This window comes from Plantactinospora sp. GCM10030261 (assembly GCF_042666615.1).
Taxonomy (GTDB): domain Bacteria; phylum Actinomycetota; class Actinomycetes; order Mycobacteriales; family Micromonosporaceae; genus KBS50.
The window spans coordinates 170794-212910 of record NZ_JBHTDD010000010.1 but is presented as its reverse complement, the minus strand read 5'-3'; the positions used below and the strand labels follow the sequence as shown (position 1 = coordinate 212910).

Genomic DNA, 42117 nt, shown 5'->3' with positions numbered 1-42117 from the left:
GGCGGACCCATCCGATCCGGCGGACCCATCCGATCCGGCGGACCCATCCGATCCGGCGGACCCATCCGATCCGGCGGACCCATCCGATCCGGCGGACCCATCCGATCCGGCGGACCGAACCGATCAGCGGGCGCCATCCCACCGGCGCCCATCCGATCCGGCGGACCGAACCGATCAGCGGGCGCCATCCCACCGGCGCCCATTCGATCCGGCGGACCGAACCGATCCGGCTGCCCGGCCCGGTCCGCTCCGCGCGGCGCACCGTCCCGCTCCTCCAACTCGGCCAGTTGTCGCTCCACCCGGTCGAGGTGCAGATCCACCTGCCACTCGTCGTATCCGTTGAACCGGACCCGGAAGACGACGTCATGAACCTCCTGGGCGGCTACCGGCGCACCGACCTGCTCACCGGCGAGCGTCGCCTCGACCCGGTCGAGAAACTCGTCCACCTCGTCGACCTTGTAGCCCCGGCGGAGCGGCTTTCGCCGGAAACGTTGACCTTGACTCGCCACTATGTCTCCTGGTCTGTTCGCTCGTCGCCCGGGCCGGTCACGCTGTTCGCGCCGCCGGACCGACACGACGCCGCCGACGCCGCGTCACCGGGCTCGGCTCGCCGTACGGACGGCCCGTCCGCCGTCATCCCGATTCGGCGCGTCACCCCGACACCTCGGCGGCCGCGAGTTGCCCGCAGGCACCGTCGATCTCCTGACCCCGAGTGTCCCGAACCGTAGTCGACACGCCGGCGGCCCGCAGCCGACGGACGAACTCTCGCTCCACGGCTTTGGGGCTGGCATCCCACCGACTTCCCGGTGTGGGGTTGAGCGGGATGAGGTTCACATGCGCCAGCCGGCCGGTCAGCAGTCGACCCAACAGGTCGGCCCGCCAGGGCTGGTCGTTCACATCTTTGATCATCGCGTACTCGATGGAGATCCGGCGTCCCGTACGGGCAGCGTAGTCCCAGGCCGCGGCGAGCACCTCGGCGACCTTCCAGCGCTGGTTGACCGGCACGAGTTCGTCCCGCAACTCGTCGTCCGGGGCGTGCAGGGACAGCGCCAGCGTCACCGACAGATCTTCCTCGGCCAGTCGACGCATCGCCGGCACGAGCCCCACGGTGGACACCGTGACGTGCCGCTGTGACAGGCCGAGGCCCTCCGGCGCGGGCGCGCACAGTCGGCGCACCGCGGCGATGACCCTGCCGTAGTTGGCCAATGGCTCGCCCATACCCATGAAAACGACGTGCGACAGCCGTGGCGGCGCCCCGGCCACCACGCCCGACGCGGCCACTCCGGCCAGATAGACGGCCTGGTCCACGATCTCGGCGGTGGAAAGGTTGCGGGTCAGTCCGGCCTGCCCGGTAGCGCAAAACGGGCAGGCCATACCGCACCCGGCCTGGCTGGAGATGCACACCGTGACCCGGTCGGGATAGCCCATCAGCACGCTTTCGACAAGCGAGCCGTCGTGCAACCGCCACAACGCCTTCCGGGTCGCACCGTCATCGCAGGCCATCTCCCGGACCGGCGTGAGCAGGGTGGGCAGCAACGCGTCGGCCAGTCGGTCACGGGCGGCTGCCGGGAGGTCCGTCATGCCAGCCGGGTCGCGGACGAGTCTGCCGAAGTAGTGCGTGGAGATCTGCTTCGCGCGGAAGGCCGGCTCACCCAACTCTCGAACGAGCGCCTGCCGGGCGGGCAGGTCGAGGTCGGCCAGGTGCCGCGGCGGCAGGGCCGCCCGGCGGGAGCGGGCTGCGTCGGGTACGGGTGCGATCACGGGTAGGGTCGTCATGGCCCGTCCAGTCTCGCACGTCCACCCCGGTACGCACCGGACCGTGCGGACCGATCTGTCCCGAGCTGCCCGGTACGGATGCTGGCGTGACGCATCTCGCTCAACTCGCCGGCGCGAAGACGGACAGCAACAGGTAGGCGACGGGCAACGCGAAGAGGATCGAGTCGAGCCGATCCATCAGACCGCCGTGTCCGGGCAGCAGATTGCTCATGTCCTTGATGCCGAGATCGCGCTTGATCATGGATTCCCCGAGGTCGCCGAGGACCGCGGCGCAAGCCACCGCCAACCCGGTCAACGCGCCCCAGACGGGCGCCACATCCAACGTGAGCCAGAGCAGCAATGCGGTGCCGCCCGCGGCGGCCACCACCGATCCGCCGAACCCCTCCCACGACTTCTTCGGACTCACCGACGGTGCCATCGGGTGCTTGCCCAGCCACACGCCCGCGATATAACCGCCGGTGTCGGACAGCACCACCGCCGCCAGTGTGGCCAACACCCGGAAGTCACCGTCCGGCGCCGCGGTGAGCAGCGCGGCGAATCCACCGAGGAACGGCACGTACACCGCGGTCAGCGTCGCGGCCGTGACGTCCCGCTGGTAACCGGCGGGACCATCACCGAGCCGCCACACGAGGGTGGCGAGCACCGTGACCAGCAGCCCGAGGCTGAGCGCGTCCGGCCCGGAGAACCAGGCCAGCCCGACCATCAGCAGCCCACCGGCCAGCAGCGGCACCAGCGGCGGGCGTGCCCCACTGGCGGAGACCGCGCGTACCAACTCCCAGATACCCACCGCCACGGCGACCGCGATGACACCGAGGAAGGCGGGCCGCCAGAGGAACAGCGACAGCAGAATCGCCGCGCCGAGGGCGAGTCCCACGCCGATCGCGGCGGGCAGGTTGCGACCGGCCCGGCTCGAACCGGCCGGCTTGCCGGTGCGGGTGGCCCGACGTCGCCCCCGATGTCCCGGTGGGCGGTCCGGTCCGGCCCCGACCTCCCGCGCGGGCGCGGCCGGCGCGGGCCCGGGCCACTCCCGGTCGGCAGGTCGGCCGTTCGCCGGAACTGGGCCACCCTGTCCGGGAGCGGGTTCGACCGGTGGCCCACCGGGGAAGGCGAGGTGCGGCGACCCACTGCTGGGGACGACGACGGGCGGCAGACCGATCGGGTCCGTCAGGGCAGCCGGACCGCCGGCTTCCTCCGGCGGGTACCGGGCCGGATCCACCCGACCATGCCGATCCGGGTACGCGGAACCCGGCCGGCCGTTGTCGCCCGGCCAACTCGCGGGTTGGTCCGCCACGGGCTCGGCGGTCGGTGCACCGGCATAGGCGTCGGGCGCGGCACCGGCGTGCCGCGCCCGATCCGGAGCACCGTCGGCAGGAGGCCAGACCCGGCCGAGCGGGCCTTCCGAGGGCTCCCAGCCGCGGGGCTCGGTGCTGCCGTACGGATCGAGGTAGGACATCAGACCTCGAGCAGCTCGGCTTCCTTGTGCTTAATCAGCTCGTCGACATGGCTGACGAAGCGGTGCGTGAGGTCGTCCAGTTCCTTCTCCGCCCGACGTCCATCGTCCTCTCCGGCCTCGCCGTCCTTGACGATGCGGTCCAGTTCCTCCTTGCCCCGCCGACGGATGTTGCGGATGGCGACCTTCGCCTCCTCACCTTTGTGCCGCGCAACCTTGATCATTTCGCGCCGCCGTTCCTCGGTCATCTGCGGCAGCAGGATGCGTAGCTGGGTGCCCTCGTTGTTGGGGTTCACCCCGAGGTCGGAATCGCGGATGGCCTTCTCCATGGCGTTGATCTGCGACGCGTCGTACGGCTTGACGATCGCCATCCGTGGCTCCGGCACGGCGATGGATGCCATCTGCGGCAGCGGCGTGGGCGACCCGTAGTAGTCGATGATGATCTTCGAGAACATCGCCGGTGTCGCCCGACCGGTACGGATGGCCCCGAACTCCTCCTTGGCGTGCTCGACCGCGCGCTCCATCTTCTCCTCGGCCTCGAGGAGTGTGTCGTCGATCACCTGGTCCGTCGCCTCCTTCTGGTGGTGCCTGTCCTATGGACGTTCTTCGAGAAATGCCCCGTCGGGGCACGCCGGAATCACGCCGTGATCAGGGTGCCGATCCTTTCGCCGCCGATCGCCCGGGTGATCGTGTCATCTCCCTCGGCACCGAAGACGAGCATCGGCAGTTTGTTGTCCTCACAGAGGCTGAAGGCGGCCGCGTCAGCGACCCGAAGGCCACGACGCAGCGCCTCGGAAAACGTGATCGAGTCGAGCTTGCGGGCGTCCGGGTCGGTACGGGGATCGGCGGTGTAGACGCCGTCGACACCGTTCTTGCTCATCAGCACCACGTCCGCACGGATCTCCAGGGCACGCTGCGCGGCCACGGTGTCCGTCGAGAAGTACGGCATCCCCGCGCCCGCACCGAAGATCACCACACGGCCCTTCTCCAGGTGCCGGATCGCGCGTAGCGGGATGTACGGCTCGGCCACCTGGGCCATCGTGATCGCACTCTGCACGCGCGTCTCCACGCCCTCCTTCTCCAGGAAGTCCTGGAGCGCGAGGCAGTTCATCACCGTGCCGAGCATGCCCATGTAGTCGGCCCGCGCCCGGTCCATACCGCGCCTCTGCAACTCGACGCCACGGAAGAAGTTTCCACCGCCGACCACGACGGCGACCTGCACACCACGCAGGGCGACCGTCGCGATCTGACGGGCGATGGCTTGGACGACGTCGGGGTCCACGCCCACGGCGCCACCGCCGAAGACCTCTCCGGACAGCTTCAGCACCACCCGGCGCGACCGGTCGGGCGACGGTGCGGTCGGGTCCTGCTCCGCCAGCGTCCGGTCCTTCGTCACCTGCGTCATCCGACCCGCCTCTTCCCCCATGGCGCGTGGCGCCGCGCCGCGTACACCCTGCCGCTGCTGACCCTATGTGACGAGGAGGCCGCGGTGCCTGTCACGTACACCGGCGGCCTCCTCTCCGCTGTATTCGCCGGGTGAGCGCCGAGCGGCGCGAACCCGGGACACCCCTAGGCCTGGCCGACCTCGAACCGGACGAAGCGGGTCACCTCGATGCCCGCCTCGGCGAGCACCTGCTTGACGGTCTTCTTGTTGTCCGCCACCGACGACTGCTCGGTCAGGACGAAGTCCTTGAAGAAGGCGTTCACCCGGCCGTCGACGATCTTCGGCAGGGCGGCCTCCGGCTTGCCCTCCTCGCGAGCCGTCTGCTCGGCGATCCGGCGCTCCGACTCGACGGTCTCGACGGGCACCTCGTCCCGGGTCAGGAACTTCGGCCGCATCGCGGCGATCTGCATGGCCACGCCGCGCGCGTCCGCGTCCGCCGCCTCGTCGGTCTTGCCGGAGTACTGCACCAGAACTCCCACCGCCGGCGGCAGGTCCTGCGCCTTGCGGTGCAGGTAGACGGCGACCGTGCCGGTGCCGTCCAACGCGGCGAACCGATTGAGCACCAGCTTCTCACCGATCTTGGCGGACAGATCCTGCACGGCGTCGGCCACCGTCCGGCCGTCGGCCAGCGTCGACCCGAGCAACCCCTCGGCGTCGGACACGCCGGCCTGCGCGCCGTGCTCGACCAACTGCTGGGCGAGCGCGATGAAGTCGTCGTTCTTGGCCACGAAGTCGGTCTCGCAGTTGAGTTCGAGCAGCGCCCGGCCCGAGTGGGCGACGAGGCCGTTCGCGGCGGTCCGGCCGGCCCGCTTGCCGACGTCCTTGGCACCCTTGATCCGGAGGATCTCGATGGCCTTGTCGAAGTCGCCCTCGGCCTCGGTGAGCGCCTTCTTGGAGTCCATCATTCCGGCGCCGGTGAGGTCGCGAAGCCGCTTGACGTCCGCGGCGGTGAAGTTGGACATGACTCTCTCTTCGATGTGTATGGCTGCGGTTGATGGAGTTGTACGGCCGCCCGCTGTGGGCGCCGCGTCACCTCGTACCCGACCGGCCGGCCGGCCGGAGATCTCCGGCCGGCCGGACGGCGCGGTCACTCGGCGGCGGCCGTCGCGGGCTGCTCGGTCCGGCCTTCGGCCTGGGCGGCCGGCGCGGGCTGCTCGGTCTTGGCCTCGGCCTGGGCGGCCTTCTTCTCGTTGTCCTCGATGAGTTCGCGCTCCCACTCGGCCAGCGGCTCGTCGGCGGCGACGCCCGGTTCCGGCTTCTCGTCGGTGCCGCGCTGCTTGCCGGAGCGCGCGATCAGGCCCTCACCGACGGCCGCGGCGATCACCTTGGTGAGCAGCTCGGCCGACCGGATGGCGTCGTCGTTGCCCGGGATGGGGAAGTCGACCTCGTCCGGGTCGCAGTTGGTGTCGAGGACCGCGATCACCGGGATGCCCAGCTTGCGGGCCTCGTCGACGGCGATGTGCTCCTTCTTGGTGTCCACCACCCAGACCGCCGCCGGGACCTTCTGCATGTCGCGCAGTCCGCCGAGGGTACGGGTCAGCTTGATCTTCTCGCGGGAGAGCTGCAGCGTCTCCTTCTTGGTGTAGCCCGCGGCGGTGCCGGAGAGGTCGCCCAGCGACTCCAACTCCTTCATGCGCTGCAGCCGCTTGTATACCGTCTGGAAGTTGGTAAGCATGCCACCGAGCCAGCGGTGGTTGACGTACGGCTGGCCGACCCGGGTCGCCTGCTCGGCGATGGCCTCCTGGGCCTGCTTCTTGGTGCCGACGAAGAGGATGCTGCCGCCCTCGGCGACGGTGTTGCGGACGAACTCGAACGCCTTCTCGATGTAGTCGAGCGTCTGGCGCAGGTCGATGATGTAAATACCGTTACGCTCGGTGAAGATGAAGCGCTTCATCTTCGGGTTCCACCGCCGGGTCTGGTGCCCGAAGTGGACACCGCTCTCCAGCAGTTGGCGCATGGTCACTACGGCCATGGAGGTGCTCCTCAAGAATCCCTGGTTGTCACGCCGGGCCGGCGGCCTGGCGTCCTGGCGCCTGATCGCCGGCCGTGGTGGGCCCGATCTTCATCGGGACCAGGGGGCCGTCGCCGTACGGATGCGAACCGTGCGGAGGGCACGCGAGGTCGACCGCACGAGGCGGTCGCCAGGTGCAAGTGTACGCCCCGACGCCGGACCGGACGCACGACCCCGACCACGCCGGCCGGTGGCCGACACAGCGCACCTGGCCGACCGCTGCGCCGGCTCGACCCGGCACCCCTGATCGGGACCGCGCGGGTCCACGCCAGCCGCCTCGACCAGGGATCTCGACCAGAATGACCGGATCAACCCACGGCGATCGCGGCGGACAGCAACAGGACGAGACCGGCGACCAGGTATCCGGCGGGCGGCCTGAGCCAGGCCCTGGCCGCGTCGGTCAGCGCTGCCGCACCAGTGGCGACGCCGTAAAGACCCATGGCGAAGATCGGCAGCCCGAGCATCAACAGCGCTCCCGAGACCACCGCGGGCGACGTGACCGGGCTGGCAGTGACTCCCGTCAGCAACACCCGCAACGCGACGATCTCCAACACCACAGTCACCAGGACGAGCACGATCGCGTGCACGGGTCGGCGGGACCGGTAGACGCTCTCGTTACCGGACCCGGCGCCGTAGACCCCGCTGGACGGAGCGCCGAGCGGTCCGGCCGGCCCTGGCCCGCCGGCCGACCCAGGCCCGCCGACCGGTGCGGGTCCGCTTGCTGGTGCGGGCCCGCCGACCACGCCCGGTCCGCCCGGTCCTGGTCTCTGTAGGTCCTGTCGATCGATAGGCTGGGTATGGAACCGGGCCGCCGCCCCGTCCGGGTCGGCGATCGGCAGTTGGCCGGTGGTCGCGCCGCTCGTCGGATGCGCCGGGTCTGAGGCCGCCAGCCAGGACCGGCCAGGACGACGACCATCGTCCGAATCGAGGCCACGGTCACCGGGCCGACCGCCTGCACCGACGTCACCCGGCCGACCACCACCGATCACCGGGAACTCGGCGGCCCGTCCGAACCCGCCCGATCGGCCCGGGTCGGTGTCGGACAGGCGGCCCGGGTCGGTGTCGGACAGGCGGCCCGGCACCCCCGGTTCGAGGTCGGATGGACGACCACCACGGCCCGGGACGCCCGTCTCAAGGGCGGATGGACGACCACCACGACCCGGGTCGGTGCCGACACCGAGCGGATCGGTCGGATCGACGTGCCGCCGCGCGGAGTAACCCGCTCCGGATCGACTCGCCTCTGACGGATCCGCGTACCGTGCCGCGTCGGGCACCGCCCGGTCATGATCGCGCGGATCAAGCACATTGTCCTCGGCGTACCGGTCCTGATCGGTATGCCACTGATCGCCGTCGTAGCCACGATCGTCCGGATACCAGCTGGGCCGCTGCTCTGCGGAGAAGTCACGTCGTCCGTCCACGGTCCCGCACCGTATGCGACGACCATGCCCGCTGACCAGCCGACACCTCCGGCCCCGGTCCCGCGACAGCTCGCTCACCCGCACGCACGATATGCGGCTTACCAGAGGGTATCGAGGCGGAATCCCGTGATATGCCGCATCTCGAACCGACCCGTCGGAGTCGTTTCCGGGAGCGCAATCCGGGACTGGCCGGACGGGCCACCAACGTGCCGCAGCGATCCTGTAGCACAGACCAACCATGATCGGGGCGTCGTCCACAGGAGGTCCCGTCATCCACAGGGGCCGCGATACGGCCCGCCACACCCTTCGCGACGAGGGCACCGTCGGGCCATGACGACGACGAGGCAGGCGGTGGGGGCGTACGGCGAACGATGTGCCGTACGCCACCTGGTCGAGGCCGGAATGCGCGTGGTGGCCCGCAACTGGCGCTGCGACCAGGGCGAGCTGGACATCGTCGCCTGGGACGGCGATGTGCTGGCGTTCTGCGAGGTCAAGAGCCGCCGCACCGAGACGTACGGCACGCCGAGCGAGGCGATCGTGTCGGCCAAGGTACGCCGACTGCGGCGGCTCGCGACCCGATGGCTCCAGGAGACCGGCGCGCACCCCCGAGAGATCCGGTTCGACGTGCTGGAGGTGTTCGTGACCGGCGCTGGAGCGGCCCGGGTAGAGCACACCAGATCGGCGTTCTGAGATGAGTTACGCCAAGGTCTGGTGCGTCGGTCTGGTCGGAGTGACCGGACACCTGGTCGAGGTCGAGGCGTACCTCGCCCCCGGCCTGCCGACCATGGTCCTGTCCGGCCTGCCCGACACCGCGCTCAACGAGGCCAGGGACCGGGTCCGGGCCGCGGTGGTGAACTCCGGGCAGCGGTGGCCCAACCGGCGGATCACCGTCAATCTGCTCCCCGCCACCCTGCCCAAGCACGGCTCCGCGTTCGATCTGGCGATCGCCGCGGCGCTCCTCGGCGGCACCGGTGAGCTGCCCCTGGCTCCGTTGGACGGCGTCGTGGTTCTCGGCGAGTTGGGGCTGGACGGCACCGTCCGGCCGGTGCGCGGCACGTTGCCGATGGTGGTCGCCGCGGCCAGGGCGGGGGTGCGCCGGGTTATCGTGCCGGCCGGCAACGCGGCCGAGGCGGCGGTCGTGCCCGGCGTCAGTGTCCGCGGCGTGGACAGCCTGCACAGGCTGGTCGCCTTTATCTGTGACGGCAAGCCGCTGTCGGAGCCACCGACACCCGGGGCGGTCGCCGTTGACGACGGACCCGACCTGGCCGATGTCGCCGGGCAACAACTCGGCCGGCGGGCCGTCGAGGTCGCCGCCGCCGGCGCACACAATGTGGCGCTGTTCGGCCCGCCCGGTGCCGGCAAGACCATGCTCGCCGAGCGCCTGCCGTCGATCCTGCCCGAGCTGGACGACGACGCGGCCCTGGAGGTCACCTCGCTGCACTCGATCGCCGGGCTGCTCGTGGCGGGCGCCGGCTTGATCCGTCGGCCACCGTTCCAAGCCCCCCACCACACCGCGACGATCCCGTCCCTGGTCGGCGGCGGATCCGGACTGGCCCGGCCCGGCGCGATCTCGCTGGCCCATCGCGGGGTGCTGTTCCTGGACGAGGCTCCCGAGTATGGAAAGGGAGCACTGGAAGCGCTGCGCCAACCACTGGAGGACGGGCGGGTGGTGCTCAGCCGCTCCGGCGGCGGCACCGAGTACCCGGCCCGAGTGCAACTGGTTCTGGCCGGAAACCCGTGCCCCTGCGCCAGACCGGCGGGGGACGCCTACTGCGAGTGCACCCCCCTGGCGCGACGCAGGTATCTCGGTCGGCTGTCCGGTCCGCTGCTGGACCGGATCGACATCCGGATCACGCTCACCCCGTTGCGCGCCGCCGAGCTACTCGAGACGGACCTGTCCACCGAGTCCTCGGCGGTTGTCGCCGAGCGGGTGGTCAAGGCCCGCGCCGCGGCGACAGCCCGGTGGGCGAGCATCGGTCGCCGAGTCAACGCCGACGTGCCGGGCCCGATACTCCGTCGACCACCGTGGCGACTGCCCGCGCGAGATATCGCGGACCTGCGGCACCGCCTCGACACGGGGACGCTTTCCGCCCGCGGCTTTGATCGTGTGCTCCGGTTGGCCTGGTCGATAGCCGATCTCGACGGGCGGGACCGGCCGGTTGGAGGCGACGTCGCCGAGGCGGTCCACCTGCGTACCGGAGAAGGATCGTGACCGCACCGGTGCCGCGCCTGCCCGCGGCCGGTCGCGCAGTGCCGGCTGGGCCGGGCAGTCCCGCAGAGCCGGCTGGGCAGACCGAGCCGGCCGGCTCGGCGTTCGACGGGGCAGCACTCGCCCGGATCGCGCTCACCTGGTTGGCCGAGCCGGGGACCTGGTCGGTCTACTGGCTGGTGCGCCGCCTCGGCCCGGTGGAGGCCTTGTCCCGGCTGCTGGATGGTGAGTTCATCGACGACCGGGTGCGGTCCGCCGTCGCCGCCCGGCTCGCCCTGGGTGACCCGCGCCGGGTCGCCGCGGAGGCCGCCGAACACACGGTGCGTCTCGGCGCCCGGTTGATCACGCCGGACGACGAGGAATGGCCGACGAGACTGGTGGACCTGGAGCAGTTGGCCCGCCGTCCGGCGGAGCGCCGGGTCGACCAGGAGACCGCGCCACCGCTGTGTCTGTGGGTGCGGGGAGCGACGCCGTTGAGTGAGGCTGTTGACCGCTCTGTCGCGGTGGTCGGATCGCGGGCGGCGACGCCGTACGGCACCCACGTGGCGACCGATATCGCGTTCGGGCTCGCCGAGCGGGACTGGACCGTGGTGTCCGGCGGCGCCTTCGGCATCGACGCGGCCGCGCACCGGGGCGCGTTAACCGCCGGTGGTCTGACCGTGGCCTTCCTCGCCTGCGGGGTCGATCGTCCCTATCCGGTCGGTAACACCGCCCTGTTCGACCGGATCGCCGAAACCGGGTTGCTGGTGAGCGAGTGGCTGCCGGGTTCCGCACCGCTCCGACCACGGTTCCTGATCCGCAACCGGCTTATCGCCGCGGCCACGGTGGGCACCGTGCTGGTGGAGGCGGCGGCCCGCAGCGGCGCCACGCAGACGTTCGGCCGCGCACTGGCGCTGCACCGCCCCGCGATGGTGGTGCCAGGACCAGTTACCTCCGCGATGTCGGTAGGGGCGCACGAGATGCTGCGGCTCCACCGCGAGGCGCGGTTGGTGACCGGCCTGCCTCAGGTGCTCGAGGAGGTCGGTCGGATCGGGGCAGACCTGGCTCCGGTGCCGCGTGGCACCTCACACCCGCGGGACCGGCTGGACGACGATGCCGCCCAGGTGCTGGAGGCACTGCCGCGCCGCGGCACACTCGACGTGGAGACCTTGGCCGCACGAGCCGGCGTCGACTTCCGGACGGTGCTGCGCAAGGTGTCCCTGCTGGAGGATCTGGGCCTGCTGGTTCGCCGCGACAGTGGCTACGCCCTGCCCCCGGCCGCTCGGCGCCGTCCCAGCCCCATGGGCTCACCGCCGACGGGCGGCTCCCCGCCAGCCACCGGCGCGCCGCCTTGACGGCACCCGAGAGCAGCTGGACGGTGATCAGGATGAGCCGCCGGAGCACACGGGCTGTCCACGAGGCCCTCTCACAGCCGCTACGCGACGCGGTGGACGACTTCGCCCGGCACCTGGCGACGGTGGACAACCGCTCCCCGCACACCGTCCGGGCGTACGTCGCCGACATCGTGTCGCTTGTCGACCATGCTGCCCGGATGGGCTGCGCAGAACCGGGCGACCTGGACCTGTCGATGCTGCGAAGCTGGCTGGCCCGGCTGCGTACGACCGGCGCGGCCCGTTCGTCGCTGGCCCGCCGGGCGGCATCGGCCCGTACGTTCACCGCCTGGGCACACCGCGCCGGACTGCTGCCCACCGATGTCGGCGCGGCCCTGGCCAGCCCGCGGGCCCATCGGGAGTTGCCCGCGGTGCTCCGTGCCGACCAGGCAGACCGGCTCGTCGAGGCGCCCGGTGAGGAAACGTCACCGGTGCTGTGGCGCGACCGGCTGGTCCTGGAGTTGCTCTACGGCACCGGCGTGCGCGTGGCGGAACTGTGCGGACTGGACATCACCGACGTGGACCAGGTCCGCCGGGTGCTACGGGTGTTGGGCAAGGGCGCCAAGGAGCGGTCGGTTCCCTACGGAGTGCCCGCGCAGCAGGCCCTCGACAGGTGGCTCCGGTCGGGGCGACCTGCGATCGCGACCACGTCGAGCGGGGACGCCCTGATGCTCGGCGCCCGTGGCGGTCGACTGCAGCCGGCGGTGGTCCGGCGGATCGTCGCCACATACGCCACGGCCAGCGGCCTTCCCCGGGTCACCCCGCACGGCCTGCGCCATTCCGCGGCCACCCATCTGCTGGAGGGCGGCGCCGACCTACGCGCGGTACAGGAACTGCTGGGTCACGCGGCACTGTCCAGCACACAGATCTACACCCATGTGTCCGTGGAACGGCTCCGGTCCGCCTACCGGCAGGCTCACCCCCGAGCCTGACCGCACCATCCAGAACGATCATCCGCGTTGCCTTCGCGGCACCACGCCCCATCAGGCTGACCGGTGCTGGAGACCACGATGCCGTCAGCGGCGATCCGGGCGGTCAGCCACGACCCGACGGTCAGCCGCGGCCCTGACCGCCAGCGGCGATCCGATGCCGTCAGCGACGGTCCGGAGCGAGGCGTCCGCTGGTCCGCCCGCCGATCTCGCGACGCATCGCCAGGCGGGTCGCCGGGTCGAGACCGAGGCGCGCCTCTGCGGCCAGGACGGCGACGAGGCCGGGGCTCAACTCTTCCGGCGGCAGTGCGCGGAATCCACACCGCTCGTAATACGGTCCGTTCCACGGCACCTCCCGGAACGTGGTCAGGGTGACGGCACGCAGGCCGGAGTCGCTCGCCCACCGCTCGACGTGGTCCAGCAACCGGCGGCCGATTCCCCGCCGCATGTGCTCCGGGCGGACGCTGATCTGGGCGATGTGAGCGCAGTCGTCCACCACGTCGACCGCGACGAACCCGACCGGAAGGTCGGCCCCGTCCGCCGCCACCCACAGCCGGCCGGCGCGCTGACAGGCCGCCAGCACATCCAGTGCCATGGGTGGGTGGTCCGCCACGTCCGCCATGCCGACCTCCCGGAAGAGGACCCCGGAGTCCTCCTCGATTGTCTGGATGTCAGCCAGCTCGCCGGGTCGTCCCGGCCGCACCAGCGGCACATCCGACAGTGGCGGCATGATCCTCGGCCCGCTCTGTGTCATGGGGCAACCATGCCCCAGACACCACCCATGGTCCACGGGTTTATGACGCCCCACCCGACGTTACGATCGGTCGATGAAAACGCCGGCAGCTCCGCCAGCCGCAGGCCGGTCGGAGCCGCCGCCTGATCCGATTCCGGGTGCCCGGCTCCTCTTCTCCCTCGACCCGGCCGTCACCCATCTCGACCACGGCTCCTACGGAGCGACACCAGTCACCGTTCAGCGGGCCCAGCAGCGCCTTCGGGACGAGACCGAGGCCAACCCGACGCGCTTCTTCACCCGCGGCCTGGTCGACCGCGTGGCGCACACCCGCCGGCACCTCGCGGGCTTCCTGGGTACCGACCAGGACGGAGCTTCACTGGTGGGCACCGTCGCCGCCGGCGTCACGCTCGTGCTGCGGTCCCTTCGGCTGGCGGCGGGCGACGAGGTGGTGGACACCGATCACGGGCACCGGACGGTGCGGCTGGCCATCGACCGGGAGTGCGAGCGAACAGGCGCGGTACGACGCACGGTTCCGGTGCCGTTGACCCCGTCCGACGGTGAGGTTCTGTCGGCCCTCCGAACGGTCCTGCGGCCGGGCCGGACCCGACTGCTGATTGTCGATCAGCTCACCTCGACCACCGTCCGGCTGCTGCCGGTCGCCGCCGTCACCGCCATGGCCAGGGAACTTGACGTGCCCGTGCTCGTCGACGCCACGCACGCCCCCGGCATGCTCACCACCCCGGTCGCCGAGATCGGGGCCGACTTCTGGATAGGCGACCTGCACCCGTGGGCGTACGCGCCGCGTGGCACAGCGCTGCTCGCCGTCACGCCGCGCTGGCGCTCTCGGATCGAACCGCTGCCGGCCTCCTGGGGGTGGTCCGCCGATCCGTCCATCGAGGAGGAGTGCCAGTCCACAACAGACCAGGTGCCGTGGTTGGCCGCGCCGGCGGGGCTCTTCGTGCTGCGTACCCTGGGGCTGGACGCCATCCGGTCGCACAACGCGGCGCTCGTCGCGTACGGGCAGCGGGTGATCGGGGATGCTCTCGACGTAGCACCCGCCGACCTGCCCGACCCCGGTGGCACCGGGGTGGCGATGCGGCTCGTGCCGCTGCCGTCGGGCGTCGCCGCGACGCCGGCCGGCGCGACAACGGTGCGCCGGCGGATCTCCGCGGAGCTGAGCACCGAGGTGTCGGTCACCCACTGGGGTGGCCGTGGCTGGCTCCGGCTGAGCGCGCAGATCTACAACCGACCCGAGGAGTACGACCGGCTCGCCGATGCCCTTCCCGGCCTGCTCGCGACGCTCCGGTGACCACCCGCGGGCGTCGTCACGGCGGTCCGACCGGCAGCAGACGCACCCGGCCGAGGCCGACCACGCCCAACGGGTCGAGGTAGGCGGCGCCACTCCGCAGGCCCCAGTGCAGACAGGCCGGGACGGGACAGCCCGGATGTCCCGAGCGGAGCCGACCGATGGGCGTCCCGGCGGCGACCGGTTCGCCGACCTGCACGCCGGCGTCCACCGGTTCGTACGTGGTGCGCAGGCCGTTCGCGTGGCGCAGGCTCATCACCGGCCGACCGGCAACCATTCCGGCGAAGGCGACGACCCCCGGCCCGGCGGCTCGCACGACGGAGCCGGCAGGGGCGGCGAGGTCCACTCCCCGATGTCCCGGAGACCATCGCCTCGGCGGTGGATCGAACCGGCGGACCAGTCGAGGCGTTCCGTCGAGTGGCCACCGGAACCCACCGGCGGCCGGGACGGCATCAGCAGGCACCGTGGCGGAGCCGACGGCCGCGGCGGTGGACCGCGCCGTGTCCGACGCGGCGACCGCCGCTGGGGTGGCACCCGGCATCGGTGGAAGAAACAGGACGGACGCGACAACGAGCCGGACGAGAATCGGCATGGTTCAGAGCGTCGCGATGGGCGGACGCGAAGGCAACCGGTGTGGCCTCCCGGCTGTGGACAACCGGCGGCTGTGGACGACGTCCCGGTCTTTGGAAGGATCTGGTATGGCCGCCGGGTCGTGCTAGCTGCCGAACCCGGAATCGGCCGGGAGTGAGATGTCGGGCTTCTCCAACTCCTCCACATTCACGTCCTTAAAAGTCATCACCCGGACGTTCTTGACGAACCGCGCAGGACGGTACATGTCCCATACCCACGCGTCGTGCATCTCGACCTCGAAGTAGACCTCGCCGTCCGAGTTCCGGACATGCAGGTCGACCTGGTTGGCCAGGTAGAACCGCCGCTCGGTCTCGACCACGTACGAGAACTGGCGGACGATGTCGCGATACTCCCGGTAGAGCTGCAGCTCCATCTCGGTCTCGTACTTTTCGAGATCTTCCGCGCTCATCGTTCTCCGCCTTCCATGGCAACATCTTCCCCCACCGACACCGGCGGCCGAGGTTGCTCGCCCAACGCCACGCCGACGGTACCCCCTACCGGGCCCGGACGCTCCATCGGCTGGTGAGACCGACCGGCACCGGGCCGGCGGTATCGCGGCGGCCGTCCAGCCCGACCCGAAACGGCCGCCACGTTGACGTACGAGAAGCGATGCTCCGCACACGGACCGTGCCGATCCAGGGCGGCGCTGTGCTCCGGCGTTATGTACCCCTTGTGGTCCGCAAAGCCGTAGTCGGGAAAATCCGCGTCGAGTCCGACCATGATCCGATCCCGGGTGACCTTGGCCAGCACGCTGGCGGCCGCGACACAGGCGGCCACCCGGTCGCCCTTCCAGACGGCCAGACCGGGCACCCCGAGGCCATCCACGCCGAAACCGTCGGTGAGGACGTACTCCGGCCGGATGGACAGCGTCGCCAGCGCCCGCCGCATCGCCGCCACATTGCAGACGTGCAACCCACGGCCGTCCACCTCCTCGGCCGGCACGACCACCACCGCGTACGCCAGGGCCCGGGCCACGACCTCCGCGTAGATCTCCTCCCGGGCGGCGGGGGTGAGCAGCTTGGAGTCGGTCAGGCCGTCGATCTCGCCGCGCCGGCTGGCGGGCAGGATGGCGGCGGCGGCCACCAGCGGACCAGCGCAGGCGCCCCGGCCGGCCTCGTCCGCCCCGGCGACGTGCCGGAAGCCACGGCGCTGCAACGCCCGCTCCAGGGCGTACAACCCGCCCTCCCGGCGGACCACAGCGCGCGGGGGCGTCAGCATCGGCCCTCCTCCAGCACCCGGCTCACCAACCCGGCCAGGTCATCCGGATAGATCCGCTCGTCTGTCGCGGCGATCTCGGCCGACGTCCACCACCGGTGCCTGTCGATCGTCGCCCGCTCGATATCGTCGAAGCCGGTCGTGTCGACCTCCCAGACCGGCACCCGGGCCGTGAAGAACTCCTGCTCCTGGCGGTACCACCGGCCGTCGAAGGAGAACTCGACCACCTCTCGCCAGACCGGGCCGACCAACGCGGTCGGGTCGAGCCGCAGCCCGGTTTCCTCGGCCAACTCCCGGGCCGCGCCGACGGCGGGCAGTTCGTCGGGCTCCAGCCCGCCGCCGGGGGTGAACCAGTAGCTGTGGCCGGGCCTACCCGGATCATGACCGTGCAGCAACAGCAGGCGACCCGAGCCATCGACGAGGAGGACGCGGGCGGCCCGCCGGACGGTGAACGTCGTCACCTCGCCAGCCTAGGCCGCCCCACCGACGGACCGCACGACCCGGGTACCGCCTCGCTCAGTCCGCGGGGGCCGGCACCGCGTCGAACGTCTCCGGTGGGGACAGCCAGGTCGCCCGACCGAACGGCCAGAACACGGTGAAGGCCCGACCCACGACGGAGTCCTCATCGATTGTCGCGATCTGGATGTCCCCCTGGGACTGTTCCCAGTGCTCCAGCGAGTCGCCCGACGCCGATCGATGGTCACCCATCACCCACAGCCGGCCAGCCGGTACGGTGACGTCGAAATCCTGGCTGGCCGCCGGATCCCGCTGACCCTCGGGGTTGGTGAAGATGTACGTCTCGTCCAGCGGCTGGCCGTTGATGGTGATCCGTCGTTGCGCGTCGCAACAGACCACGTGATCGCCGCCGACCCCGATCACCCGCTTGATGAAGTCCTCCCCCTCGGGGATGCTCCGCCACTGCTCGGGGGCCTCGAAGACGACGATCTCGCCCCGGTGCGGTGAACGGAAGTTGTAGACGAGCTTGTTGACAAGCACCCGGTCGTTGTAATCGAGCGTGTGCTGCATCGAGGGCGACGGGATGTAGAACGTCTGCAGCACGAAGGCGCGGACGAGGACTGCCACCAGGATCGCCACACCCAACAGGATCGGCAGTTCCTTCCAGAACGAACTGCGTGGCTTGGGCTTGTCGGTCTGCTCGTCAATCACGACAGGAGCCTACGTGGTCGAGTCACGACGGACCGCCGGGCACGCGCGACCGATCCGACGGTGGCCAACGCCGGCAGGGCCAGCACGCCGTCGCCGGCACCGTCCGGGTCCGATCCCGTCGGATCCAGCCCGATCCGGTCCGGCGCGCGGGCCGCGGCCGGCGCCGGAACGTCGGCGAAGGTGGCCGGCACCGGCAGGGACGCCCAGCGGGAGGACGGCCAGACGACGACGAACGCCCGGCCGATCACGTTCTCCACCGGTACCGGCCCCTGGCAGCGGGCGTCCATGGACACCAGCCGGTGGTCACCCATCACGAAGATCTCGCCGGGCGGCACCACGACCTCGGCGAACCGGCGCGATCGGCACTCGGCGGGATTCGGCGGCAGGTCCAGCGGCGAGTCCTGCAACACGTACGGCTCGTCCAGCGACTGTCCGTTGACGGTGACCCGACCCTCGGCGTCGCAGCAGGCGACCCGGTCGCCGCCGACCGCGATGACCCGCTTGATGAAGTCCTTCTCGCCGGGACTGCTCACCCCGACGAGGTCGCCGAGTGTGCTCCCGAGCCGGCCGAGGAAACCGGGGTCGGGCCTGTTGATCTGCTCCGGCGCCCACCGGTCGGTGCCGCGGAACACCACGACCTCACCACGGACCGGATCCCGGATGTCGTACACCACCTTGTTGACCAGGACCCGGTCGCCGATGAGCAGCGTGTCCTCCATCGACCCGGAGGGGATGAAGAACGCCTGTAGCAGGAAGGTACGGATCAGAACCGCGAGGCAGAACGCCACGATCAGCAGGAGCGGGATCTCCTGCCACATCGGCATCTGCCGGCGCGGCCGGCGCACCCGTCGACGCCACGGTTCGACGTCGTCGTACAGCTCGCTCCTCCGTGCCACGCGACTCCCCGGTCCCGGAATACGCGACTACCGCCCGACGGACCGGACATCGGCCAATCGGACGGTAGCGCGGATGACTTCCCGACCCCAGCGGTCGCCGTGGCCGGAATCCTCGCCGTACCCGACGCCGTCAGCGTAACCGCCGAGGGCCGGTACCGGCACGGACGTCGTTCCCGGTGCGACAGGGTCAGCTGGGCTGCTTCTCCCGCTTCTCCTTGATCTTGGCCTTCTTGCCGCGCAGCTCACGCAGGTAGTAGAGCTTGGCGCGCCGCACGTCACCGCGGGTCACGACCTCGATCCGGTCGATGGCCGGGCTGTTGACCGGGTAGGTTCGCTCGACCCCGACACCGAAGCTGATCTTACGTACGGAGAAGGTCTCCCGCAGACCCCCACCCTGGCGCCGGATGACGACGCCCTGGAAGATCTGGACCCGGGACCGGTTGCCCTCGACGACCCGGGCGTGCACCTTCACGGTGTCACCGGCTCGGAAGTCGGGCAGGTCGGTTCGCTGCGACTGGGCGTCAAGCGCGTCCAGGGTGTTCATCGCTGCATCCTCGTACGTTCACGGCGCGCCACTGCGGCGCGCGGATGGGTGATTCTGACCCCGACAGGCGATCGAGGTCCTCGCAGCCGACCGCGGCGCGGGCGACTGCGGCAACCCCCCTACTTTGCCACATCCTCCGGCGGCACCAGAAATCCGGCCTCTCGCAGCGCGGCCACGTCCCGCCGGTCCAGTTCCTCCGGCGGGAGCGCGGCCAGCATGTCGGGCCGGCGGGCCGCCGTGCGTAGCAGACCCTGCTCGCGCCGCCACCGGGCGATCCCGCCGTGGTCCCCGGAGCGCAGGATCTGGGGCACGTCGTGCCCACGCCAGGTCGGCGGCTTGGTGTACACCGGCGCCTCCAGCAGGCCGTGTGCGTGTGACTCCTCGTTCAGCGAGCCGGCGTTGCCGAGGACACCGGGGAGCAGCCGGGTGACCGCCTCCAGGATGACGAGTACCGCCACCTCGCCACCGAACAGCACGTAGTCGCCGAGCGAGACCTCGGTCACCGGCATCCGGGTGGCCGCGTGCTCCAGCACCCGCTGGTCGATCCCCTCGTACCGGCCGCAGGCGAAGATCAGGTGTCGCTCGGTGGCCAGTTCGTGCGCCATGGCCTGGGTGAACCGGACCCCGGCCGGGCCGGGCACCAGCAGCCGGGTCGGTGGCTCGTCGGCCCACGACGTGGCCGGTGGCTCGTCCGCCGGCGATCCGGTGCGAGGTGCGTTGTCGGCGGCCGGCGCCAGCGCGTCCAACGCCTCGCCCCACGGCTCGGGTCGCATGACCATCCCCGGACCACCGCCGTACGGGGTGTCGTCGACCGTGCGGTGCACGTCGTGGGTCCAGCCACGGAGATCGTGTACGGCCAGGTCGAGTACGCCCGCGGCGCGGGCCTTCCCGATCAGGGACAGGCCGAGCGGGGCGAGGTACTCGGGGAAGATCGATACGACGTCGACCCGCAGCGCGCGATGGTCGGGGTGCGCAGCGCCGGAAACGCGCCGCTCGCCGATGGGGTCGCTCACAGGTCGAGTAGCCCCGGCGGCGGGTCGGCGACCACCCGGCCGGCGGCCAGATCGACCTCGGGGACGATCGCCTTGACGAACGGGATCAACGCGGTACGCCCCTCGGGGCGGCGCAACACCAGCAGGTCCGAGGCGGGCGCGTGGTCGATCCGGGTGATCTCCCCCAGCTCGGTGCCGAGCGGGTCCACCACGGTCAGGCCGACCAGCTGGTGATCGTGAAACTCGTCGGGGTCCACCGGCGCGGGCACCTCGTGGCTGTCCACGCAGAGCAGCACGTCCCGCAGTGCCTCGGCGACCGTACGGTCGCCGACGCCTTCGAAGGTGGCCAGCAGCCGGCCCTGGTGCCACCGGACGGCCGCCACGGTCAGCGCCTCGGGCACCTGGAACAACTCTCCGGCCACAGAATCCGGACGGTCGGCGGGCGGCGTCCGTCGCGGCTCGCCCGGATCGGTGCGCAACACCGATCCGGGCGCGAACCGTGTCTCGGGCTCGTCCGTACGGACCTCGACGGTGACCTCACCGCGGACGCCGTGCGGCTTCCCGATCCGGCCGATGATCAGCAGCATGCGGGCGGGTGCCCTAGTACGAGTCGACGATGTCGACCCGGACACCCCGCCCGCCGACCGACCCGATGACCTGTCGCAGGGCCTTGGCGGTCCGTCCGGACCGACCAATCACCGTGCCGAGGTCCTCGGGGTGCACCCGCACCTCGAGGCGCTTGCCACGGCGGGAGTCGACCAACCGGACACGTACGTCGTCCGGGTGGTCGACGATTCCCTTGACCAGGTGTTCGAGCGCGGGCCGGAGAGCCATGTCAGGCCTGCTCGCCGGAGTTGGCACCGGCCTGCTCCTCGGCCTTGGCGGGCGCCTCGGCCTTGGCGGGCGCCTCGGCCTTGGCGGCGTCCGACTTGGCCTCGGTCTTGGCGGCGTCGGACTTGCCCGTGCCCGCCTTGCCGTCGGTCTTGGCGGCGTCCGCCTTGGCGGCCTTCTTGGCCGGCTTCTCGGTCTTGGCCGGGGTGTCGGCCACCCCCGCCGCGGCCTTGGCCTCGGCCTCGTACGCGGCCTTGCGGTCGGCCTTCTCCGGGGCGACCTTCAGCGGCTCTGGTGCCGGCAGGCCCTTGAACTTCTGCCAGTCGCCGGTCTTCTCCAGGATGCGCTGGACGGCCTCACTCGGCTGCGCGCCGACGGAGAGCCAGTACTGCACCCGGTCCGACTTGACCTCGATTACCGAGGGGTCGAACTTCGGCTGGTAGATGCCCACGAACTCGATCGCCCGACCGTCACGCTTGGTGCGCGAGTCGGCGACGACGATGCGGTACTGCGGGTTGCGGATCTTTCCCATCCGCAGGAGCCGGATCTTGACGGCCACGTGTGTTCGCTCCTGTTGCGATTCTCACCGACCCAAGCGGGCGGTGGGCGGGTGAGCGCCGCCCGGCACAGTGGGGTTGCGCCGGAGACTGCTCGATGGACTGGCGACGCGACCGGGGTAGAGGGCGCCGGTCGCACACCGGATACCAGCGGCCCATTCTGCCAGATCGTCCCCCACTCCTTCACACCGGACGCCCGGACTCCCCCGATCGGCTCGGCGGACGTGACCGGCCTCACCGCGTCAGTCCCGGGACACCGCCCGGGACACCGTCATGGGATCGCTTGATCGACTCTGGTTGCGGCATGGCGCGGTCACCGTGAGAGCGAACCCCACGACCTGCCGCATATCGAGTCGATCAAGCCGGGCGGAGCCAATCGGCCGGAGGCGGGTCGATCAAGCCGGGAGCCGGAGCGGAGCGCCAGACGGGGGTCAGCGAACCGGGGGACGGTCCCAGCCGGCCGGCAGCTCCGCTGGCGCCGTCCAGCTCGGGTCCGGTACGAAGTCCGTCCACCTCCCGTCGAAGGGAAAGTCTCCCGACTCGATCTGCTTGACGACCCGCTCGCCCTCGGCCCGCACCGCGGCCTCGTCGGTCACCCAGTAGTGCTCCGGAAAGGCCAGCCGTTCGACGAACTCGTCCTCGTCCTTCCACCGCCAGGTCCGGTCCGGGGCGACGACGATGTCCAGATCCTGGTCGACCGCGTCGACGCCCGCCACCGACCCGTCGTCCCACCGGACGCCCGGCTCCTCCAGGTTGACGTACCAGTTGGCGAACCGGCCGTCGTCGTGGAACCACCACCACACCGAGTGGGCGGCGCCGGTCGGCAGGAACATCAGGATCGGTGGCCCGATCCACCGGCCCGGTTCGAGCCGGTGGTCCGCGGCGACGAACTCGGTGAACGGCACCGCCCGCATGGTCAGGCCGGCGGCGGTCACCTCGTGCGCGGTCGGGCTGTCGCGGGCCAGCCAGAGCAGCAGGCCACGATCATCGTCGGCCACCACACGGCTGGGCCGTGCCCAGCCGATCCGGCCGCGACGAACGTTCCGGTGGACGATCAGCCGGCCACGCTCAAACCGCATGCACTCGATCTTAGAGGTCACCCGCGCAGGACAGGTGGGCACGTCGGTCGACCCCGCCTCGCGTCAGGTCGACCCCGCCCGGCATCAGTAGGCGCGGGACAGGATCGCCTGGAGGTCCGGCTCGTCCTCGCTGTCCGGCACCGAGCCGTCGGCACGCAGCAGGCATCGCACGGTAACGCCCTGCCCGTTCGCCTCGCGCTCGCCGTCGACCCCCACCGCCGACCACGGCAGCCGGGCCCAACCGCTCGCGGCGGCCTCGATCGCGTCGGCGAGCGTGTCGACCGTGACGGTCCGCGACTCGCGCAGCGCCAGCGCCTCGTCGTACAACGCCTGCTGGTCGGCCTCCAGCGCGGCCAGCACGCCGGACACCACGTCGGCGACCGGAACCGGCGTCTTCGTGCCGCCGGTCCGGCGGACCAGCGTCGCGTTGCCGGCAGCCAGGTCGCGCGGGCCCACCTCGACGCGTACCGGATAGCCCTTGAGTTCGGCGTCCACCGCCCGGCGGCCGAACGGGGTGTCCACCCGGTCGTCAAGCGCGACCCGGACCCCGGCGTCCCGCAGCGCGTCGCGGAGCTTGACCGCCGCCTCCGGCACGCCGTCGCCGGCCTTGACCACCATGACGTACGCCTGCACCGGCGCGATCCGCGGCGGCACCCGCAGGCCGTTGTCGTCGCCGTGGACCATGATCAGCCCACCGATCATCCGCGTGGTGGTGCCCCAGGACGTGGTCCAGGCGTGCTCCACGCCGCCGGTCGCCGCCGAGTAGGTGATGTCGAACGCCCTGGCGAAGTTCTGCCCCAGCTCGTGGCTGGTGCCCAACTGGAGCGCCTTGCCGTCACCCATCATGCCTTCGAGGGTGTAGGTGCTGGTGGCGCCCGCGAACCGCTCCCGGTTGGTCTTGCGGCCCACCAGTACCGGGATAGCGAGCACGTTCGCCATCAGATCCTCGTACGCCTCGTGCAGGATCTTGCGGGCGTAGGCCCGCGCGTCCGCCTCGGTGGCATGCGCGGTGTGCCCCTCCTGCCAGAGGAACTCGCTGGTCCGCAGGAAGATTCGCGGCCGCAGCTCCCAGCGCACCACGTTGGCCCACTGGTTGAGCAGCAGCGGCAGGTCCCGGTAGGAGTCCACCCACTTGGCCATGAACTCGCCGATCACGGTCTCGCTCGTCGGCCGCACCACGATCGGCTCGGCGAGCTGCTTGCCGCCACCGTGGGTGACCACCGCCAGCTCCGGCGAGAAGCCCTCGACGTGCTCCGCCTCCCGCTTGAGGTAACTCTCCGGGATGAACAGCGGGAAGTACGCGTTCTCCGCCCCGGCGGCCTTGATGCGGGCGTCCATCTCGGCCTGCATCCGCTCCCAGATCGCGTAGCCCGCCGGTCGGATCACCATGGTGCCCCGCACCGGGCCGTTGTCGGCGAGCTGAGCCTTGGCGATCAGGTCCTGGTACCAGCGGGGAAAGTCCTCCGCACGGGGAGTGAGCACGCGTGCCATGAGCGCACATCCTAGAGGAAGGCCGCCGATAGACTTTGACCACCATGGGTGAGGATCGGGGCGTTCCACGGCAGCCGGTACGCGAGGCGATCGTCGACGCGGCCCGCGCGATGACCATCGCCGAGGGCTGGGACGGCGTCCGGATGGGCGGGGTCGCGACGGCCGCCGGGGTGAGCCGGCAGACCGTCTACAACGAGTTCGCGACCAAGGCCGGTCTCGCCGAGGCGCTGGCCCGGCGGGAGGTGGACAGGTTCGTCGCCGACGTCCGGTCCGCGCTGGAGGCGCACGGCGACGACGTGTACGCGGCGGCGCGCGCCGCGATTGCGCACACCCTCACCGAGGCCGCCGGCAACCCGTTGATCAAAGCGATCCTGACCAGCGCCCGGGGTGGCGCGGACCAGTTGCTGCCGTACCTGACCACCCGGTCGGACCTGGTGCTCGCGGAGTCGACCACCGTCCTGCTCGACTGGGCAAGGCGGCGGCTCCCCGACGCGGACCCGCACGCGATGGCGTTCGCGGCGGACTCCGTCGTCCGGCTCGTGGTGAGCCACATAGTCCTCCCCCGCGACCCGGCAGAGACGATCGCCGACCGCCTGGCCACCCTCGCCGTCCAACTCTTCACCGCGGCCACCGCGCCGCCCCACCCGGGTTGATCAAGAGGTTTGCGTCAGCGTCCGGCCAGATTCCGACGCAAACCTCTTGATCAACCCACCCGGCCGTCGGAGTGGCTGGCGGGTCGGACGGTCAGCGGATTATCTGGCCGCGGAGGATGATTCGGCGCGGCTCCCGGAGTGTCCACAGGTCGGCGCGCGGGTCCCGGTCGTAGACCACGAGGTCGGCCAGGCCGCCCTCGACCAGGCCGGCGAAGCCCAGCCAGCGCCTGGCCTCCCAGGAACCGGCGGCCAGCACGTGGTGCGGCGCCATGCCGGCCCGCTCGTGCAGCAGCAGCATCTCCTCGACCGCCAGTCCGTGACTGATGCCGCCGCCGGCGTCGGTGCCCACGTACACCGGCACCCCGGCCTCGTACGCGGACCGCACCACCTCCGGGAGGCGGTCCCGAAGCGCCAGCATGTGCTCCGCGTACGCGGGGAACTTCTCCCGGGCCTTCTCGGCGATCCCGCCGAACGTGGCTACGTTGATCATCGTGGGCACGAGCGCGGTCCCCCGGCGCGCCATCTCGTCGATCAGGTCGAGGCTCAGCCCGGTGCCGTGCTCCACCGAGTCGACGCCGGCCCGCACCATGATCTCCACGGCCGACTCGGAGAACGTGTGCACCGCGGCCCGCGCCCCGGCGGCGTGCGCGGCCGCCACGGCGGCGGTCATCGTGTCGGCGTCCCAGGCCGGGCCGAGGTCACCGGCGTCCCGCTCGATCCAGTCGCCGACCAACTTGACCCAGCCGTTCCCGGCCCGCGCCTGCTCGGTGACGGTCGCCGGCACGTCCGCCGCCTCGACCTCCACGCCGATGTCGCGCAGGTAGCGTTTGGGCGGGGCGACGTGCCGGCCGGCGCGGGCCAGTCGCGGCACGCCGGGCTCGTCCTCCAGTTCCGGGTACGGGTACGGCGAGCCGGCGTCCCGGATCGCGAGCACCCCGGAGTCCCTGTCGATGGTGGCCAGTTCCCGGGCCTGGTCGAGCGAGGCGATCGGGGCGCCACCGGGGGCGATCCCGATGTGACAGTGCGCGTCGACAAGGCCGGGCAGCACGAACCCGCCGTCGGCCACCGTCTCCGCGCCGGGCACCGGGTCGAGGGTCACCCGGTCGCCGACCAGCCACAGGTCGCGTACCTCGTCGTCGGGGAGCAGGACGCCGCGCACATGAAGAGCCATGCGCACAGTCCTACCCGATCAACTCTCCTCGCGCGCGAGGAGTCCGGCCCGCCGCGCGGTAAGCGCCGGCAGGTCCACTGACACCTTCCAGGGCCGCTCCGTGACGAACAGGTCGGCGGTGTGGGTGACGACGTCGTACTCGCGGTTGGCTCCGAGCGCGTACTCGGTGAGCGTGATCCCGTCGTGCAGCGGGTCCACCACCCAGTAGTTCCGCACGCCGGCGTGCGCGTAGACCTTCGCCTTGTCGTACATGTCCCGGAAGATCGAGCTGGGCGAGATGACCTCGACGGCCAGCAACGCGTCGTCGACCGGCACCGGGCTGCGGTTGGCGTGCTCGACCCGGATCGCCACCACGTCGGGTCGGGGCTCGTTGCGCCGGTCCACAGCAAGCGACAGGTCGAAGCTCACCAGGATCTCGGCGGGACAGTTGATCTCCAGCGCGAGCATGAGGCGTACACAGAGGTCTTGATGCAGGGCGGTGGGTGAGGGCACGATCAACCTTCCGTTGATCAGTTCGTACGGAAGGTCTCCCGGCAGGTCGCCGAGGTCGTCGACCGTCCACTCGTGCCGCTCCGGCAGGATCGGTGCCGTGGTCATGCCATCTCCTTCCACGGGACCTCCTCACCCTAGGCAATGAGAGCACCACTCACCGTATGCGACACGCGACGGCTCAGCCGCGCTTGTCGTCCCGCTTGGTCTTGCCGAGCTTGTTGAAGTCCAGGTTGGGCATCTTGAACCCGGGCGGCAGGCCCTGGCCGCCCCCCAGCGCGTTCGGGTCCAGCCCCGGCGGCAGCTTGGGCATGCCGCCCGGGAAGCCGCCGGGAGGCATCCCGCCACCGGCACCGACGCCGCTGCGCGGCCGGCCGCCGCCCTTGCCGCCCTTGCGCTTGTTCTTCGGCGACTTGGTGGCCTTGCGCCGGCCGCCGCCGGGCAGGCCCATCATGCCGCCCATCTGCTTCATCATCTTCTGCGCGTCGGCGAACCGGTTGAGCAGCTGGTTCACGTCCATCACCGTGACCCCGGAGCCGTTGGCGATGCGCGCCCGGCGGGAGCCGTTGATGATCTTCGGGTTGCTCCGCTCGCCCGGCGTCATCGACCGGATGATCGCGGTGACCCGGTCGAAGTGCTTGTCGTCCAGCTCGGCGAGCTGGTCCTTCATCTGCCCCATGCCGGGCATCATGGACAGCACGTTGGCGATCGGACCCATCCGCCGTACGGCGATGAGCTGGTCGAGGAAGTCCTCCAGGGTGAAGGATTCGCCGCCCATCAGCTTGGCGGTCATCTTCTCCTTCTGATCGGCGTCGAAGGCCTGCTCGGCCTGCTCGATCAGAGTGAGGACGTCGCCCATGCCGAGGATCCGGCTGGCCATCCGGTCGGGATGGAAGACGTCGAAGTCCTCCAGCTTCTCGCCGGTCGAGGCGAACAGGATCGGCTGGCCGGTCACCTCCCGGACGGAGAGCGCCGCGCCACCGCGGGCGTCGCCGTCCAGCTTGGAGAGCACCACGCCGCTGATGCCCACGCCGTCGCGGAACGCCTCGGCGGTGCGGACCGCGTCCTGACCCACCATCGCGTCGATGACGAAGATGACCTCGTCGGGGTCCACGGCGTCGCGGATGTTGGCGGCCTGCGCCATCATCTCGGCGTCGATGCCCAGCCGGCCGGCGGTGTCGACAATGACGATGTCCCGGGCGGCCCGCCGGGCATGCTCGATCGAGCCACGCGCCACGGCGACCGGGTCGCCGACCCCGTTGCCGGGCTCCGGGGCGTACACCTCGACGCCAGCCCGGCCGCCGAGCACCTGGAGCTGCCCGACGGCGTTGGGCCGCTGGAGGTCGGCGGCGACCAGCAGCGGCTGGTGGCCCTGGGCCTTGAGCCAGCGGGCGAGCTTGCCGGCGAGGGTGGTCTTACCGGAGCCCTGGAGGCCGGCCAGCATGATCACGGTGGGCGGCTGCTTGGCGAACTGGAGCCGGCGGCCCTCCCCACCGAGGACCGTGACCAGCTCCTCGTGGACGATCTTGATGATCTGCTGGGCCGGGTTGAGCGCCTGGGAGACCTCGGCCCCGCGGGCCCGCTCCTTGACCCGGGCGATGAACCCCTTGACCACCGGCAGCGCGACGTCGGCCTCCAGCAGCGCGAGGCGGATCTCGCGGGCGGTGGCGTCGATGTCGGCGTCGGTGAGCCGACCCTTGCTCCGGAGCTTCGTGAAGATCCCGGAAAGGCGGTCACTCAAGGTGTCAAACACGGCGTGGCATCCCGTTTGTCGTAATTTCGCCCGAACGCGGCGGTCCGGGCGCTCATCCCCACCGCCAGCCTAACGGGCGACTCGACCGCCCGCTCCGACGCCCGCCGCCCCCCACTCGCGCCGATCTTGCAGATTGGGTTGCCTTTTTGGGTCTTTAAAGGCTTTAATCGCAACCCAAACTGCAAGATCAGCAGGGAAGGGAGCCGGGGGTCAGGGGGTCAGGGATCCACCAGGCCCGATTGGTACGCGAAGACCACGAGCTGGGCCCGGTCCCGGGCGCCGAGCTTGGTCATCGCCCGGCTCACATGGGTACGCGCCGTCGCCGGACTCACCACCAACCGCTTGCCGATCTCGTCGTTGCTGAGCCCCTCCCCGACCAGACCGACGACCTCCCGCTCCCGGTCGGTAAGCGTGCCGAGCCGGGGATGTGGTTTGAGCACCCGGGAAGGTCGGGTGGCGAACTCCCGGACCACCCGGCGGGTCACCGTCGGCGACAGCAACGCCTCCCCCTCGGCCACCAGTCGGATGGCGCGGAGCAGTTCGGCCGGCCGGGTGTCCTTGATGAGGAAACCGCTGGCGCCGTACCGCAGCGCGTCGAAGACGTACTCGTCCAGCTCGAACGTGGTCAGCACGATGACCCGGGTGACGGAAAGGTCGGGATCGGCCGCGATCCGGCGGGTCGCCTCGATCCCGTCGATGCCCGGCATCCGCACATCCATGAGCACCACGTCCGGCCGGCCGAGCCGTGCCTCCCGCACCGCCGCGAGCCCATCGGCCGCCTCGCCCGCCACGGCCAACCCTTCCTCGCTCTCCACAAGCGTGCGCAGCCCCAGCCGGACCAGGTCCTGGTCGTCGGCGATCAACACCCGGATCATGACCGCGGCTCCGCCGGGATGCGGGCATAAACCCGGAAGCCACCCTCGGGACGGGGTCCGGCGGCGAACTCCCCGCCCAAGGCCGTCACCCGCTCCCGCATGCCGGCCAGGCCGTGGCCGGCCCCGGTCGGCGTGCGCGCGGAGTGAGCCGGCGCCGCGGCGCGAACGGCCGGCGGGCCGGTGACAGGTGACCCGGACCGATCCGCCGGTGACCGCCGGGCCTGGTCGGTCGGTGACCGCCGGGCCTGGTCCGTCACCTCCACGGTCACCTCCCGGTCGCCGTACCCGATCCGGACCGCGGCGGTGGCCGGCCCGGCGTGCCGCAACACATTGGTAAGCGACTCCTGGACGACCCGGTATCCGGCGAGATCCACCGCCGCCGGCAGGTCCCGCGGCCGCCCGGTCACCGCCACCGACACCGACAGCCCCGCGCCGGCCAGCCGGTCCCGCAGCTGGTCCAACTGGCCCAGCCCGGGTGCCGGCTGCCGGTCCGCACCGCGACGCACCACGGCGAGCGTCACCCGTAGCTCGTCGAGCGCCTCGCGGCTGGTCCGGCTGATCGCCTCGAGCGCCGACTCGGCCTGCTCGGGCCGCTTCGGCAACAGGTGCAGCGCGATCTCCGCCTGCATGTTGATGGCCGACAAGCCGTGCCCCACCACGTCGTGCACCTCCTGCGCGATCCGTAACCGTTCCTCGTCGGCGTGCCGCCGGGCCAGTTCGGCCCGGTTGCGCTCCACCGCCTCCCGGTTGAGTCGGACGGTGACCCCCAGCGCGAACGGCACCACCGTCCACGCCGACGCCGGGAGCAGGCCGAACCACCCCGGGGCGTCCATCCCGGCAACGACGTGCGCCGACAGGACCACGGTGGCGACCACCCCGGCGACCGCGGCTCGGCGCGTCGGCAGCCGCGTCGCGACGGTGTAGACCGCCACCACGTACGCGATCAGGACCGGCCCGTACGGATAACCCAGCACGAGGTACGTCGACACGGCCACCGCGTCGACGCCGAGGGTGACAAGCGGCCAGCGTCGGCGTACCACCAGGGCGGCGGTGGCGGCGACGATCAGCGCCACCCCGAGCGTGTCCAGCGGCGTCGAGCCCGGCTGGTTCTCGCCGGCGAACCTGGTGGCGACCAGCCCGAAGGCCATCAGCCCGAGCGCCAGCACCAGGTCGAACCCCGCCCGGCGCGCCGACCGGACCGACCACCGCCGGCCACCGGCCGCGGTTCCCCGGTCGACCGCTGCTGGACGCGGCCCGTCCAACGGGTCCATGGCGCTACAGGATGTCACGACGGCGCAGGTACACGGCGGTCAGCGCCACGAAGCCGACCAGGTACGCGGCCACCACCCAGGCCGCCTGACCCCCACCCACCACCGCCTGTACGCCGGGCGTGTCGGCAGCTGCGCCGAGCGCCGCCACGAGCGATCCGGCGTTCGGCCCGGGGAGCACCTTCTGGAGCTGGGCCATCCAGTCCAGCAGCGGTGCCGCCACCCCGGCCAGCAGGTTCTGCACGGCGAGCAGCCACACCAGGCCGAGGCCCACCGGCATCGCCACGCCCCGCATCAGCACGGCGAGCAGGCCGCCGAACGCCGCCCACATCGCCGCCACCAGCCACCCGGCGCCCACCCCGACCAGCAGGTCCGCGGCCGACGGCCAGGTGACCGGCTGCTCCTCGGCCATGGCGATCAGCGCGCCGGCGACGGCACCCCCGCCGAACAGGACCAGCACGACCGCGAGCGTGGCGACCGCCAGGGCGAGCAGCTTGCCGCCGAGCACCGCCAGCCGGGACGGTCCCTGGGTGAGGACGGTCTTCCACGTTCCCCAGCCGTACTCGCCGCCGACCGTGAGCACGCCGAGGATCACCATGATGGCACCGAGGAAGATGGGCAGGCCGCCGATCGAGTTCCCGACCAGGTTCGCCGGCAGCATCGCGGCCAACCCCCGGTCGGCGTTCGGTCCGCCGGTCCCGCCCGCGTAGCCGGCGTACGGCAACAGGTAGGTGAAGACCAGGCTGAGCACCAGGGCCACGGCCAGCAGCAGCCAGGTCGCCGGCCGCCGGAGCAGCTTGGTCAGTTCCGCCGCGAAGCTACCCGACACTCCTCAGCCCTCCTCCGGTGAGTTCCAGGAACACGTCCTCGAGGTCGCGCTCGCATGGCCGCAACTCGCTGACCGCGACACCCGCGTCGACCAGTTCGGCGTTGACCGCGGCGGCCCGGTCCGGTTCCACCGCCAACTCCAGGGCGCCGTCCCGCACGCGTACCCGGTCGGCGCCGAGCAGTGCTCGGGCCAGGTCGGCGGCCCGGTCGACCGGCTCGGCCACCACCCGCAGCGCCGCGCCGCCGCGCAGCTCGGCGACCGTGCTCTCGGCGACCAGCCGGCCACCGGCGATCACCCCGACCCGGTCACAGATCTGCTGCACCTCGCCGAGCAGGTGGCTGGAGAGCAGCACCGTGCAGCCGCCGGCGCCGAGCCGGCGGATCAGCGTCCGCATGTCCGCCATGCCGGCCGGGTCCAGGCCGTTCGTCGGCTCGTCCAGGATCAGCAGCCGAGGGTCCTTGAGCAGGGCCGCCGCCACGCCGAGCCGCTGCTTCATGCCCAGCGAATAGGTCACGTAGCGGTCGCCGGCCCGGTCGGTCAGGTCGACGACGTCCAGCACCACCGGCACCCGGCGCCCCGGCGCGCCCGCGTAGCGGGCCAGCACCCGCAGGTTGTCCCGACCGGACAGGTACGGATAGAACGCCGGGCCCTCGATCAGCGCGCCCACCTGCCGCAGGTGGCGCGGGTCGCCGGGGCGGGCGCCGAACAGGCGCACCGCGCCGCCGGTGGGACGGACCAGCCCGAGCAGCATCCGCAGGGTGGTGGTCTTGCCCGCACCGTTCGGACCGAGGAAGCCGTACACCTCGCCGGTGCGCACGGTCAGGTCGAGCGCGTCCACGGCGGCCAGGTCTCCGTACCGTTTGGTCAGCCCCACGGCCCGCACCGGCGGGCCGTTGGCATCCAGGTTCGTCATGTCAGTCAGGCTGCCGGGGACGCCGTCGCGGCGCGTCCGGCAGTGGGCGGCTCTCCGGGTACGCCGACCGACGTACGCGGTTGGGGAAGCCACTGGCAATCTCACATGGCGGCGAGGACCGCGGCCTCGACCCGCTCCCGGTCGGCCAGCGCGGACCAGTCACCAACCAGGTAGAAGGCGTCCACCACGTCGGCACCGAGGGTGCTGATCCGGGCGGCGCGCACCTCGGCACCGGCGCCGGCGAGCGCCGCGCACACCCGGTGCAGCAGCCCGGCCGCGTCGGCGGCGCGCAACTCCAGCACGGTGGCCCCGGTCGCCGCGGCGGCGTGCCACATCACCCTGGGCGCCGCCCCCGACCCGGCCGGCGACCGGCGCAGCCGGCTCAGCACCGCCGCGTCCCCGGCCAGCACCCGACGCAGGTCGGCGGCGAGCGCGACCGGGTCCGGCGGACCGGCGTAGCGCGGCTGCACCCGGCAGCTCACCGTGGCCCGGCCGGCGATCGTTCCGGCGTCCGCGGTGAGCACCTCCAGCCGGTGTACGGCGAGGCAGCCGGCGACCGAGGCGAGCAGCCCGGGCCGGTCGGCCGCCGCCACCGCCACCTCGTCACCGGTCACCCGGATCACCGGTAGCGGGCCGACCGCCAGGGCCGGGTCCGGCTCCGGTGGGGCGGGCAGTTCACCCGTACGCAGTGCCGTGCCCACCCGGTCGACCAGCTCGGCGATCAGCCGGTCCTTCCACGGCGACCAGGCCGCCGGTCCGGTGGCCCGGGCGTCGGCGCGGGCCAGCGCGTGCAGCAGGCCGAGGGTGCCCGCGTCGCCCACCGCCCCGGCGACCGCGGAGATGGTCACCGGATCGGTGAGGTCGCGCCGGGTGGCCGTCTCCGGCAGCAGCAGGTGCAGCCGGACCAGCCGCTCGATCAGGTCCACGTCGGCCGGCGGCAGGCCAATCCGGCTGGCCAGCGCACCGGCGATCGGGGCGCCGACGACGCTGTGCTCGCCACCGGGCAGGCCCTTGCCGATGTCGTGCAGCAACGCCGCGATCAGCAGCAGGTCGGGCCGGTCCACCTCCCGGGTCAGCGCGCCGGCCTCGGCGGCGGTGACCACCAGGTGCCGGTCGACCGTGTACCGGTGTACCGGGTTGTGCTGCGGCAGGCTGCGCAGCCGGGGCCAGTCCGGCAGCCAGCCGTCGACCAGGCCGTACCGCTCGCAGCTCTCCCACGCGGGCACCAGGCCGGCACCCGCGCCGAGCAGCCGGACGAACGCGGACCGGGCCGCCGGCGGCCACGGCGCCGGCAGCGGCGGGCTGTAGGCGGCGAGCCACTCGCCGGTGGACCGGGCGATCGGCCTGCGGTGCGTGGCGGCGGCGGCCGCCACCCGCAGCGACAGGGTGGGATCGGGCCGCGCCTGGACGGCGGTACGCGCCAGCACCAGTTCGCCGTCCTGCTCAACCACGTCTGGGGCGACCGGGCGACGGATCGGCGGTCCGGGGCGCCGGTGCCGCGACATCCGCTCGGCGGCTCGCCAGGCGTCGGCCAGGGCGTGGCTCACCGTACGGGCGTCGCCGGCGACCCGGCGCAGCAGGGCGTCGCCGCCGGCGAGCCCGAGCAGGCCGGCCACGGCGTCGCGTTCCTGGGCCACCAGCCGGTCCACCCGGCGGCCGGTGGTCGCGTGCAAAGCGTCCCGGGTGTCCAGCAGGCGCAGTTGGGCGGCCCGGACCGCCGGCCGCTGCGCGTCGGTGACCCCGGCTCGGGCGATGGCCCGCAGCACGCCGACGTCGCGCAGCCCGCCGGCCGCCTCCTTGACGTCGCCCTCGAGCAGGAATGCCAGCTCACCGTGGGTTTCCCAGCGCTTCTCGGTGAGTTCGCGCAACCCGGGCAGCCGGCGGACGGCGGTGCGCCGCCACTGGTCCGTGGCCGCCGTGACGAGTTGCCCGGCCAGCGTCGCGTCCCCGGCGACCGGGCGGGCGTCGAGCAGCCCCACCGCCACCTTCAGGTCGTCGTGGGCCATCGACAGGGCCTCCGGCACGGTCCGCACCGAGTGGTCCAGCGCCCGGCCGGCGTCCCAGATCGGATACCAGAGCGTCGCCGCCAGGTCGGCGATGCCGGGCACCCCGGCGTGCAGCAACACCAGGTCGAGGTCCCCGTGCGGGGCACATTCCCGGCGGCCCAGCCCGCCGACGGCGAGCAGGGCGACGCCGGTGGCCGGGAGGCCGGCCGGCAACAACTCCGTCAGCCAGGCGTCGAGCGCCGCCGCCCGCTGTCCACGGGCGGCGGCGCCGACCAGGCCCTCCCCGGCGACCAGGAGGTCCGCGTCGGCCGAACCGGCCGGTCGTGACGCGTCCATCCTGGCCACCGGGTAAGAGGGGCGTCTCTACAGGGCGTCCAGGCCGCGTTCGCCGGTCCGCACCCGGACCACGTCCTCGACCGGGGTCACCCATACCTTCCCGTCACCGATCTTTCCGGTACGCGCGGCGGCCACCACGGCGTCGACGATCTTGTCGACATCCATCTCGTCGGTGAGCACCTCCACCCGGATCTTCGGCAGGAACTCCACGGTGTACTCGGCGCCCCGGTACACCTCCGTGTGCCCCTTCTGCCGCCCGTACCCCTGCACCTCGCTCACGGTCAGGCCGGCCACGCCGAGGGCGTGCAGGGCCTCCTTGACCGCGTCGAGCTGGTAAGGCTTGATGACCGCGGTCACCAGCTTCATGTCCAACCCCTCCATCGCCGCAACGTTAGCCGTGGACCTTCTCGCCGACCCCGGCGGCGGGTGCCGCCGGACCCGCGGCGGGCTCGGCCGCCGCGGCCTTTCCACCGTCGGGGGCCGCGCTCCCCGTCACCGCCGGTTCGCCGTCGGGCGTCCCGCCGATGCCGGCGAGGGCGAACGCCCCGGCCGGACCGGCGCCACCGGCCGGGGACAGGTCGTAGCCGCTCTCCGCGTGCTCGGCCACGTCGATCCCGTCCACCTCGGCCTCGGCGGACACGCGGAACCCGATGGTCTTGTTGATCAGCCAGCCGAGCCCGTACGCGACGGCGAAGGACCATACGGTCACCACCGCGCTGGCCGCCGCCTGCCGGCCGAACTGGGTGAGCCCGCCGCCGTAGAACAGCCCGTCGGAGGCGCCGATGACCTCGGCGATGGCCGGGTTGGCGGCGACGGTGGCGAACAGGCCGAGCCAGAGCGAACCGATCCAGCCGCCGACGAAGTGGATCCCGACCACGTCCAGCGAGTCGTCGAAGCCGAGCTTGTACTTCCAGCTCACCGCGAAGGCACAGACCGCGCCGGCCACCAGACCGAGCAGCACCGCGGCGAACGGTGCGATGAACCCGCAGGCCGGGGTGACCGCCACCAGGCCGGCGACCGCGCCGGAGGATGCGCCGACGAGGGTCGGCTTCCCGGTACGCAGCCACTCCACCGCGATCCAGCCGAGCACCGCGGCGGCGGTCGCGACCTGGGTGTTGATCAGGGCGAGGCCGGTGATCCCGTCGGCGGCCAACTCGGAGCCGGCGTTGAAGCCGAACCAGCCGAACCAGAGCAGCCCGGCGCCGAGCGCCACGAACGGCACGTTGTGCGGGGTGAACCGATTCCGTGGCCAGCCGATCCGCTTGCCGAGCACCAACGCCAGGCCGAGGGCCGCGGCGCCGGAGTTGATGTGCACCGCCGTACCGCCGGCGAAGTCCAGGGCGTGCAGGTCGGCGCCGATGAAGCCGCCGCCCCAGACCCAGTGCGCCACCGGCACGTAGACCAGGGTGAACCAGCCGGCCGCGAAGAGCAGCCAGCCGGCCAGCTTGGCCCGGTCGGAGATGGCGCCGCTGATCAGCGCCACGGTGATCACCGCGAAGGTGAGCTGGAAGGTGAGGAACACGTAGGTCGGGATGCCGATGCCGCTCGGGTTCTCGGCGGTGGCGCCCCACAGTTCCGCGGGGAACGTCTTGGTTCCCAGGTACTGGGTGAAGCTGCCGATGAACCCGTTCGCGCTCTCGCTGTCGTTACTGCCGAAGGCGAGCGAGAAGCCGTAGGCCAACCAGAGCACGGAGATGAGCCCGATCGCGCTGAAGCTCATCAACATCATGTTCAGGACGCCCTTGGCCCGGTTCAGCCCGCCGTAGAACAGCGCCAGACCGGGGGTCATCAGCAGGACTAGCGCAGTCGACACCAGCAGCCACGCGGTGTGGCCCGTGTCGATCGTCGCCTCAGGCACGCTGGCCTCCTATATCGGGGTGAAATCCCTTCGTTTTGAGGGGCGTCCCGTGGACCTCCGTCGCAGGTCCACGGGACTTCCCCACACCACGTCGGGCAGCGCCGCCCGTCCGCCGGCTGGCCAAAGCCTTTACGGCGGCTGTTTCACCCGAAGTCCGGGCGCGTTTCGACTCGGTCACCGATTGTTTCCAGCCGATGAACGAACCGTGCATTCACCGCCGCAGATCGATCGCTTGGCCGACCCGCTGGGACAATCTCGTCAACCGTCAGTCCCGGGCCGAAGTCGTCGGCGGCCGAGCCCAAACGGCGGATTCCGGCCATCCGGGCAAGCCGATCGCCGGACGGTTCTCAGCGCAGCGCCCACTCCAGGTGCTGGCGCTCGTGGTCGAGCAGCCGCAGGTCCCGCATCGGGCGGCGGAGGTGGCCCTTGTGCACGATCCGGACGAAGGCCGGGTCGCCCGCCGCCGCCATCCGGCGGATCCCCTCCACGTGGTCCACGATCCGCTTGCGGATCGTCCGCACCAGCCGGTGCCGGTCCCGCGGGATCAACCCGTACGCGTCGGCGAACAGCCGCAGCCGCCGCGGCCGGTCGGGCCGCTTCCAGCCCAGGGTGTACGAGTCCCGGTCGGAGAAGAGCGGCACCCAGGTCCAGGCCGCGTACGCGACGTCGTAGATCCGGGCACCCGGCGACGCGAGGTCGAAGTCGATCAGGGCGAGGGTGCCGTCCGGCCGCCAGATCACGTTGTGCGGGGCGGCGTCGTGGTGGCAGATCACCTCGGTGTCCGGCGGGGGCGGGCCGAACGAGCGCCACACCGCCCCCCGCGGCGGATTGAACCCGTACTGCGCGTCGTGGAACATCCGCAGCATGGTGGCGACGGTGACAAGCGCCTCGTCGGTCACCCAGTGCGGTTTGAGGGGATATTCACCGCACTCGCCCTCAAGGTAGGACAGTACCTCCCGGTTTCGCTCGTCCATACCGAGCGCCCGAGGCGAGCCGGTGAACCCGACGTACTCCAGGTGCCGCAGCAGGGCGTGCACCGCCGGGGTCCATGGGCCGACATTGCGGCGCACCGTGTCGCCCACCCGCACCACAGTGCTCACGTTCCCGCCGTGCAGCGGGATCTCCTGCGAAGTCACGTACGGTCTCCCGAGGCGGGGGCCCTGGTCGCGGGGGTCACGCCAGGCGCCGGCCCGCTGATCGCTGCTCACCCGAGGCTACGCGTCCGTGCCCAGCGGCTCGGTACCGAGCAACGCGTCCACGAACTGACTGGGCTCGAAGGGCGCCAGGTCGTCCGGGCCCTCCCCGAGACCGACCAGCTTGACCGGGATGCCGAGCTTGTTCTGCACCGCGATCACGATGCCGCCCTTGGCCGTACCGTCCAGCTTGGTGAGTGCCACGCCCGTGACGTTCACCACCTCGGTGAAGACCCGGGCCTGCTCCAGCCCGTTCTGGCCGGTGGTGGCGTCGAGGACCAGCAGCGTCTCGTCGATCGGTCCATGCTTCTCCACCACCCGCTTGACCTTGCCCAACTCGTCCATGAGACCGACCTTGTTCTGCAGGCGGCCCGCGGTGTCGATGAGGACGGTATCCACCCCACTGTCGATACCCCGGCGTACCGCATCGAATGCCACGCTCGCCGGATCGGCCTGCTCGGCACCACGGACCACCTCCGCACCGACCCGGCCGGCCCAGGTGGCGAGCTGGTCGGCGGCGGCGGCCCGGAACGTGTCGGCGGCGCCGAGGACGACGGACCGGCCGTCAGCCACCAGCACCCGGGCGATCTTGCCGCAGGTGGTGGTCTTGCCGGCTCCGTTGACGCCGACGACCAGCACCACCCCCGGTACGCCGTCGTGCGCGGTGGCCTTCAGCGAGCGGTCCAGCTCCGGACCGAGGGCGTTCACCAACTCGGCGGCGAGCAGCGCGCGAAGTTCGGTGCCACTTCGGGTGCCCAACACCCGGGTACGCTCCCGGAGCCGGTCCACGATCTCCCGGGTGGCGTCCACCCCCACGTCGGCGGTGATCAGGCTGTCCTCGATCTCCTCCCAGGTGTCCTCGTCCAGCCGGTCCCGGCTGAGCAGACCGAGCAGCCCACGGCCGAAGACGTTCTGCGAGCGGGACAGCCGGTCCCGCAGCCGGACCAGCCGGCCGGCGGTCGGCTCGGGACGCTCCACCGGCGGCGCGGTTTCGGCCGGCTCGGCGGTCTCCGGCGGGTACAGCACCGGAGGTTCCTGGACGATCGTGGCGCTCCGGTCCGCCTCGGCGGCCTCCGCCGGCGGGCCGGCCAGGTCCTCCTCGGTCCGGACGTCGACCTCCGACGGCCCGGGGCGCCGGCGCAGCTTGGGCACCACCAGGCCGAGCGCGCCGAGGACCAGCACGCCGAGCAGGACGAGAGCGAGGACGAGGTATTCCGTCATGCCCGGAATCCTGACAGATGCGCCGCGGCGCGTCCCATCGGGCGGGTCACGGCCCGCCGGTCCGGGTTCCGCCGGGTGTCCGGCCGGTCGTGCCCCGTGGCCCGGTCGGGTCATCGCCGGGCGTCTCCGACCGGTCGCGGCGCTGGTCGAGGGCCACCACCCCGGCGCGCGGGGGTAGCCTTGCTGCCCAGCGATGCAGGACCCGCACCCCAGCGCCGGCGGTCGCCGCCGGCGAGGCTCTCAACCCACCCGGAGGTTCCCGCATGCCGTACGTCCGTGGGCCACGCCCGTCGAGCCGCAGACTGCCGTGAAGCCGGAGCTGTGGATCGGGCCGGTGCTGCGCCGGGTGGTCGACACCCGGGCCACCATCTGGGTGGAGACGAGCGCCCCCACGCTCGTGCGGGTCGCCACCCCGGACGGCGCCGCCGGCGAGGCGCCCACCTTCAGCGCGTACGGGCATCACTACGCCATCGTCGTGGTCGAGGGGCTGACCCCGGACAGCACCACGCCGTACCAGGTGTTTCTCGGCGACGAGCAGGTGTGGCCCCCGCCCGCGTACGAGTATCCGCCGAGCGTGCTGCGCACCCGGCCGGCCGACGACGCGGACCAGCCGGTGCGGCTGCTGTTCGGGTCCTGCCGGGAGACGACCCAGCACTCGACCACCCGGCGGCTGCCCCCGGACGCGCTCGACGCGTACGCCCGCCGGATGATGGCCGACGAGGCTGCTGGCGCCGCCGGACCGGACCTGCTGGTGCTGCTGGGCGACCAGGTGTACGCGGACCACACCTCGCCGCGGATCCGCCGCCTGCTGCGCCGGCGCCGGCGGCGGCCGGAGGGCGCACCGGCCACCCAGGTGGTCACCTACGACGAGTACACGAAGCTCTACCTGGAATCGTGGCGGGATCCGGAGATCCGCTGGCTGATGGCGACCGTGCCGAGTGTCATGATCTTCGACGACCACGAGATCATCGACGACTGGAACACGTCCGCCTCCTGGCGGGCGGACGCCGGCCGGCAGGACTGGTGGACCGAGCGGATCATCAGCGGGTTGGCCTCGTACTGGGTGTACCAGCACCTCGGCAACCTGCACCCGGACGAGATCGCCACCGATCCGGTCTACCGGGCGGTCACCTCGGTCCCGGACGCCACCGAGGTGCTGCGCGAGTTCGCCGCCCGGGTGGACGCGGAGGCTGGCACCGACAAACCGCGCAGCTACCAGTGGAGCTACGCGCTGGATGTCGGCCGCACCCGGCTCGTCGTGCTCGACAACCGGTGCAACCGGGTGCTCGACGAGGGCGCCCGGTCCATGCTGCCGGCGGCGGAGTGGGCCTGGTTCCTCGACCGGGCGCACGGCTCCTACGACCACCTGGTCGTCGGCTCCTCGCTGCCGTGGCTCATGCCACCGGGCATCCACCACCTGGAGTCGTGGAACGAGCGGCTCACCGGCTCCCGGCGACGGTGGGCCGCCGCGGCGGCCGAGAAGCTGCGCCGGGGCATGGACCTGGAGCACTGGGGCGCCTTCTCGCGGTCGTTCGAGGCATTGGCCGAGCTGTTCGCCCGGCTCGGCACCGGCGACCGGGAAGGGCCGGGCGACCGGGTCGGCGCCGGGCCCGCGTACCCCGCGCCGGCCTCGATCAGCGTGATCTCCGGCGACGTGCACCACTCGTACGTGGCCCGGGCCCGGTTCCGTACCCCGACCACCACGCCGGTACACCAGCTGACCTGTTCACCGATCCACAACCAGGTGCCCGCGGTGCTGCGGCCGCTGATGCGGCTCGGCTGGTGGTCCGGGCCCAGCGCGGCGATCCGGGCGCTGGCCGCCACGGCCGGGGTACGTTCGCCGTCGGTGCGCTGGCGCCGGACCGCCGGGCCGTACTTCGGTAACGCGGTCACCACCCTGTGCCACGACGGCCCCGCCGCCGAGGTGAGCATCGAAGGCACCACCAAGGAGGGCGACCTCCGCATCGTCGCCGCCGTCTCCCTGACCCCCACCCCCCACTCCGTCGGTCTAGGGCAGATGGTCGCCAGTTGATCTCCAATCACGACCATCTGCCCTAGATCGACGGAGTGGGGGGTGGGGGTGGCGGGCGTGGGGGCGGTCACTGATCATGGGTGGATGACGTGGATCGCACCCGAGGTGTCCCGGCCCGCCGGGATCTATGCCGGCGACGAGCGGACGACGCTTGACAACTTCCTGGACTGGCACCGACACAGCCTGCTGGCCAAGTGCGCCGGCCTGACCGCCGAGCAGCTCAAGATCGCCAGTGTGGAGCCGTCCAACCTGACCCTGCTCGGCCTGGTCCGGCACATGGCGTACGTGGAGCGGGTGTGGTTCCGCGAACGGTTCGCCGGGGAGGACGTGCCCCGCCTGTTCGAGACCGAGGAGCGGGGGGACATCGACTTCGAGGACGTCGCGGAGGCGGACGCCGAGGCCGACTTCGCCCTGTTCCACGCGGAGCTGGACGCGGCCCGCGCGGCGGTTGCCGGCCGGTCGCTTGACGAGACGTTCGTGCTCCGCCGGCGCGACGGCAGCGTCAACGAGACGAGTCTGCGCTGGGTCTACATCCACATGATCGAGGAGTACGCCCAGCATCTCGGGCACGCCGACCTGATCCGGGAACGCATCGACGGCGTCACCGGCAACTGACAGGTCCGTCCTCGCGCGGCGGCGCCTTCACAGCGCGAGCGCGGCCCGCAGGTACGGCAGGTCCGTCGGACCGCTCCACCGGTACGCTGACAGGCCGGCCGCCCGGGCCCCGGCCACCGCCCGGTCCGAGTCGTCGACGAACAGCACCCGCTTCGGTGGCGCACCGATGGCGGCGCACGCCTGCTGGAAGTAGTCCCGGCTGGGCTTGTGCACGCCGAGGACGGACGAGTTGACGACCGCGTCGAGTTCGCCGGTCAGGCCCAGCCGCTCCAGGTCCGCGTCCAGCAGGTCGGTGGCGTTGGTGGCCAGCCCGACCCGGAGGCCGGAAGCCCGCACCTGGCGGACGAAGGCCAGCACGTCCGGGTCGACCTCGCCCCGGTACCGCTCCCACTCGGCGACCGCCGCCCGCGCCCGGTTCAGGTCACCGGTCGCCACCGCGAGGGCGTCCACCACGGTGGACATCCAGTCCGCGTGGGTGACCTGTCCGGTGATCACCGGTTGCAGCAGCGCCCAGCGCATCGCGGTGCCCAGCAGCGCGTCGTGCGGCAGCCCGTACCGCCGCTCCACCCCCGCGATGACCTCCGGATCCCAGCGACGCAGTACGCCGTCCATGTCGACAAGCAACGCGGTCGCGCGGTCGCGCGCCATTCAGCCCTCCTCGGTGTTGATCCGCTGACTGATCACCTGGGTGACGCCGCTGCGCATGGTGACGCCGTACAGCGCGTCGGCGACCTCCATGGTCCGCTTCTGGTGGGTGATGACGATGAGCTGGCTCTTCTCCCGGAGCTGGGCCAGCAGCGTGATCAACCGGCCGAGGTTGACGTCGTCGAGTGCCGCCTCCACCTCGTCCATGATGT

General features: G+C 71.8%; 44 protein-coding genes (1 of these 44 only partly in view). 8 read left to right on the top strand and 36 right to left on the bottom strand.

The features are described 5' to 3' along the window. The 8 genes from ACFQUZ_RS15020 to ACFQUZ_RS14985 form a co-directional block, all read right to left on the bottom strand. Positions 1-509, bottom strand: a 509-nt coding sequence (locus tag ACFQUZ_RS15020; RefSeq protein WP_377442412.1) for a DivIVA domain-containing protein, incomplete at its 3' end; no start/stop codon positions are given. 142 nt (positions 510-651) lie between these two features. Further along, positions 652-1776, bottom strand: coding sequence for a 23S rRNA (adenine(2503)-C(2))-methyltransferase RlmN (rlmN, locus tag ACFQUZ_RS15015; protein ID WP_377442408.1), 1125 nt, complete (start codon positions 1774-1776; stop codon positions 652-654). A 100-nt stretch (positions 1777-1876) separates the two neighbouring features. After that, a complete protein-coding gene (locus ACFQUZ_RS15010; RefSeq protein WP_377442405.1) occupies positions 1877-3229 on the bottom strand; it encodes a phosphatidate cytidylyltransferase in 1353 nt (450 codons plus the stop codon). After that, positions 3229-3786: a ribosome recycling factor gene (frr, locus tag ACFQUZ_RS15005; protein WP_377442403.1), complete on the bottom strand. Its 558-nt coding sequence runs from the start codon at positions 3784-3786 to the stop codon at positions 3229-3231. The genes ACFQUZ_RS15010 and frr overlap by 1 nt, the downstream gene beginning before the upstream one ends. A gap of 77 nt (positions 3787-3863) precedes the next feature. Continuing rightward, positions 3864-4631, bottom strand: coding sequence for a UMP kinase (gene pyrH / locus ACFQUZ_RS15000; RefSeq protein WP_377442401.1), 768 nt, complete (start codon positions 4629-4631; stop codon positions 3864-3866). 164 nt (positions 4632-4795) lie between these two features. After that, a complete protein-coding gene (gene tsf / locus ACFQUZ_RS14995; RefSeq protein WP_377442398.1) occupies positions 4796-5632 on the bottom strand; it encodes a translation elongation factor Ts in 837 nt (278 codons plus the stop codon). A 125-nt stretch (positions 5633-5757) separates the two neighbouring features. After that, positions 5758-6642, bottom strand: coding sequence for a 30S ribosomal protein S2 (gene rpsB / locus ACFQUZ_RS14990; protein WP_377442395.1), 885 nt, complete (start codon positions 6640-6642; stop codon positions 5758-5760). Positions 6643-6989: 347 nt separating this feature from the next. Then, positions 6990-8099 (bottom strand): hypothetical protein, encoded by a 1110-nt coding sequence (locus tag ACFQUZ_RS14985; RefSeq protein WP_377442393.1) that lies wholly within the window; start codon positions 8097-8099, stop codon positions 6990-6992. Positions 8100-8429: 330 nt separating this feature from the next. Between ACFQUZ_RS14985 and ACFQUZ_RS14980 the strand changes: the two genes are divergently transcribed. From ACFQUZ_RS14980 to ACFQUZ_RS14965, 4 genes are read left to right on the top strand one after another with little or no spacing between them, the layout of a single operon-like run. Next, the gene (locus tag ACFQUZ_RS14980) at positions 8430-8789 is read left to right on the top strand and encodes a YraN family protein (protein WP_377442391.1); all 360 of its coding nucleotides are present in this window, start codon (positions 8430-8432) and stop codon (positions 8787-8789) included. 1 nt (position 8790) lies between these two features. After that, complete coding sequence (locus tag ACFQUZ_RS14975) at positions 8791-10311, top strand: YifB family Mg chelatase-like AAA ATPase (RefSeq protein ID WP_377442389.1); 1521 nt, start codon at positions 8791-8793, stop codon at positions 10309-10311. Beyond that, positions 10308-11642: a DNA-processing protein DprA gene (locus ACFQUZ_RS14970; RefSeq protein WP_377442386.1), complete on the top strand. Its 1335-nt coding sequence runs from the start codon at positions 10308-10310 to the stop codon at positions 11640-11642. Before ACFQUZ_RS14975 ends, ACFQUZ_RS14970 begins: the two co-directional genes overlap by 4 nt. Before the next feature lie 32 nt (positions 11643-11674). Beyond that, on the top strand, positions 11675-12610 hold the full coding sequence (locus ACFQUZ_RS14965; RefSeq protein ID WP_377442384.1) for a tyrosine recombinase XerC: 936 nt from the start codon (positions 11675-11677) through the stop codon (positions 12608-12610). 160 nt (positions 12611-12770) lie between these two features. Here the strand turns inward: ACFQUZ_RS14965 and ACFQUZ_RS14960 are convergent, their stop codons facing one another. Continuing rightward, on the bottom strand, positions 12771-13361 hold the full coding sequence (locus tag ACFQUZ_RS14960; RefSeq protein ID WP_377442381.1) for a GNAT family N-acetyltransferase: 591 nt from the start codon (positions 13359-13361) through the stop codon (positions 12771-12773). Between the two features lie 73 nt (positions 13362-13434). On the opposite strand from ACFQUZ_RS14960, the gene ACFQUZ_RS14955 reads away from it, so the two are divergent. Further along, complete coding sequence (locus tag ACFQUZ_RS14955) at positions 13435-14649, top strand: aminotransferase class V-fold PLP-dependent enzyme (RefSeq protein ID WP_377442379.1); 1215 nt, start codon at positions 13435-13437, stop codon at positions 14647-14649. Between the two features lie 16 nt (positions 14650-14665). Here the strand turns inward: ACFQUZ_RS14955 and ACFQUZ_RS14950 are convergent, their stop codons facing one another. The 13 genes from ACFQUZ_RS14950 to proS all read right to left on the bottom strand — a co-directional run bounded on the left by ACFQUZ_RS14950 (position 14666) and on the right by proS (position 24048). Continuing rightward, positions 14666-15238 carry a murein hydrolase activator EnvC family protein gene (locus ACFQUZ_RS14950; RefSeq protein WP_377442377.1) on the bottom strand — a complete coding sequence of 191 codons (573 nt, stop codon included), beginning with the start codon at positions 15236-15238 and terminating at the stop codon, positions 14666-14668. 123 nt (positions 15239-15361) lie between these two features. Next, complete coding sequence (locus ACFQUZ_RS14945) at positions 15362-15685, bottom strand: DUF2469 domain-containing protein (protein ID WP_011905215.1); 324 nt, start codon at positions 15683-15685, stop codon at positions 15362-15364. Beyond that, complete coding sequence (locus ACFQUZ_RS14940; protein ID WP_377442372.1) at positions 15682-16494, bottom strand: ribonuclease HII; 813 nt, start codon at positions 16492-16494, stop codon at positions 15682-15684. The genes ACFQUZ_RS14945 and ACFQUZ_RS14940 overlap by 4 nt, the downstream gene beginning before the upstream one ends. Continuing rightward, the gene (locus tag ACFQUZ_RS14935; RefSeq protein WP_377442370.1) at positions 16488-16952 is read right to left on the bottom strand and encodes an NUDIX hydrolase; all 465 of its coding nucleotides are present in this window, start codon (positions 16950-16952) and stop codon (positions 16488-16490) included. The genes ACFQUZ_RS14940 and ACFQUZ_RS14935 overlap by 7 nt, the downstream gene beginning before the upstream one ends. A 55-nt stretch (positions 16953-17007) precedes the next feature. Beyond that, positions 17008-17658 carry a signal peptidase I gene (lepB, locus tag ACFQUZ_RS14930; protein ID WP_377442368.1) on the bottom strand — a complete coding sequence of 217 codons (651 nt, stop codon included), beginning with the start codon at positions 17656-17658 and terminating at the stop codon, positions 17008-17010. Next, on the bottom strand, positions 17655-18554 hold the full coding sequence (gene lepB / locus ACFQUZ_RS14925) for a signal peptidase I (RefSeq protein WP_377442366.1): 900 nt from the start codon (positions 18552-18554) through the stop codon (positions 17655-17657). Before lepB (ACFQUZ_RS14925) ends, lepB (ACFQUZ_RS14930) begins: the two co-directional genes overlap by 4 nt. Positions 18555-18741: 187 nt before the next feature. Continuing rightward, complete coding sequence (rplS, locus tag ACFQUZ_RS14920) at positions 18742-19098, bottom strand: 50S ribosomal protein L19 (protein ID WP_377442364.1); 357 nt, start codon at positions 19096-19098, stop codon at positions 18742-18744. A 119-nt stretch (positions 19099-19217) separates the two neighbouring features. After that, positions 19218-20051, bottom strand: coding sequence for a tRNA (guanosine(37)-N1)-methyltransferase TrmD (gene trmD, locus ACFQUZ_RS14915; RefSeq protein ID WP_377442434.1), 834 nt, complete (start codon positions 20049-20051; stop codon positions 19218-19220). 56 nt (positions 20052-20107) lie between these two features. After that, a complete protein-coding gene (rimM, locus tag ACFQUZ_RS14910; protein ID WP_377442432.1) occupies positions 20108-20674 on the bottom strand; it encodes a ribosome maturation factor RimM in 567 nt (188 codons plus the stop codon). A gap of 16 nt (positions 20675-20690) precedes the next feature. After that, a complete protein-coding gene (locus ACFQUZ_RS14905) occupies positions 20691-20951 on the bottom strand; it encodes an RNA-binding protein (protein ID WP_377442362.1) in 261 nt (86 codons plus the stop codon). Beyond that, positions 20926-21480, bottom strand: coding sequence for a 30S ribosomal protein S16 (rpsP, locus tag ACFQUZ_RS14900; protein WP_377442360.1), 555 nt, complete (start codon positions 21478-21480; stop codon positions 20926-20928). The genes ACFQUZ_RS14905 and rpsP overlap by 26 nt, the downstream gene beginning before the upstream one ends. Positions 21481-21909: 429 nt before the next feature. Further along, positions 21910-22557, bottom strand: a complete 648-nt coding sequence (locus ACFQUZ_RS14895) for a DUF402 domain-containing protein (protein ID WP_377442358.1) — start codon at positions 22555-22557, stop codon at positions 21910-21912. A gap of 84 nt (positions 22558-22641) precedes the next feature. Next, positions 22642-24048 carry a proline--tRNA ligase gene (proS, locus tag ACFQUZ_RS14890; RefSeq protein WP_377442356.1) on the bottom strand — a complete coding sequence of 469 codons (1407 nt, stop codon included), beginning with the start codon at positions 24046-24048 and terminating at the stop codon, positions 22642-22644. Between the two features lie 44 nt (positions 24049-24092). Here proS and ACFQUZ_RS14885 point away from each other — a divergent pair, with 44 nt between their 5' ends. Beyond that, on the top strand, positions 24093-24701 hold the full coding sequence (locus ACFQUZ_RS14885; RefSeq protein ID WP_377442354.1) for a TetR family transcriptional regulator: 609 nt from the start codon (positions 24093-24095) through the stop codon (positions 24699-24701). Positions 24702-24792: 91 nt separating this feature from the next. Here ACFQUZ_RS14885 and ACFQUZ_RS14880 read toward each other — a convergent pair whose 3' ends face one another. From ACFQUZ_RS14880 to ftsY, 12 genes are all read right to left on the bottom strand, one after another. Beyond that, positions 24793-25872 (bottom strand): amidohydrolase family protein, encoded by a 1080-nt coding sequence (locus ACFQUZ_RS14880; RefSeq protein WP_377442352.1) that lies wholly within the window; start codon positions 25870-25872, stop codon positions 24793-24795. An 18-nt stretch (positions 25873-25890) separates the two neighbouring features. Further along, on the bottom strand, positions 25891-26469 hold the full coding sequence (locus tag ACFQUZ_RS14875; protein ID WP_377442350.1) for a Uma2 family endonuclease: 579 nt from the start codon (positions 26467-26469) through the stop codon (positions 25891-25893). A gap of 73 nt (positions 26470-26542) precedes the next feature. Then, positions 26543-28114 (bottom strand): signal recognition particle protein, encoded by a 1572-nt coding sequence (gene ffh / locus ACFQUZ_RS14870; RefSeq protein WP_377442348.1) that lies wholly within the window; start codon positions 28112-28114, stop codon positions 26543-26545. Positions 28115-28332: 218 nt separating this feature from the next. Continuing rightward, on the bottom strand, positions 28333-28989 hold the full coding sequence (locus ACFQUZ_RS14865; RefSeq protein WP_377442345.1) for a response regulator: 657 nt from the start codon (positions 28987-28989) through the stop codon (positions 28333-28335). After that, on the bottom strand, positions 28986-30260 hold the full coding sequence (locus ACFQUZ_RS14860; RefSeq protein WP_377442342.1) for a sensor histidine kinase: 1275 nt from the start codon (positions 30258-30260) through the stop codon (positions 28986-28988). The genes ACFQUZ_RS14865 and ACFQUZ_RS14860 overlap by 4 nt, the downstream gene beginning before the upstream one ends. A 4-nt stretch (positions 30261-30264) precedes the next feature. Next, entirely contained in the window at positions 30265-31086 is an 822-nt protein-coding gene (locus tag ACFQUZ_RS14855) for an ABC transporter permease subunit (protein ID WP_377442339.1), read from the bottom strand. Further along, a complete protein-coding gene (locus tag ACFQUZ_RS14850) occupies positions 31076-31999 on the bottom strand; it encodes an ABC transporter ATP-binding protein (RefSeq protein ID WP_377442337.1) in 924 nt (307 codons plus the stop codon). Before ACFQUZ_RS14850 ends, ACFQUZ_RS14855 begins: the two co-directional genes overlap by 11 nt. 101 nt (positions 32000-32100) lie before the next feature. Further along, positions 32101-34341, bottom strand: a complete 2241-nt coding sequence (locus ACFQUZ_RS14845) for a [protein-PII] uridylyltransferase (protein WP_377442335.1) — start codon at positions 34339-34341, stop codon at positions 32101-32103. A gap of 27 nt (positions 34342-34368) precedes the next feature. Further along, the gene (locus tag ACFQUZ_RS14840) at positions 34369-34707 is read right to left on the bottom strand and encodes a P-II family nitrogen regulator (RefSeq protein ID WP_377442431.1); all 339 of its coding nucleotides are present in this window, start codon (positions 34705-34707) and stop codon (positions 34369-34371) included. Between the two features lie 25 nt (positions 34708-34732). Beyond that, on the bottom strand, positions 34733-36199 hold the full coding sequence (locus ACFQUZ_RS14835) for an ammonium transporter (RefSeq protein WP_377442333.1): 1467 nt from the start codon (positions 36197-36199) through the stop codon (positions 34733-34735). 347 nt (positions 36200-36546) lie between these two features. Beyond that, the gene (locus ACFQUZ_RS14830; RefSeq protein ID WP_377442331.1) at positions 36547-37335 is read right to left on the bottom strand and encodes an aminoglycoside phosphotransferase family protein; all 789 of its coding nucleotides are present in this window, start codon (positions 37333-37335) and stop codon (positions 36547-36549) included. 78 nt (positions 37336-37413) lie between these two features. Next, a complete protein-coding gene (ftsY, locus tag ACFQUZ_RS14825) occupies positions 37414-38613 on the bottom strand; it encodes a signal recognition particle-docking protein FtsY (RefSeq protein ID WP_377442329.1) in 1200 nt (399 codons plus the stop codon). A 307-nt stretch (positions 38614-38920) separates the two neighbouring features. On the opposite strand from ftsY, the gene ACFQUZ_RS14820 reads away from it, so the two are divergent. Together ACFQUZ_RS14820 and ACFQUZ_RS14815 are read left to right on the top strand one after the other, a co-directional pair. Next, positions 38921-40645, top strand: a complete 1725-nt coding sequence (locus tag ACFQUZ_RS14820) for an alkaline phosphatase D family protein (RefSeq protein WP_377442326.1) — start codon at positions 38921-38923, stop codon at positions 40643-40645. Positions 40646-40729: 84 nt separating this feature from the next. After that, complete coding sequence (locus ACFQUZ_RS14815; protein WP_377442324.1) at positions 40730-41260, top strand: DinB family protein; 531 nt, start codon at positions 40730-40732, stop codon at positions 41258-41260. A 27-nt stretch (positions 41261-41287) separates the two neighbouring features. On the opposite strand, the gene ACFQUZ_RS14810 is transcribed toward ACFQUZ_RS14815, so the two are convergent. Then, entirely contained in the window at positions 41288-41908 is a 621-nt protein-coding gene (locus ACFQUZ_RS14810; RefSeq protein ID WP_377442322.1) for an HAD family hydrolase, read from the bottom strand. After that, on the bottom strand, positions 41909-42117 hold the 3' portion of the coding sequence (gene smc, locus ACFQUZ_RS14805) for a chromosome segregation protein SMC (RefSeq protein WP_377442320.1). Its footprint extends 3370 nt past the window's final position; only the last 209 of its 3579 coding nucleotides appear in the window; its start codon lies off the right edge, out of view; it ends in the stop codon at positions 41909-41911. It lies immediately after the preceding gene.

Bases quoted from the DNA above. Each gene is read 5' to 3' on its own strand.
- rlmN (WP_377442408.1), bottom strand. From the start codon at position 1,776: ATGACGACCCTACCCGTGATCGCACCCGTACCCGACGCAGCCCGCTCC.
- ACFQUZ_RS15010 (WP_377442405.1), bottom strand. From the start codon at position 3,229: ATGTCCTACCTCGATCCGTACGGCAGCACCGAGCCCCGCGGCTGGGAG.
- pyrH (WP_377442401.1), bottom strand. From the start codon at position 4,631: ATGACGCAGGTGACGAAGGACCGGACGCTGGCGGAGCAGGACCCGACC.
- tsf (WP_377442398.1), bottom strand. From the start codon at position 5,632: ATGTCCAACTTCACCGCCGCGGACGTCAAGCGGCTTCGCGACCTCACC.
- rpsB (WP_377442395.1), bottom strand. From the start codon at position 6,642: ATGGCCGTAGTGACCATGCGCCAACTGCTGGAGAGCGGTGTCCACTTC.
- ACFQUZ_RS14980 (WP_377442391.1), top strand. From the start codon at position 8,430: ATGACGACGACGAGGCAGGCGGTGGGGGCGTACGGCGAACGATGTGCC.
- ACFQUZ_RS14975 (WP_377442389.1), top strand. From the start codon at position 8,791: ATGAGTTACGCCAAGGTCTGGTGCGTCGGTCTGGTCGGAGTGACCGGA.
- ACFQUZ_RS14965 (WP_377442384.1), top strand. From the start codon at position 11,675: ATGAGCCGCCGGAGCACACGGGCTGTCCACGAGGCCCTCTCACAGCCG.
- ACFQUZ_RS14960 (WP_377442381.1), bottom strand. From the start codon at position 13,361: ATGACACAGAGCGGGCCGAGGATCATGCCGCCACTGTCGGATGTGCCG.
- ACFQUZ_RS14955 (WP_377442379.1), top strand. From the start codon at position 13,435: ATGAAAACGCCGGCAGCTCCGCCAGCCGCAGGCCGGTCGGAGCCGCCG.
- ACFQUZ_RS14950 (WP_377442377.1), bottom strand. From the start codon at position 15,238: ATGCCGATTCTCGTCCGGCTCGTTGTCGCGTCCGTCCTGTTTCTTCCA.
- ACFQUZ_RS14945 (WP_011905215.1), bottom strand. From the start codon at position 15,685: ATGAGCGCGGAAGATCTCGAAAAGTACGAGACCGAGATGGAGCTGCAG.
- ACFQUZ_RS14940 (WP_377442372.1), bottom strand. From the start codon at position 16,494: ATGCTGACGCCCCCGCGCGCTGTGGTCCGCCGGGAGGGCGGGTTGTAC.
- rplS (WP_377442364.1), bottom strand. From the start codon at position 19,098: ATGAACACCCTGGACGCGCTTGACGCCCAGTCGCAGCGAACCGACCTG.
- ACFQUZ_RS14895 (WP_377442358.1), bottom strand. From the start codon at position 22,557: ATGCGGTTTGAGCGTGGCCGGCTGATCGTCCACCGGAACGTTCGTCGC.
- proS (WP_377442356.1), bottom strand. From the start codon at position 24,048: ATGGCACGCGTGCTCACTCCCCGTGCGGAGGACTTTCCCCGCTGGTAC.
- ACFQUZ_RS14885 (WP_377442354.1), top strand. From the start codon at position 24,093: ATGGGTGAGGATCGGGGCGTTCCACGGCAGCCGGTACGCGAGGCGATC.
- ACFQUZ_RS14880 (WP_377442352.1), bottom strand. From the start codon at position 25,872: ATGGCTCTTCATGTGCGCGGCGTCCTGCTCCCCGACGACGAGGTACGC.
- ACFQUZ_RS14875 (WP_377442350.1), bottom strand. From the start codon at position 26,469: ATGACCACGGCACCGATCCTGCCGGAGCGGCACGAGTGGACGGTCGAC.
- ACFQUZ_RS14865 (WP_377442345.1), bottom strand. From the start codon at position 28,989: ATGATCCGGGTGTTGATCGCCGACGACCAGGACCTGGTCCGGCTGGGG.
- ACFQUZ_RS14860 (WP_377442342.1), bottom strand. From the start codon at position 30,260: ATGGACCCGTTGGACGGGCCGCGTCCAGCAGCGGTCGACCGGGGAACC.
- ACFQUZ_RS14850 (WP_377442337.1), bottom strand. From the start codon at position 31,999: ATGACGAACCTGGATGCCAACGGCCCGCCGGTGCGGGCCGTGGGGCTG.
- ACFQUZ_RS14845 (WP_377442335.1), bottom strand. From the start codon at position 34,341: ATGGACGCGTCACGACCGGCCGGTTCGGCCGACGCGGACCTCCTGGTC.
- ACFQUZ_RS14840 (WP_377442431.1), bottom strand. From the start codon at position 34,707: ATGAAGCTGGTGACCGCGGTCATCAAGCCTTACCAGCTCGACGCGGTC.
- ftsY (WP_377442329.1), bottom strand. From the start codon at position 38,613: ATGACGGAATACCTCGTCCTCGCTCTCGTCCTGCTCGGCGTGCTGGTC.
- ACFQUZ_RS14815 (WP_377442324.1), top strand. From the start codon at position 40,730: ATGACGTGGATCGCACCCGAGGTGTCCCGGCCCGCCGGGATCTATGCC.
- ACFQUZ_RS14810 (WP_377442322.1), bottom strand. From the start codon at position 41,908: ATGGCGCGCGACCGCGCGACCGCGTTGCTTGTCGACATGGACGGCGTA.